General features: G+C 74.9%; 43 protein-coding genes and 1 pseudogene (1 of these 44 running past the window's edge). 19 read left to right on the top strand and 25 right to left on the bottom strand.

Translation table 11 applies throughout. The annotated features are described in order from the left end of the window. Window positions 1–2,969 carry the 5' end (the start) of a hybrid non-ribosomal peptide synthetase/type I polyketide synthase gene (locus FH609_RS27500; protein WP_139673440.1) on the bottom strand. It extends 6,403 nt beyond the left edge of the window, so the window shows 2,969 of its 9,372 coding nt (coding positions 1–2,969); it begins with the start codon at window positions 2,967–2,969; its stop codon lies beyond the left edge, outside the window. Window positions 2,970–3,648: 679 nt separating this feature from the next. Beyond that, a complete protein-coding gene (locus FH609_RS27495) occupies window positions 3,649–4,032 on the bottom strand; it encodes a hypothetical protein (RefSeq protein ID WP_139673438.1) in 384 nt (127 codons plus the stop codon). Between the two features lie 146 nt (window positions 4,033–4,178). On the opposite strand from FH609_RS27495, the gene FH609_RS32330 reads away from it, so the two are divergent. The 3 genes from FH609_RS32330 (at window position 4,179) to FH609_RS27480 (ending at window position 6,707) form a co-directional block, all read left to right on the top strand. After that, window positions 4,179–4,814, top strand: a complete 636-nt coding sequence (locus tag FH609_RS32330) for a maltose acetyltransferase domain-containing protein (RefSeq protein ID WP_139673436.1) — start codon at window positions 4,179–4,181, stop codon at window positions 4,812–4,814. A 10-nt stretch (window positions 4,815–4,824) separates the two neighbouring features. Beyond that, complete coding sequence (locus FH609_RS27485) at window positions 4,825–5,796, top strand: FAD-dependent oxidoreductase (protein WP_139673433.1); 972 nt, start codon at window positions 4,825–4,827, stop codon at window positions 5,794–5,796. A gap of 179 nt (window positions 5,797–5,975) precedes the next feature. Then, a complete protein-coding gene (locus FH609_RS27480) occupies window positions 5,976–6,707 on the top strand; it encodes a GntR family transcriptional regulator (RefSeq protein WP_139673431.1) in 732 nt (243 codons plus the stop codon). A 76-nt stretch (window positions 6,708–6,783) separates the two neighbouring features. Here FH609_RS27480 and FH609_RS27475 read toward each other — a convergent pair whose 3' ends face one another. The 7 genes from FH609_RS27475 to FH609_RS27440 form a co-directional block, all read right to left on the bottom strand. Further along, window positions 6,784–7,869 (bottom strand): glycoside hydrolase family 43 protein, encoded by a 1,086-nt coding sequence (locus FH609_RS27475; protein WP_139673429.1) that lies wholly within the window; start codon window positions 7,867–7,869, stop codon window positions 6,784–6,786. Window positions 7,870–8,026: 157 nt separating this feature from the next. Beyond that, complete coding sequence (locus FH609_RS27470; RefSeq protein WP_139673427.1) at window positions 8,027–10,255, bottom strand: NADP-dependent isocitrate dehydrogenase; 2,229 nt, start codon at window positions 10,253–10,255, stop codon at window positions 8,027–8,029. A 163-nt stretch (window positions 10,256–10,418) separates the two neighbouring features. Then, window positions 10,419–11,702: a CHAT domain-containing protein gene (locus FH609_RS27465; protein ID WP_139673425.1), complete on the bottom strand. Its 1,284-nt coding sequence runs from the start codon at window positions 11,700–11,702 to the stop codon at window positions 10,419–10,421. Between the two features lie 7 nt (window positions 11,703–11,709). After that, on the bottom strand, window positions 11,710–13,461 hold the full coding sequence (locus FH609_RS27460; protein WP_139673423.1) for a tetratricopeptide repeat protein: 1,752 nt from the start codon (window positions 13,459–13,461) through the stop codon (window positions 11,710–11,712). Continuing rightward, window positions 13,458–15,479: a hypothetical protein gene (locus FH609_RS27455; protein ID WP_139673421.1), complete on the bottom strand. Its 2,022-nt coding sequence runs from the start codon at window positions 15,477–15,479 to the stop codon at window positions 13,458–13,460. The genes FH609_RS27460 and FH609_RS27455 overlap by 4 nt, the downstream gene beginning before the upstream one ends. A 1,610-nt stretch (window positions 15,480–17,089) precedes the next feature. Continuing rightward, window positions 17,090–18,205: a hypothetical protein gene (locus FH609_RS27445; protein WP_139673418.1), complete on the bottom strand. Its 1,116-nt coding sequence runs from the start codon at window positions 18,203–18,205 to the stop codon at window positions 17,090–17,092. Next, window positions 18,202–19,608: a hypothetical protein gene (locus tag FH609_RS27440; protein ID WP_139673415.1), complete on the bottom strand. Its 1,407-nt coding sequence runs from the start codon at window positions 19,606–19,608 to the stop codon at window positions 18,202–18,204. The genes FH609_RS27445 and FH609_RS27440 overlap by 4 nt, the downstream gene beginning before the upstream one ends. Before the next feature lie 160 nt (window positions 19,609–19,768). Between FH609_RS27440 and FH609_RS27435 the strand changes: the two genes are divergently transcribed. From FH609_RS27435 to FH609_RS27425, 3 genes are all read left to right on the top strand, one after another. Then, window positions 19,769–21,166: a PA2928 family protein gene (locus FH609_RS27435; RefSeq protein ID WP_139673412.1), complete on the top strand. Its 1,398-nt coding sequence runs from the start codon at window positions 19,769–19,771 to the stop codon at window positions 21,164–21,166. Window positions 21,167–21,272: 106 nt separating this feature from the next. Next, window positions 21,273–22,052, top strand: a complete 780-nt coding sequence (locus FH609_RS27430) for a hypothetical protein (protein ID WP_139673409.1) — start codon at window positions 21,273–21,275, stop codon at window positions 22,050–22,052. 105 nt (window positions 22,053–22,157) lie between these two features. Next, window positions 22,158–23,117, top strand: a complete 960-nt coding sequence (locus tag FH609_RS27425) for an ABC transporter substrate-binding protein (RefSeq protein WP_139673405.1) — start codon at window positions 22,158–22,160, stop codon at window positions 23,115–23,117. A gap of 1,243 nt (window positions 23,118–24,360) precedes the next feature. On the opposite strand, the gene FH609_RS27420 is transcribed toward FH609_RS27425, so the two are convergent. After that, a complete protein-coding gene (locus FH609_RS27420; protein WP_139673402.1) occupies window positions 24,361–25,329 on the bottom strand; it encodes a sugar phosphate isomerase/epimerase family protein in 969 nt (322 codons plus the stop codon). Window positions 25,330–25,644: 315 nt separating this feature from the next. Here FH609_RS27420 and FH609_RS27415 point away from each other — a divergent pair, with 315 nt between their 5' ends. The 3 genes from FH609_RS27415 to FH609_RS27405 all read left to right on the top strand — a co-directional run bounded on the left by FH609_RS27415 (window position 25,645) and on the right by FH609_RS27405 (window position 29,299). Continuing rightward, window positions 25,645–27,144, top strand: a complete 1,500-nt coding sequence (locus FH609_RS27415; protein WP_193318081.1) for a beta-N-acetylhexosaminidase — start codon at window positions 25,645–25,647, stop codon at window positions 27,142–27,144. Window positions 27,145–27,346: 202 nt separating this feature from the next. Beyond that, window positions 27,347–28,690 carry an NADP-specific glutamate dehydrogenase gene (gene gdhA / locus FH609_RS27410; RefSeq protein WP_139673396.1) on the top strand — a complete coding sequence of 448 codons (1,344 nt, stop codon included), beginning with the start codon at window positions 27,347–27,349 and terminating at the stop codon, window positions 28,688–28,690. Between the two features lie 102 nt (window positions 28,691–28,792). Next, window positions 28,793–29,299: a DinB family protein gene (locus tag FH609_RS27405; protein WP_139673393.1), complete on the top strand. Its 507-nt coding sequence runs from the start codon at window positions 28,793–28,795 to the stop codon at window positions 29,297–29,299. A 118-nt stretch (window positions 29,300–29,417) separates the two neighbouring features. Here the strand turns inward: FH609_RS27405 and FH609_RS27400 are convergent, their stop codons facing one another. The 7 genes from FH609_RS27400 to FH609_RS27370 form a co-directional block, all read right to left on the bottom strand. After that, entirely contained in the window at window positions 29,418–29,795 is a 378-nt protein-coding gene (locus FH609_RS27400; protein WP_139673390.1) for a peptidoglycan-binding domain-containing protein, read from the bottom strand. A 128-nt stretch (window positions 29,796–29,923) separates the two neighbouring features. Next, on the bottom strand, window positions 29,924–30,721 hold the full coding sequence (locus FH609_RS27395; RefSeq protein WP_139673387.1) for a class I SAM-dependent methyltransferase: 798 nt from the start codon (window positions 30,719–30,721) through the stop codon (window positions 29,924–29,926). Next, complete coding sequence (locus FH609_RS27390; protein WP_226961995.1) at window positions 30,721–32,310, bottom strand: class I adenylate-forming enzyme family protein; 1,590 nt, start codon at window positions 32,308–32,310, stop codon at window positions 30,721–30,723. Before FH609_RS27390 ends, FH609_RS27395 begins: the two co-directional genes overlap by 1 nt. Window positions 32,311–32,345: 35 nt before the next feature. Next, window positions 32,346–33,716 carry a protoporphyrinogen/coproporphyrinogen oxidase gene (locus FH609_RS27385; protein WP_226961994.1) on the bottom strand — a complete coding sequence of 457 codons (1,371 nt, stop codon included), beginning with the start codon at window positions 33,714–33,716 and terminating at the stop codon, window positions 32,346–32,348. Continuing rightward, entirely contained in the window at window positions 33,713–34,714 is a 1,002-nt protein-coding gene (locus tag FH609_RS27380; protein ID WP_139673384.1) for a UbiA family prenyltransferase, read from the bottom strand. Before FH609_RS27380 ends, FH609_RS27385 begins: the two co-directional genes overlap by 4 nt. Then, a complete protein-coding gene (locus FH609_RS27375) occupies window positions 34,711–35,919 on the bottom strand; it encodes a DegT/DnrJ/EryC1/StrS family aminotransferase (protein ID WP_139673382.1) in 1,209 nt (402 codons plus the stop codon). The genes FH609_RS27380 and FH609_RS27375 overlap by 4 nt, the downstream gene beginning before the upstream one ends. Next, window positions 35,916–37,118, bottom strand: coding sequence for a DegT/DnrJ/EryC1/StrS family aminotransferase (locus tag FH609_RS27370; protein ID WP_139673379.1), 1,203 nt, complete (start codon window positions 37,116–37,118; stop codon window positions 35,916–35,918). The genes FH609_RS27375 and FH609_RS27370 overlap by 4 nt, the downstream gene beginning before the upstream one ends. Window positions 37,119–37,530: 412 nt before the next feature. Here FH609_RS27370 and FH609_RS27365 point away from each other — a divergent pair, with 412 nt between their 5' ends. The 6 genes from FH609_RS27365 to FH609_RS27340 are packed head-to-tail and all read left to right on the top strand — an operon-like array spanning window position 37,531 to window position 43,267. Continuing rightward, a complete protein-coding gene (locus FH609_RS27365; RefSeq protein WP_139673376.1) occupies window positions 37,531–38,523 on the top strand; it encodes a Gfo/Idh/MocA family oxidoreductase in 993 nt (330 codons plus the stop codon). After that, on the top strand, window positions 38,520–39,401 hold the full coding sequence (locus FH609_RS27360) for a sugar phosphate isomerase/epimerase family protein (protein WP_139673373.1): 882 nt from the start codon (window positions 38,520–38,522) through the stop codon (window positions 39,399–39,401). The genes FH609_RS27365 and FH609_RS27360 overlap by 4 nt, the downstream gene beginning before the upstream one ends. Next, the gene (locus FH609_RS27355) at window positions 39,398–40,753 is read left to right on the top strand and encodes a M20/M25/M40 family metallo-hydrolase (protein WP_139673370.1); all 1,356 of its coding nucleotides are present in this window, start codon (window positions 39,398–39,400) and stop codon (window positions 40,751–40,753) included. Before FH609_RS27360 ends, FH609_RS27355 begins: the two co-directional genes overlap by 4 nt. After that, on the top strand, window positions 40,750–41,862 hold the full coding sequence (locus FH609_RS27350) for an Ldh family oxidoreductase (RefSeq protein ID WP_139673367.1): 1,113 nt from the start codon (window positions 40,750–40,752) through the stop codon (window positions 41,860–41,862). Before FH609_RS27355 ends, FH609_RS27350 begins: the two co-directional genes overlap by 4 nt. Continuing rightward, window positions 41,859–42,848 carry a Gfo/Idh/MocA family protein gene (locus FH609_RS27345; RefSeq protein ID WP_139673364.1) on the top strand — a complete coding sequence of 330 codons (990 nt, stop codon included), beginning with the start codon at window positions 41,859–41,861 and terminating at the stop codon, window positions 42,846–42,848. The genes FH609_RS27350 and FH609_RS27345 overlap by 4 nt, the downstream gene beginning before the upstream one ends. Continuing rightward, a complete protein-coding gene (locus tag FH609_RS27340) occupies window positions 42,845–43,267 on the top strand; it encodes a DUF6917 domain-containing protein (protein ID WP_139673361.1) in 423 nt (140 codons plus the stop codon). Before FH609_RS27345 ends, FH609_RS27340 begins: the two co-directional genes overlap by 4 nt. A 57-nt stretch (window positions 43,268–43,324) precedes the next feature. Here FH609_RS27340 and FH609_RS27335 read toward each other — a convergent pair whose 3' ends face one another. Beyond that, window positions 43,325–44,746, bottom strand: coding sequence for an amidase (locus FH609_RS27335; protein ID WP_139673357.1), 1,422 nt, complete (start codon window positions 44,744–44,746; stop codon window positions 43,325–43,327). A 165-nt stretch (window positions 44,747–44,911) separates the two neighbouring features. Here FH609_RS27335 and FH609_RS27330 point away from each other — a divergent pair, with 165 nt between their 5' ends. Next, window positions 44,912–45,496, top strand: a complete 585-nt coding sequence (locus tag FH609_RS27330; RefSeq protein ID WP_139673353.1) for a TetR/AcrR family transcriptional regulator — start codon at window positions 44,912–44,914, stop codon at window positions 45,494–45,496. A 25-nt stretch (window positions 45,497–45,521) separates the two neighbouring features. On the opposite strand, the gene FH609_RS27325 is transcribed toward FH609_RS27330, so the two are convergent. The 5 genes from FH609_RS27325 to FH609_RS27305 all read right to left on the bottom strand — a co-directional run bounded on the left by FH609_RS27325 (window position 45,522) and on the right by FH609_RS27305 (window position 50,400). Then, complete coding sequence (locus FH609_RS27325) at window positions 45,522–47,210, bottom strand: alpha/beta fold hydrolase (RefSeq protein WP_139673350.1); 1,689 nt, start codon at window positions 47,208–47,210, stop codon at window positions 45,522–45,524. A 113-nt stretch (window positions 47,211–47,323) separates the two neighbouring features. Beyond that, on the bottom strand, window positions 47,324–47,884 hold the full coding sequence (locus FH609_RS27320; protein WP_139673346.1) for a TetR/AcrR family transcriptional regulator: 561 nt from the start codon (window positions 47,882–47,884) through the stop codon (window positions 47,324–47,326). Between the two features lie 146 nt (window positions 47,885–48,030). After that, entirely contained in the window at window positions 48,031–48,561 is a 531-nt protein-coding gene (locus FH609_RS27315) for an EF-hand domain-containing protein (RefSeq protein WP_139673343.1), read from the bottom strand. 177 nt (window positions 48,562–48,738) lie between these two features. Then, a complete protein-coding gene (locus FH609_RS27310; protein WP_139673340.1) occupies window positions 48,739–50,001 on the bottom strand; it encodes a nucleotide sugar dehydrogenase in 1,263 nt (420 codons plus the stop codon). Window positions 50,002–50,088: 87 nt separating this feature from the next. Continuing rightward, window positions 50,089–50,400: a hypothetical protein gene (locus tag FH609_RS27305; RefSeq protein ID WP_139673337.1), complete on the bottom strand. Its 312-nt coding sequence runs from the start codon at window positions 50,398–50,400 to the stop codon at window positions 50,089–50,091. A 332-nt stretch (window positions 50,401–50,732) separates the two neighbouring features. Between FH609_RS27305 and FH609_RS27300 the strand changes: the two genes are divergently transcribed. Beyond that, window positions 50,733–51,593, top strand: a complete 861-nt coding sequence (locus tag FH609_RS27300; RefSeq protein ID WP_139673334.1) for a hypothetical protein — start codon at window positions 50,733–50,735, stop codon at window positions 51,591–51,593. Window positions 51,594–51,639: 46 nt separating this feature from the next. Beyond that, entirely contained in the window at window positions 51,640–52,542 is a 903-nt protein-coding gene (locus tag FH609_RS31275; RefSeq protein WP_193318080.1) for a hypothetical protein, read from the top strand. 99 nt (window positions 52,543–52,641) lie between these two features. Here the strand turns inward: FH609_RS31275 and FH609_RS27290 are convergent, their stop codons facing one another. Continuing rightward, entirely contained in the window at window positions 52,642–55,236 is a 2,595-nt protein-coding gene (locus FH609_RS27290) for a polysaccharide lyase family 8 super-sandwich domain-containing protein (protein WP_139673331.1), read from the bottom strand. A 272-nt stretch (window positions 55,237–55,508) separates the two neighbouring features. On the opposite strand from FH609_RS27290, the gene FH609_RS27285 reads away from it, so the two are divergent. Beyond that, window positions 55,509–56,537, top strand: a complete 1,029-nt coding sequence (locus FH609_RS27285) for a LuxR C-terminal-related transcriptional regulator (RefSeq protein WP_226962002.1) — start codon at window positions 55,509–55,511, stop codon at window positions 56,535–56,537. 1,007 nt (window positions 56,538–57,544) lie between these two features. On the opposite strand, the pseudogene FH609_RS27280 reads toward FH609_RS27285, so the two are convergent. Further along, window positions 57,545–57,671, bottom strand: a pseudogene (locus tag FH609_RS27280) (IS481 family transposase); the annotation flags it as partial.

Genomic DNA, 57,671 nt, shown 5'->3' with positions numbered 1-57,671 from the left:
TCCTCCGGCAGGAACAGCGCCCGGCGCAGCTCCACCTCCGCGACGGCCGTGTGCTCCCCGCCGGTCAGCGCGCGCACCGCCTGCGCCGCCATCTCCAGATAGCCGGCCGCCGGGAAGAGCGCCCGCCCCTCGACCCGATGGTCGCCCAGATAGGGCGCGCGTTCCAGATCGAGCGCCGTCTCCCAGGCCGGCGCCGCGCCCGGCAGCCGGCGGCCGAGCAGCGGGTGGTCCCGCTCCCCGAGCCGCACCCTGGCCACCGCCGGCGGCTCCGTCCAGTACCGCTCGTGCCGCCACGGATAGGTCGGCAGGGCGACGGGCCGGCCGGCCGGGTGCAGCGCGTGCCAGTCGGGGTCGACGCCCAGCGTGAACAGCGCGCCCAGCGTGCGGGCGAACCGTTCCGGCTCGTTCTCGCCCCGCCGGATCGACGGCAGCGCCTGCCCGGCGACCTCCCGGCGCGCCAGGCACTCCGCGATGGAGTGGCCCAGCACCGGATGCGGGCCGATCTCCAGGAACAGCTCGAACCCGTCGTCGACGAGGCGGTCAACCGCCGCCTGGAACCAGACCGTGTCCCGCACGTTGCGCCACCAGTAGTCGGCGTCCAGCTCCTCGCCGCGCGCCACCGCGCCCGGCAGCGCGGTGAGATAGAGCGGCACCTGGGCACGGCGCGGCTTGAGGTCGGCCAGCGCCTCCCGCAACTCGCCCTCGATCAGGCGCATTCCGGCGCTGTGGTACGGCACGTCGACGTCGAGGAAGCGGGCGAAGACCCGTTCGCCGGACAGCTCGTCGGCGAGTTCGGCCAGCGCGGCCGACTCGCCGGCGAGCGTCACCGAGCCCGGCCCGTTGACGGCCGCCAGGTCGATCCGCCCGCCGAACCGCCGCGCGCGGCGGGCGGCCTCCGCGTGCGGCAGGCCCACGGCCAGCATCCCGCCGGCGCCGACCAGCCGGTGCTGGAGGCGGCTGCGGTGCACCGCCACCGCGACGGCGTCCGCGAGGTCGTACACCCCGGCCTCGTGGAACGCGGCGATCTCCCCGGTGCTGTGCCCGACGATCGCGTCCGGGACCACGCCCCGGGACCGCCAGAGCGCCGAAAGTGCCGTCTGGAGCGCGAAGTTGGCCGGCTGCGCCAGCCAGGTCTCCGCCATCCGGGAGCGCTCCTCGTCGGCCAGCAGCTCCTCGCGCAGCGACCAGTCCACCAGCCGGGAGAACTCGCGGTCGCAGCGGTCGATCGCCTCCCGGTAGACGGGCTCCTCGGCGTAGAGCCGCCGGCCCATCGCCCACCACTGCGGGCCCATCCCGGTGAACACCCACACCAGCCGCCGGCGCAGCCCCTCCCGGCGCTGCCCGACCGACACCAGCCGGTGCGGCTCGCCGCGTTCGGCGGCCGCCAGCGCCTCGGCCAACTCCTCGGCCGTGGAGTAGGCGACCGCCATCCGCCGCCCCAGGTGCTCCCTGCGGTGTGCCAATGTCCAGGCCACGTCGGCGACATGAGTGTCCGTCAGCTCGTGATGCACCGCGCCAGCCAGTTCGGGCAGTGCCTCGTCGGCGCGGGCGGTCAACGGCAGGACGGTGTAGGCGGGTTGGGGCGTCTCGGGCGCGGCGGATTCGGTCGGGGACGGCGGTTCCTCCAGCAGGACATGGGCGTTGGTGCCGCCGAAGCCGAACGCGTTGACTCCGGCCCTGGCCGGCCCGGCGTGCGCGGGCCAGGGCGTGGCCTCGCCGGGGATGCGGAACGGGAGGCTCGCCTCGTCGATCGCCGGGTTGAGCCGGTCCACATGGAGCTGCGGCGGGATGGTCCGGTGCTTGAGCGCCAGCGCTGCCTTGATCAGCCCGGCGACGCCGGCGGCCGACTCGGTGTGCCCGATGTTGGCCTTGACCGAGCCAACGTAGGGCGTGCTCCCGGGAGTTCGGCCGACGGCCAGCGCGCGGGCCAGCGCTGCGGCCTCGATCGGGTCGCCGACGGCCGTCGAGGTGGCGTGCGCCTCCACGTACTGGAGGTCGCCGGGGGTGATCCCGGCGTCGGCGCAGACCCGTTGGATCAGCTCGACCTGGGCGTCGGCGCTGGGCACGGTGATGCCGGCGGTGTGGCCGTCCTGGTTGATCCCGCTGCCGATGATCACCGCGTGGATCGGGTCCCCGTCGGCCAGCGCGTCCGCCAGCCGCCGGATCGCGACCAACGCCACGCCCTCCGCCCGCACATAGCCGTCGGCCGAGGCGTCCCAGGGGCGGGAGCGGCCGGCGGGGGAGAGGAAGCCGCCCTTGGTCTCGGCGATGGTGTACTGCGGCGCGGAGTGCAGCAGCGTGCCGCCGGCCAGCGCCAGGCCCGTCTCGCCGCGCCGCAGCGAGGCGCAGGCCAGGTGGACGGCGACCAGCGAGGAGCTGCACGCGGTGTCCAGGGAGAGGCTGGGGCCCCGGAAGTCGAAGCAGTACGAGATCCGGTTGGAGACCATCGTCATCATGGTCCCGGTCGCGGTGTGGGCGGCCAGCGTCTCGAAGTCCAGGTCGGCGAACTGGAGGATCTTGTAGTCGAGGGTGAACGCGCCGACGAACACGCCGACATCGGTGCCGGCCAGCCGCCCTGGCAGCTGCCCGCCGTCCTCCAGCGCCTCCCAGGCGACCTCCAGCAACTTCCGCTGCTGCGGGTCGAGATGGGCCGCCTCGCGGGGGCTGATGCCGAAGAAGGCGGGGTCGAAGGCGTCGAATCCGTCGATATAGCCGCCGCGCCCGCCGACCAGCCGGCCGGGCTTGTCGCGGTCGGCGCTGCCCAGGGTGGCCACGTCGTAGCGGTCGCGTGGCGTGGGGGTCAGGCAGTCCCGGCCCTCGACCAGGTTGCGCCAGTAGGAACGGTGGTCGTTGGCGCCGCCGGGGAAGCGGCAGCCGATGCCGACGATGGCGAATCTGTCGGCGTCGGCCGTGGACTCGGGGGAGGCGGGGACGGCGGAGCGGGAGGGGACGGGGACGGAGTTCTTCATGGTGATCCTTCGGGGATGACGCGGGGATGGGTCAGCCGGAGGAGGGGGGACCGTTTGCCCGTCTCGCCGCATTCCGCGAGAGGACAACACGCCAAGAGAACCGGAATATCCCGAGGGGCATTCCTGTGGTCGTGCGGTGATGTGATGGTGTGCCCTCATGGTAAAGGCGATGTGTTTCCCTCGGTGATGCCCGATGGTCTCAACGCGCGCCGGCGCACGGGGAGTTCACCGGCGGACGATGCGGCGGCCCGGGGCGCTGACGTGCGGCTTCGTCGACGGAACCGGAAAGGGAACGGGGGCGCTCGGCCGAGCGCCGATTCACGAAGAGGCGACCAGGGGAAAGAATTTTTGATTTCCCCGTTCGAAGGTGTGAACGGGTCGTTCCCCGGCGCACATGCCGGAATGCGCGGCGCGGGATGCGGCCTTTTTCGGGCAGTTTCGGTGCGCTCCAGGAAACCGACCTGTCGGCCCCGGGCGGTCTGTCGTTCCCGCCGGTCGCTCCCTCACCTGGAAGGCCACGGGGCACAGCGATCCGACGCCCGCCGATCCATCGCCGCCAGGGTCGTCGCCCGGCGCCGCGCGCCGGCCGCCGCCGGGTCGGCGAGTGTGGCTGACGGCGGTGGAACGTGGCCACCCGCCGCGCCGCTCCGCGCCCTTCGGGGGCGCGGAGCGGCCCCGGTCAGCCCGCGGCCCCCTGATCGGTGGGGCCGTAGCAGCTGCCCTCGTACAGCGACTGCACCTTGATCTCCAGCTCCCGAACGGTCTCGCCGGCCGCCAGCGTGCGCCGGGGGCCATCACCGAACTCGGCCGCCTCGTGGAGGCACCACGGGATCTCCGTCTGGTTCTGGACGCTCAGCCCCGGCGGGTCCAGCAGCTCGACCCGCTCGCCCCGGAACACCAGCCGCAGCTCGCCCTCTCCCTCGGGCTCGCTCCAGACACAGATCCCGGCGATCCGGGGGCAGTCCAGCGGCTCGTCCGCCACCGCCGAACCCCCGGGCACCGCCAGGCCCAACGCCCCCGCCATGGCGGCGGAGCACAACAACCTTCTGACTGTACGGCTCATCGTGACAAACTCCTCAGCGTCGTTTGCCAGCCCCACGCCCAACGGTCGTTCCCGGCACGGGAGTTGACCAAACGGCCGGCGGGCGCCGGCCCTCGGGGTCGGCCTGACCTGGGCGGATCGCCCCGTTCGTCGTAGGCTGGCCGGCGATGAACGCACCAGTTTCCAACAACAGTGATCAGAATCCCGACTCGGTCCGGGCGCGGATGCGCGCGGGGCGGCTCTATGTGGACATTGGCGAGGGGCTGGAGGAGGAGCGCGCGCGATGTCAGGAGCTGCTCCACGACTTCAACCAGAGCCGGCCGAGCGAGACCGACCAGCGGCGCCGCATCCTGAACGAGCTGCTGGGGTCGTTCGGCGAGGACGGCTGGATCGAGCCGCCGCTGAAGCTCGCCTACGGCTCCAACGTCCACATCGGCGAGAAGTTCTATGCCAACTTCAACCTGGTGATCGTCGATGACATCGACGTGCACATCGGCGACCGCGTGATGATCGCCCCCAATGTCACCATCACCCCGACCGGCCACCCGGTCGACCCCGAACTCCGCGCGCCCGGCACCCAGTTCAGCCTCCCGGTGCGGATCGGGAACGACGTCTGGATCGGCGCCAACGCCGTGATCCTGCCCGGCGTCACCATCGGCGACGGCTCGGTCGTCGGCGCCGGCAGCGTCGTCACCAAGGACGTTCCCGCGCGGGTCGTCGCCGTCGGCAACCCCTGCCGGGTGCTGCGCCCGATCACCGAGCGGGACAGGACGTACTACCACCGCGACCGCGTGGTGGACTGAGGAGGCACGCATGGCGAGGGCGCGTGACGGGGTGCTGGTGGTCGGCGGCGGGGTCAGCGGGCTGACCACCGCCGTGGTGCTCGCCGAGTCGGGCCGCCCGGTGCGCCTGGTCAGCGACCGGCCGCCCGAGTCCACCACCTCGGCCGTGGCCGGCGGGCTGTGGGAGCCCTATCTGGCCGAGCCCAGGGAACGCGTCGCCGGCTGGGCGTTCGCCACCCTGCCGACGCTGACCGCCCTGGCCGAGCGCCCGGCGGAGACCGGCGTGCGGATGGTCGCCGGCGTCAAGGCCCAGCGCACGCCCGAGCCGGTGCCTCCGTGGTGGCTGCCCCGGCTGCCGGAGGCGCTTCGCCCGCTGCGGCCCGACGAGGTGCCGCGCGGCTTCCGCTCCGGCTATGCCGCGACCCTGCCGCTGCTGGACATGCCGGCCTATCTCGCGTTCCTGGCCCGCCGGCTGAGGGACGCCGGCGGGGTGCTCGAACGGCGCCGGCTCGGCTCGCTCGCCGAGGCCGAGGCGGAGAGCGCGCTGGTCGTCAACTGCTCGGGCCTGGCCGCCCACGGCCTGGTCCCCGACCCCGAGGTGCGGCCGATTCAGGGGCAGTTGGTGGTGGTGGAGAACCCGGGCGTGGACCGTTGGCTGGTGGAGGAACCCACCGAGGGGGCGGAGACCACCTATCTCCTGCCGCAGCCGGCGGGCCTGCTGCTCGGCGGCACCGCGCGGCGCGACCGCTGGACCACCGAGCCCGACCCGACGTTGGCCGCCCGCATCGTGGCGCGCTGCGCCGCGATCCACCCGGAGATCGCCGGGGCCCGGGTGCTGGAACATCGCGTCGGGCTGCGCCCCGCCCGCCCGGCGGTGCGGCTGGAGGCCGAACGGGGGCGCGACGGCGGCGGCCTCGTGGTGCACAACTACGGTCATGGGGGATGCGGGGTGACCGTTTCGTGGGGCTGCGCCCGGGAGGTCGCGGGGCTGCTGCCCGACTGACCCGAGCGAACCCCCGAAGTCGGCGAGAAGACCGGAGGGTAACCCTCCCCTTCGACCTGATGGCCCGTTAGCGGCAAGATTTGCCCGACCAGCCAGGGCAGTTGGCCCGTTGAGCACGGTCCGGGCGCCCTGGCGGCGGTCGGCCGCGCGGGCTACGAGGGAACAGCCGAAGGAACAACATGACCGATGACGAGAGCGGCAGACAGACCGTCAGACGACGCGAGATCCTCCGCGAGGCCGTGGCCGACGCCCTGCGCGCCGCCGTCGTCTCCGGCGAGATGGAGCCCGGGGTCGTCTACTCGGCGCCCGCCCTGGCCGCCCGCTTCGGCGTCTCGGCCACCCCGGTGCGGGAGGCCATGCTGGACCTGGTCAGGGAGGGCATGGTGGACTCCGTGCCCAACAAGGGCTTCCGGGTCACCGAGATCTCCCCGACCGACCTGGACCACATCGTCGAACTGCGGCTGCTCATCGAGCCGATCACCGTCTGGCGGGTCGTTCCCCTGGTGCCCGAGGAGGACCTGTCGACGCTGGGCCGGATGGCGCGGCGGATCGTGGACCGCGCCGAGGCCGGCGACCTGCTCGGCTACAGCGAGGCCGACCGCCGCTTCCACCTGGCGCTGCTGGCCTACGGCGGCAACCCGGCGCTCGTCCAGACGGTCTCCCAACTCCACGCCCGCACCCGCCTGTTGGGGCTGTCCTCGGTGGCCAGGAAGGGCCGGCTGCGGGCGGCGGCGGAGGAACACCAGCGGCTTGTCGAGCTGATCGCCCTCCGCGACCAGCGCGGCGCCCGCACCCTGATGCGCGCCCACATCGAGCAGATGCGCCCCGAGCGCACGGACGACGCCGAACGCCCGGGCGGGCCCGGGTGCGCGGAGGGCGCGGAGGGGGAGCGCACCGACCGCGCGGTCTGAGCGGGCGCGTGACCGGGGCGCGCGGACCCGACGGCGCAACGGGCGCGCGCCGCCCGTCACGCGCTCCCGTTCCCCGTCATGCGCCCGCCGCGCCGCCCCAGCGCTCGGCGAGCCGCGCGTACTCGGCCTCCGTCACCGGCACCACCGTGCCGTGCCGGGGCGAGGCCGGCAGGTCGTACGCCGGGGACATCGTCCACTCCCCGGAGGCCGGGTCGGTGGTCTCGAACGGGACGTAGCCGCGACCGCCGAACTCGTCGATGAACAGGTACCACCGCTCCTCGGTGTTCGAGCGGAAGACGGTCGGCCCCTCGCCCCGCTCCAGCCCCGGCTCGGCCTCGGTGCCCCGGCCCAGGCAGTCGGCCACCAACTCCCAGGCGGGGTCCAGCAGATCCGTCGCACGCTCCTGGGTGACGAACTTCCCGCAGGGGTGGTCGGGCGATGCGGACCGCTCGTCCTTGGTGAAGCGGTGGTAGACGCCCTCGTGCTCGATCACCGTGGAGTCGATCACCGCGTGGCCAGGGTCGTGCCAGACGGCGGGCTCGCTGAACGTGCGGAAGTCCTCCGTCGTGGCGTACAGCATCCGCTGGTGGCTGTCGCCGGTGTGGTCCGGGTCGTCCTCGGCGTAGAGGGCGGAGGCCCAGAAGACGACGAAGACGCCCCGCGACGCGTCCCAGTACGCCTCGGGCGCCCAGGTGTTGCCGGCGGTGGGCGGCGACACCTCGACCGAGCGCTGCTCGGACCAGTTCACCAGGTCGGTGGACTCCCACACCATGATCGAACGGCTGCCGTGCCGCACCGCGCGGTCCCAGTCGCCGTTGCCGTGGATGCGCAGGTCGGTGGCGAGCAGATAGAACCGGTCGCCCTCGGGGGAGCGGATCAGGAACGGGTCGCGGACGCCGCGTTCGCCCAGCGTCGAGGTGAGCACCGGCGCTCCGCCGTTGACCTCGCGCCAGCGCAGCGGGTCGTTGCCCTCGCTCAGCGCGAGGTGCACCTGCTCGCCGTCGGCGGTGTCCTCGCCCGTGAAGTAGGCGAAGAGATAGCCGGCGTACTCCTGCTGCCGCTCCGCCGGGCCGGCGGCCCGCGCCGGCCCGCCGAGGCCGGCCAGCGAGACCAGCAGCGTGGCCAGCGCGGCGAACACCGCGCCGGGTCGCGTGCGCACCATGGGCGTCCCCTTCGTTCGGCATCACGAACGCTTCGGTTCGACATCACGAACGGGAGTCGTCACGCCGAACGAGGGGAAGGTAGGGGCGGTCGCCGGAGGTGTCAACGCCCGCCGCACGGGCGGGCGTTGACCACCCCCGAACTCCCTCGGACCCGGCTCAGCGCGGCGAGGTCAGCGAGGCCAGCGCCTCGTTGAACGTCGCCGAGGGCCGCATCACGGCGGAGGCCCGCTCCGGGTCGGGCAGGTAGTAGCCGCCGATGTCGGCCGGCGAGCCCTGCACGGCGATCAGCTCGCCGACGATGGTCTCCTCCTGCTCGGCCAGCGTCTTGGCCAGCGGCCCGAACGCCTCGGCCAGCGCCGCGTCCTCGGTCTGCGCGGCCAGCTCCCGCGCCCAGTACAGCGCGAGGTAGAAGTGGCTGCCCCGGTTGTCGATGCCGCCGAGCCGCCGGCTGGGCGAGCGGTCCTCGTTGAGGAACGTGGCGGTCGCCCGGTCCAGGGTGTCGGCGAGCACCTGGGCCCGCGCGTTGCCCGTGGACTGCGCCAGGTGCTCGAAGCTGACCGCCAGGGCCAGGAACTCGCCCAGGCTGTCCCAGCGCAGGTAGTTCTCCTTGACCAGCTGCTGCACGTGCTTGGGCGCCGAGCCGCCGGCCCCGGTCTCGAAGAGGCCGCCGCCGTTGATCAGCGGCACCACGGAGAGCATCTTGGCGCTGGTGCCCAGCTCCAGGATCGGGAACAGGTCGGTCAGGTAGTCCCGCAGCACGTTGCCGGTCACCGAGATGGTGTTCTCGCCCCTGCGGATGCGCTTCAGCGAGTAGGTGATGGCCTCGACCGGCGCCAGGATCTCGATGGTCAGACCCTCGGTGTCGTGCTCCGGCAGATAGGCGTTGACCTTCTCGATCAGGCGGGCGTCGTGGGCGCGGTCGGCGTCCAGCCAGAAGACGGCCGGGTCGCCGGTGGCGCGGGCGCGGTTGACGGCCAGCTTCACCCAGTCCCGCACCGGGATGTCCTTGGTCTGGCACATCCGCCAGATGTCGCCCCGCTGGACGGCGTGCTCCAGCAGCACCGCGCCGGACTCGTCGACCACCCGGACCGTGCCGGCGGCCGGGATCTCGAACGTCTTGTCGTGGCTGCCGTACTCCTCGGCCTTCTGCGCCATCAGGCCGACGTTGGGCACCGAGCCCATGGTCGCCGGGTCGAACGCGCCGTTGGCCCGGCAGTCGTCGATCACGGCCTGGTAGATCCCGGCGTAGCTGCTGTCCGGGATGACGGCCAGGGTGTCGGCCTCCTTGCCGTCCGGGCCCCACATGTGGCCCGAGGTGCGGATCATCGCGGGCATCGAGGCGTCCACGATCACGTCGCTCGGCACGTGCAGGTTGGTGATGCCCCGGTCGGAGTCCACCATGGCCAGGCGCGGGCCCTCGGCCAGCTCGGCGTCGATGGAGGCGGTGATCTCCGCGCCGCGCGGGTGGCTCTCCAGGCCCTTGAGGATGCTGCCCAGGCCGTCGTTGGGGCTCAGCCCGGCCGAGGCCAGGGTCTCGCCGAACGCGGCGAACGTCTTCGGCAGGAAGACGCGCACCACATGGCCGAAGATGATCGGGTCGGAGACCTTCATCATGGTGGCCTTCAGGTGCACCGAGAACAGCACGCCCTCCGCCCTGGCGCGGGCGACCTGCTCGGCGAGGAAGGTCCGCAGCGCCTCGACCCGCAGCACGGCGGCGTCCACGATCTCGCCGTCCAGCACCGGCACCGACTCGCGCAGCACCGTGGTGGTGCCGTCCGCGCCGGCCAGCTCGATGCGCAGCGAGCCGGCCTTCTCCACGATCACCGAGCGCTCGGAGGAACGGAAGTCGTCGGCGGTCATGTGCGCCACGTTGGTCTTCGACTCCGGCGACCAGGCACCCATGCGGTGCGGGTGGCTGCGCGCGTAGTTCTTCACCGAGGCGGGGGCGCGGCGGTCCGAGTTGCCCTCGCGCAGCACCGGGTTGACCGCGCTGCCCTTGACCCGGTCGTAGCGGGCCCGTACCTCGCGCTCCTCGTCGGTGCGTGGCTCGTCCGGGTAGTCCGGCAGGTCGTAGCCGCGCTCCCGCAGTTCGGCGACGGCCGCCTTCAGCTGGGGGATCGAGGCCGAGATGTTCGGCAGCTTGATGATGTTCGCCTGCGGGGTCTGGGCCAGCTCGCCCAGCTCGGCCAGCGCGTCGTCGATCCGCTGCCCGGGCTCCAGCCGCTCGGGGAAGCTGGCGATGATCCGACCCGCCAGCGAGATGTCCCTGAGTTCCACCCGGACCCCGGCGGTCGCGGCGTAGGCCTCGACGACCGGCAACAGGGAATATGTCGCCAGGGCGGGGGCCTCGTCGGTTTGTGTGTAGATGACGGTCGAGTCAGTCACCGGGCGCTCTCCACTCCACGTCTGCAACATTGCTCGACATCAAGATATCCCGAGCCTCCGCGAGGTTCGAAGCCGCGCCCGCCCTCCGGGACGCGGTGCGCCCGGTCTCGGCCACCGGCGGGCCAGGGCGCGCCCGCGCCGGCGCCCGGGAGAGACGGTGGCCTCAGCCGTGCGTCGTGGTGAACGCGGCCCAGGTGAACGGCGCGTGGGCCACCGCCCCCGTCTCCCGCCACAGCGCGAGCTGCGCCCGCTGCCAGTCGCCCAGCGCCACCACCGGATCGGGCGCGTCGCCCGCCGCGTCCACCGCGACCACGGCGGGCGCGATCACCGAGGTGTCCGCCGCCGCGCCCGGCGCGAACCGGCGCACGCCGGCGTCCGTCGGCAGCGTCCACCGGGTGGACACCACATACTCGGCGCCGGCGTGCAACGCGGCGGCCACCAGCCCCGTCGGCTCGGCGAACCGCACCTCGCCGCCGCTCTCGCAGGCCACCAGCGCCACCCGGTTCGGCATCCGCCACGGCCTCGGCTCGTCGGGCCGGTGGCCCAGCACCAGGTCGGCGGCCGTCAGCGGCCGGTGGCCGCCCAACAGCGCGGCCCGCCCCGTCGTCTCGGCGCCGCAGCCCAGGTGCAGCCGGGCGTCCAGCCCGTGCTCCGCCGTCGTCACATGCCCCACATAGAGGAACCGCGCCGCGTCGGCCAGCAGCGGCTCCAGCACGTCCCTGGTCAACCCGGCGCGGCGGAACGCCTCCGCCGGCGAGCCGGCCGGCCGCAGCCGCCCGCCCAGCCGCGCCACCATCTTCCGCAGCGGCGAGTCCGCCCCCACCCGGCCCAGCACCGAACCCAGCTGGGCGCGCGCCGCCGAGCCCGGCACTCTCGGGTCCAGCGCGGCGACCACCGGGCCGGCCGGGTCCCAGGGCGAGACGCGACGCTCGGGGGAGTGGCGCACGGTCGCCGGCGGCAACGTCGCGACATCCAGGTGCTCCAGCAGCCGCTCCCGCTCGTCCACCCGCAGCGCCTCCCACGGCACCTGCCCGGTGGACGGCGAGGGCTGCACCCGCAGCCTCGGGCGGATGCCGCGCTCCAGCAGCGCGTCCAGCTCCCGCGCCAGCTCCGCCGGGATCAGCGCGGCGGCCAGCCGGCCCAGCAGGTCCGCCTCCCGCTCCGGGTCCACCAGCGGCCCGGTGCCCAACGACCTGGTCAGCGCCGCCTCGATGGTCTCGCCCGGCAGCGGCGTGGGCAGCGCCGCCGCCAGCTCGGCCAACACCCCCGCCACCCGGGCCCGTTCGAGATACAGCACCCGGGGGTCGTCGGGCGCGTGCTCCCAACGCCAGGTGAGATACAGGTCGTCGGCGTCCACATACTTCAGCTGGACCGTCGGCTGGAACGAGCCGTCCAGCGCCTCGACCACGCCGAGGTCGATCCTGGGCCGCGCGGGCTTCGGGCTCATCGGGCGCTCACCACACTCTGAGTTCGTCGTCGGACCTGATCCGCCGGCCGTAGCGCTGCTCGCCCGCCGCGATCCAGTCGGCCAACTGCTGCTCCCCGGCCTCAAAGACCCGCAGCCGGGGTGGCAGCGCCAGGCGCGGCGCGGGAAACCCATCGGCCGCCGCGCCGCCGCCGGCCGCCAGGGAGGCGGCGAACGCGCCCTCGCCGACCGGCTCCGCCGGCGCCGGGAACGGCTCGGGCAGCTCCTGGCCGAACGGCGCCGCCACGATCCTGGACCGCAGCTCGGTGGCGAACGACCCGCCAGCCCGGGCCGGTTCGTCCGCCGGCCGTTCCGCGTCCAGCGTCGCCGACGCCGCGATGTGCTCGATCAACTCCACGGCCAGGCGCGGCTGTTGAGCGAGCGTCAGCAGCTTCAGGGCGGTCGCCAGCGCGGGCCGGGCGACCTCGGTCGTCCACCGTTCCCGCGCCCGGCCCGGCGGGAAGCCGTGCCGCAGCGCGTCGGTCGCCAACGCCGCCGGCAGCCCGACGTCCAGCGCCGCGCCGAGCAGGTGCCGGCGCATGGGCGGCAGCCAGGCGAGCCGCAGCGAGGCCAGCACCACCCGCGCCCGCCGGGCGTCCACCCGGGCCGCCTCGTGCGGCGCGTTGGCGTCGAAACACAGGGCGCGCGCCGCCAGATAGTGCCGGTCGGCCGCCTTGAACCGCAGCCGGCACGCCGCCAGATCGCCCGCCAGCAGATGACACTCCACCAGCGCCCCGACCTCGCCCGTCCGCTCCAGCACCCGCATCGCCCGGCGCAGCACCCGCCGGGCCCGCCCGACCCTGCCCCGCAGGAACGCCAGCAGCGCCAGCCCGAACTGCACGCTCGCCGCCCGGTGTTCGGCGCCCAGCGCCGTGTAGGCGCGCTCCGCGCGGCGCAGCCCGCGCTCGGCCCGGCCCAACCGCCGCTCGCCGAGGTCGAGCCGGGCGAGATTCTCCTCGGACAGCGCCCGCGCGATCGGATCGCCGCCCTGGTGGTGGAACTCCCGGGCCAGCCGCAGGTGTTCGGTCTCCGTCGACAGGTCGCCGGCGCGCCCGGCGAGCACCGCGAGATTGGTGTGCGCGTGGCCGGCCAGCCGGGGCTCGTGCTCCTGGGCGATCGCCAGCGCCGCCCGCACCTCGGCCTCCGCCTCCGGGTAGCGGCCCAGCGCGATCAGCGTGCAGCCCCGGGAGTTGTGCAGCGCGAAGTTCAGCGGCACGCTCCCCGGGCCCGAACGCACCGGCAGCGCCAACGCGGCGTCGCAGTCCGCCAGCGCCTCCTCGTTCCGCCCCAGCAGTTGCAGCGTCTGGGCGCGGTTGACCAGCACGCTGCCCCGCACGGCCGGGGTGCCCCGCGCGTCGCCCACCCGCTCCTCGATCCGGTCGCAGACGGCCAGCGCCTCGCCGGCCAGCCGCAGCGACTCCCTCGGCTCGCCCCGCTCCTCGGCCAGCGCGGCCAGGTTCGCCAACGCGCGGGCCCGCACGTCGAGCCCCTCGACGTCCACGTCGGGCACCTCGGTGGCGGCCAGCACCCGCTCCTGCGCCTCCCTGGCCCGCCGCGTCCGGCCCCTGGCGTGCAGCCGCACCGCCTCGTTGGCCAGCGCGGCGACATCGGCCCAGCGCGGGCCGAACGTCGCCCCCGTGCGCACCCCCACCACGTCGTCCCCGGGCGGCCCGCCGTTCTCGTCGCCCCCGGACCGTTCCGCCGGACGCTCGGGCCCGTCCGCCGGCCGGTGTTCGCTCACCACGCCGGCACCGCCTCGTCGGCGCGCACCGCGAACCCGTAGACCCGCTCCGCCCGTTCGATCCACGGCTCCAACGGCGTCGCCACGCCCGGCGCCACCCGCACCCGGGGCGGCAGCGCCAGCCGGGGCGCGGGGAACGCCGGATCGCCGCCGGTCGCCAGGCCCAACGCGGCTGCCGCGTACGAAAGTTGGTCGCCGCTCGGCGGCTCGCGCGGCGGCACGGGCACCGCCTCCACATCCGGCAGGGCCGGCGGCGCTTCGCCGGCCGAGGGCGCGACGGACAACGTCGCGGTCGCCGTCAGATGGTCGATCAGCGCGACCGCCAACGCCTCGTCGCCCGCGTTCCGCACCGCCACCATCGCCGCCCGCAGCGCGGGCGCGGCGGCCAGCGCCACCCAGCGCTCCCGCTCCCCGCCCGCCGCGAAGAACTGGCGCGCCGCGTCAGCCGCCAACGCCGCCGGCACCGCCACCTCCAGCGCCCGCGCCAGCACCGGGCCCCGCTCCTCGGCTGGCAGCGCGGCCGCCCACCTGGCGTGCGAGTCGGCCCGCCACCAGTCCAGGGTCAGCGCCACATGCCAGCCCCTGGACTCCTCAGCCAGCGGCCGAGCCGCCAACACCTCGGCGTCGGCCTCGGCGAACCGGCCCAACGCGTCCAACGCGCCGGCCCGCACCTGATGGAACGCGATCCGCTGAAGCGGCGTCGCGCCCGCGCCCAACTCGGCCCTGGCCGCGTCCAGCAGCGCCAGGCCCTCGGCGGCCCGGCCCCCGACCGCCGCGACCGCCGCCCGGCCCAGCCGGCACGCGGCCAGCTGCGCGGCGTGGCCCTCCCGCGCCAGCAGCGCCTCGGCCCTGGCGTAGCAGGCGTCGGCCTCCTCGGCACGACCGGCGAGATACGCGTTGCGCCCCAGGCTGATCAACGTCGCCGCCTCGCCCCTGGCGTCGTCCAGCACCGCGAACAACTCGCCGGCCAGCGCGAACCGTTCCCGGCTGGCCTCCTCGTCGCCGAGCGTGCCGGCCAGGTCGGCCAGCAGCACATGGACCCGGGGCGCCAACGCCGGCACATGCTCCTGCGCGAGCGCCAACGCGGCCCGCCCGGTCTCGTCGGCCTCGGCGAGCCGGCCCTGCGCCGCGAACACGGTGGCCCGCACCAGCAGCAGCCACACCCAGGCGTCCTCGTTGCCTGCGCCCAGCGCCGGCAGCGCCGCCTCGACCCGGGCCAACTCGGCGAGCGCGGCGTCGTGTTGGCCGCTCTCGCGGAGCAGCGCTGCGCGCAGGTTCCGCGCGCCCAGCAGCTGCGCGGCCCAGGCGGCGGCCGCCGGGTCGTCGGGGCCGGCGTCGGCAGTCACCCGGGCGAACAGCGCCACGGCCTCCGTCGCCAGCTCCAGCGCGGCCGGGATGTCACCGGCGGCCTCCGCGACCCCGACCAGGTTCAGCAGCGTGCTGGCCCGGCACACCAGCGCGTCCCGGCCGCCGCCGACCGCGTGGGTGGCCCGTTCGGCGGCGCGCAACACCGGCTCGGCCGCGTCGAGTTGACCGGCCAACGCCAGCCGCACACCCTCCGCGTTGAGCGCGGCGCACCGCCGCCACCGTGGGTGCAGCGCCCACGGCATCGCGGTCACCCTGCCGTGGGTGGTGTGGGCGATCGGGCCCGGTTCGGCGACGGGCGTGGCCAGTTCCAGGCCCGGCGTGCCGGCCGTCAACTCCTCGCTGAACGCGTGCGGTTCGGCGGCGATCCGGCGGAACTCCGCGGCGCCCTCCGGGTTGTCGCAGGCCAACGCGATCCTGGCCAGGCTCTCGCAGGGGAACGCGGCCAACTCCGGCCGGAAGGCCAGCGCGACGTCCAACGCGATCAGCGCCTCCTGCTCGGCCTCCGCCAGCTCCCCGGTCATCATCAGCTGCCCGGCCCGCGCCCCGTGCAGGGTGAACGTCACCAACTCGGGCGGCTCGGGCGCCGTTTCGGCGAGCGCGAACGCCTCGTCCAGGTCGGCCTTCACCAGGTCGGGGCGCTGTGCGAGCATCCGCGTCTGGGCCCGCGAGGCCAAGGCGCTGACCAGGGTCCACAGGGCGTCGCCGGCCCAGGGGCCGGCGAGGCGGGGGCCGGGAGCCCCGAGAGGGCTCCCGGCCCGATCCACCCCGCCTGCGGCGGGGGTGCCTGCGGCGGGGGTGTCTGCGGCGGGCGTTGCGGTTGCCGCGCCGGGCGCGGCGTCCCCGGCGGGGCCTGGGCCCGCCCCGGTCGCGCCCCCGTCGTACGTGGGGGCTGCGCCCTCGACCCGCGCCCCGCCTTCGGCGGCGGGCGCTGCGCTGGCGGGTGGGTTGTCCCCGGTCTGTGGCTGGTTGCCGGCGTTGCGTTCCGTCCGGCCGGCGGGGGTTGTTGCCTGGGTTGGGGTGCCGTATTTGGTCGCAGGGCGGCTTTCGGCGGGTGCGGCGTCGCCTGCGGCGGCTGCCTCGTTCGCGGCCTGCGGCCGGTGCGACCCGAACGGTGTGCCCTCGGGCGCGGACTCAACCGGAGCCGGCCGCCAGTTCTCGGCCGGGGCGCGACCCGCGCGTACGGCCGTTTCCCCGCTCGGGGCGTTCGCCCCGCCGCCGGCGGGACGTTCCGCCTCGGCCCGGTCTGTGTCCTCGACGGGACGATCCGTCGCGCCCGGGGCGCGACCCGCGCCCACGGGTGTCTGACCTCCGGCGGCGAGCGCATCGCCTGTGGCGTTCGCCCGGCCTCCGACGGGCCCTTCCGCCCCGGCCAAGACCGCATCCCCGACGGGGCCTTCCGCCCGGCCCCGGGCCGGGCCCCCGTCGTGCACGGGGGCGAAGCCTCCGCGCAGTTCCCCGTCCCCGGCAGGGCCTTCCGTTCCGGCCGGGGCGATACCGGCCCCGGGGGCGGGTCCGCTTCCGGTTCGCTTCCGGCCTTCGGCGGGGTTGGCGCCCTGGGTCCGGTTCCTGTCCGCCCGGCCTCCGGTGGCGGGTCCGTTCCCGGATCGCTCCCCGCTCCCGGCGGGGTTCGCGCCCTCGGTCCGGTCCATGTCTGCCCCGCCCTGGGCGGCGGGTTCTGTCGCGGCCGCTGCCTCGCCTCCGGCGCGTGTTTCCGCCCCGGCCGGGGTAATTCCGCCCCCGGCAGCGGGTCCGTTCCCGGCCGGAGGCCGGCTTTCAGCCGCCGCGCCGCCGCCGGCGGGGGCTTCCGTCCCGGCCGGGGCGATGCCGGCCCCGGCGGGGGCTCCCGTGCCGGTCGCCGCCCCGCCCCCGGCAGGGGCTTCCGCTCCGGACGGGGGCCAGCTCTCGGCCCCGGCGGCTGGCCCCTGCTCGGTCGGGGGCCCGCCAGGGGCCCCGACCAGGTGGCGGCCTAGGGTGATCGCCTCGTCGAGGAGGCGTTCCGACTCGGCGAGATCGCCGGCGTTCTCGGCCAGCGTGGCCAGGTTGGCCAGGCTGCGGGCCCGGTGGAACAGGCCCTCCGCGTCCACGTCCGGGACCCGCGTCTCGGCCTCCGCTGCCCGCAGCCGCGCCCGGGCGCGGCGGACGCGGCCCGCCTGCGCCAGCCTCGTGCCCTCGTTGTGCAGGTCGCGCCAGCGGTGCCAGCGCGGCGAGGCCGGCTGCGTCGGCTGGAGCCCCAGCGGAGTGTCCCGCCCGGTCTCGCCCATCAGACCTCCGGATCGACCAGGGCGGCCACCCGTTCGGCGAACGAGCCCTCCCCGGCGTCGAGTTGCCGTTCGGCGTGGGCCAGCACCGGCTCCTGGCGGGCGGCCAACTCGGCCGCCTCCAGCGCCGGTTCGGCGTCGTCGGGGCCGGCGTAGCCGGGCGCCCAGACCGTCACCGTGCGCCGGGGCGCCGGCACCAGCAGGGCCGTCGGGGGGAGTTCGGCCGCGCCGCCGAACTCGGCGCCGCCGGCCGTCACTTCGAGCGGGAACTCGACCGCGTCCGCGTCCGAGCGCGCCCGCAGCGCCGCGCCCTGCGCCTCCTCGGCGAACGCCGACGGCGCCCGGGCCACCGCCACATCCAGCAGCAGCCGCCCCTCCCGCCGCACCAACGTCCAGCGCAGCTCGGCCGCCGCGTCCACCACGCCGGGCGGCAGCCGCCGCCAGTTCAGCGGCCCGACGCCGCTCAGCGCGGTCACCCCGCCCGGCGGCTCGCCGCCGGCCGCCAGCGCCCAGCCGCCCGCGTCGGCCGGCAGCGCGGCCGGCTCGGGCAGCTCGACCCCGAAGTCCTCCGCGACCTCGGCCAGCCGCTCGGCCAACGCCCGTGCCGCGTCGCCCAGTTCGGGATCGTCGGCGAGCGCGGCCAGCGGATGGACGGCCGGCGCGGCCCGCGCCAACAGCCGTTCCACCGCGTCCGGCTCGTCCAGCAGCCCCTCCACGTCGGCGGCCACCACGGCCGCCTCGGCCGCCAGCAGGGCGGCCGACAGGGCCGGCACGCCGGCCAGTTGAGACGCCGGCCACCAGGCCGCCAACCAGCCGAGCCGGGCCAGCCGCGCCAGCGGCTCCGCCAACGGACCGCCGCCGGCAGGGAGTTCGACGTCCGTCTCGGTGCCGTCCGGCACCGCGAGCAGCGCGTCGGCGGCCGGCCCGTAGACCTGCCACAGCCAGTCGGCGGCCCGCTCCCCGTGGTGCACCTCGGCCGAAGGCAGCCGCTGCCCGGCCGGAACGTCCCAGGTCAGCACGGCCCCTTCGGCCTCCACCAGCCCGGTCCACTCCGGGTGGGCCGGCGCCCGCCCCACCCACAGCGTGCCGTCGGCGCGCCGCACCCGAACCCCGGTCATCGGGCCTCACCGTCCAACGAGGAGCGGCCCGGTGCGTCGCCGCCCGCCCGGTCCAACACCGCGCGCAGGCGGTCGCGTTGGTCCATGATCACGGACCGCAGCACCCCGTCGAGCAGGTCCCACAGCCCGTCAGCGGCCACCTCCTCGCCGCGCAGTTCTCGCCCGTGCACCCGCACCCACAGCCGCCGCAGATACGCCTGCCGCACCTGCCCCACCTCGCCGGCCCGGCCGCCGGCCGCCGCCGTCGGCAGCCGCAGCGCCCGGTGCACAAACGGCTCCCGGCGCCAGCGCGCCGCCAGCCGGGCGCCCGCGTCGCTGCCCGGTGCGCCGCCGCCCGGCGCGAGGCCGGCGCTGGCCCGCCGGCCGAGCGCCATCGTGACCCGGGTGGACTCCTCCGCCAACTGCCAGGGCCCGGCGGTGCGTTGGATCTCCTGGAGCACCAACTTGGAGAGCTCGGGCATCGCCTCGCGGTGGAACGCCGAGGTGAACCCGGCGAAGAGCCGTTCGAAGACGGAACGGTCGAACGGCGGCGGCAGGGTCCGCTTGGAGGCGCTCTCGCCCAGCTCGGGCGGCGCGATCCGGTCCCGCAGCGTCAGCCCGCACGCGCGCGCCGCGCCCGGCGGCGCCAGCGAGGCCGCGTCGGCCGTCCCGGCCCGCCCGGCGACCAGGGCGGCCAGCCGCGAGCCGTCCACGCCCGTGGCCACCCCGTCCAGCAGCCGGTCCAGCGCCGTGCCCAACGCGCCGCCACCATGCCCCAACGCGCCGCCACCACTCCCCAGTTCGCCGTCCGCGGCGCCCCATGCTCCGCCCTCAGGGGCCGCTTCGTGGCCCGGCGCCGCCGCGTGAGCCGCCTCGGAGGCCGCCCCCGACCACGCCTCGGCCAGTCGGCGGCGCAGCTCGGCCGCCCGGGCCGGCTCCGTGACATGGCGGCGCAGCGCGGCGACCGTCAGCGCGCCGGCCGCCTCCCGTATCTCCGCGACCACCTCCGTCGCCACCCGCTCCGCGTCAGCGCCCGGCGGGCCCAGCGTTCCCGCGAGTTCGAAACACCTCTGGAAGTACAGGTCCTGCGGGTTGCCCTCGGTGATCCGCAGTGTGCGGCGCGCCCGCTTGAGGTGGGTGAACCAGGCCGCCGTCGCCGCCAGGCGCGGCCCCGCCGCGCGCAGCGTGGCGCGCAGCTCGTCGGCGTGCTCCCCGCGCACCGGCCCGGCGGCGAAGTGCGGGTTGAGCACCGGGCGCAGCACCAGCGGGTCCAGCAGCAGCTTCACGGTGCGGGCCAGCGGCTGGCCCAGGCCGTTGCTCAACGGGGCGAGCCCGGCGCCCAGTTCGGCCCAGACCTCGGCGATCAGCCGGGCCCTGGGCACGGTGGCCGGCGCGTCGGCGGTCATCGCGTTTCCCGGGCACATGCCCGCATGGTAACCGGCCGGCTCTGCCCGGTGATTCGGCGATCCGAAGATCCGGCGGGCCGGCCGGGGCCGCGCCGACCCCGGCCCGTTTCTGTGATCGGTAGCCGCGCCGGCCCCGCGACGGTGGGACTCCCCACAGCCGAACGAGAGGAGCGGGGAGATGCGGTACCGAACGGACCCGGGCAGCAACGGCGGGCGGATCAGCTCCCCCTACGGCACCCCCGACCACCCGCGCTGGCCCGACGCGCGGCGGCGGCGCGGCCTCGGCGCGTTCATGTTCCTGGGGCTGCCGGTCGGCATCGCGGCCGTCGTGCTCGGCGGGATGGCCGCGCAACACCAGGAGCCCACCATCACTCTCCAGCCGGGGATGGGCCTGGCGGTCACGCCCGCCCGGCAGTTGGCGCTCGTGCCCTACGAACGCGACGGCGAGGCCGGCCTGTTCGGCATGTTCGGCGGCGACTTCTGGCAGACCCGGCTGGCGGCCGTCGACCTGGCCAGCGGGGAACGGGCGTGGGACGTCCGGCTCTCCGGCGAACTCCTCTGGGAGGCAACGGTGTTGGTCGCCGGCGACACCCACGCCTATCTGGCCACGGACGACGGGCTGATGATCGTCGCGCTGGCGGACGGCTCGGTGGCGGTGCGCCCCGACGAGGTGCCCGGGCTCGGCCGGGACCACATCGCCTCGCCGGCGGCCTACGGCTACGACAGCGTCCGCGACGCGGTCGTCGCGATGGACGTCCAGGGCGACTACCACACCATCCCGGTCGGCGAGTTGGCCGCCTCGCCCGCCGACCGGGAGACCGCCGCCGCCTGGTCCGGCCGGCTGCGCGAGGGGCCCCTGACACAGGACGCGGAGGCGGTGACCGCCGAGACGGCCTCCGCCGGCGAGGCCGGCTCGCTCGCCCTGCGGCCCACCGAGGTCGGCGCGCCCAGCGCGACCCTGGTCCTCACCGACCCCGAGGGCCGCGAACGCGAGCTGGGCGGCGGCCCGTTGCGCGAGCCGGAGATCCTGCTGGCCGGCGGCACCCGGGTGGCCACGGCCGAGCCGGTGCTGGTGGAGGTCGACACCTCGCTCACGGTCGAGGAGTTCTCCCTGGAGATCGAGGAGTTGATCGCCGGCGGCCTGCCCGACGAGGTGGCCGCGCAGCTCCAGCGGCAGCTGGACGAGGCCCTGGCCGGCGAGGCCGCCGGGCTACCCGACCTCTCCGCGCTGCTGGGCGGGTACGACGGCGGGGTCAACGAGGACGACGGTGCCCCGCAGCTGCTGGCGCTGGGCGCCGACCGGGGCCGGGTGGTGGTGCAGGAGGCGGCCGACGCGGTCGGCGAGCGCTACCGGATCACCGTGTTCTCCCTGGACACCGGCGAGGTCGTCGACCGCCACACCGTGACCGCCGAGTCCGGCCACGCCCTGACCGCGTCCTCCGGCGTCAGCGTGCTGCCCGTCGCCTCCGAGGAGTCCGAGTTCGGCCGGCACGACGCCCTGCTGCTGCTCCGCCCCGACGGCTCGCTGAACGAGGTGCCGGTCGGCGGAACGGACCTCCTCGGCAACCTCACCTGACCCGGCGCACCCGTCCGGCATCCCGAGCACCGAACCCCGAGCACTGAACCCCGCGTACCCCGCGTACCCCGCGAACCCCGAGCACCCCGTTCCAGGAGGAATCGACATGAAGTACATCGGCTGGCTCACCTGCGCCATCGCCCTCGCGCTCTGCGTCCCCTACGTCCTCACCGGCCTCAACTCCGAGGAGTCCATGCCGTGGCTGAACGGCTGGCTCGTCGGGCCGATGCTGCTCGTCTTCTTCGTTCCCTCGATGCTGTCCGTGGGGCGGCTGATGGACGGCGCCTCCGGCTCCCGCCCGGCCAGGGAGTTCCGTGACGCGCCCATCGGCATCGGCACCGTGGTCGGCATGGACCGCACCGGGCTGACCGTCAACGACGCCCCGCAGATGGACATCCTGCTCGACGTGGACACCCTGGACGGCCAGTCGTTCCGTGGCGTGGCGCGGCAGTTGGTGGACCTCAGCGAGCTGGCCCTGATCCGGCCCGGCACCGTGCTGCCGGTCCGCTACCGGCCGGGCAGCACCGACGGCCGGGTGGCCATCGCGGCCGACGCCCCGCCCGAGGAGATGCAGGACGCGATGAACCGGGTGCGGCTGGCCAAGGGCGAGATCACACCCAAGCAGCTGCGGATCGCGGAGAACGGCTTCGAGACCAGGGCCGTGGTCCTCACCTCCCGCCCCACGGGCGAGATCAGGGGTCAGCACGCCGTGATCGCCTACACCCTCAGGGTCACCCGCCCCGACGGCTCCACCTTCGACATCGAGCAGGCCAAGCCGATGCCGCCGTCCGTCGTCCCGCACGTCCAGCCGGGCATGGTGGTCCGCGCCCAGTACCTGCCGCACGACGAGTCGGAGGTGCTGGTCATCACCCCGGCCAACGCCTGAACGACGTTCCGGCCCGATCGATGGGGATTCCGGGCCGAGGCTGGGCAGGTATAGGGGCTGGGCAGGTGGAGGCAACACCCCAACGACGACGAGGAGGGGCGGCCCATGACGAGGGAGCCGGGTACCGAGGGCGCGAACGCCGACGAGGCGAACGGCCGGGACGGCGGCTGGGAGTTCCGGGACGACCGGGGGGCGCGGGTGGTCGCCGCGCGACCGCCCCGCAGGGTCGTCGCCTACACCCAGGTCGCCGCCGCGCTCTGGGACGAGGGCGTGCGCCCGCTGGGGCACTTCGGCTCCCTGCACGACGGCGAGGCGCCCGACCCGGCCAAGTCGGGCCTGCTGCCGCTGGACGAGGTGCCCTACTTCGGGCCGGGCGGCGCGCTGCGCGTCGACGAACTCCTGGCGGTCCGACCGGAGTTGCTGGTGGCCGTCACCTATGACGGCAAGCGGCTCTACGGGGTCGAGGAGCCGGTGGCCGAGGAGTTGGAGGCGCGGGTGCCCACGGTGGCGCTGGACGTCGGCCCGGGCCGGAGCCTGGCCGAGGTCACCGGCCGACTGGCCGCGCTGGCACGGGCGTTGGGCGCCGAGGCGGGCGCGCCGGCCGACGAGCGGGCCCGCCGGCTGACGGCCGCCCGCGAGCGGCTGCGGCGCGCGGCCGCTGCCGCGCCCGAGGCGCGGGTGTTGGCGCTCTCGCCGGCCGGGGCCGACGCGGCCTATCTGGCGCGCGCCACGGCCTGGCCCGACCTGCGGGCCCTGGCCGAGCACGGGGTGGCGCTGGCCACCCCGCCCGAGGGCCCCGGCGCCAACTGGGCCACCGGCGACTGGGCCGACGCGGCCGCGCTGTCCCCGGCCATCGTGCTCAGCGACGTGCGGGGGAACGCGGCCAGGCCGGACGTGTTCCAGGACAACGACGGCTGGCGCGCGCTGAGTTCGGCCGCCACGGTGCTGCCCTGGAACCCGGAGCTGCCACCCAGCGCGCTGGCCCAGGCCCGGTTCTACGAGGCGGTGGCCGAGGCCCTGGAGGCCCTGGAGCCGCTGGAGGCGCTGCCGCGCGGGGCCGGGTAGGGCCTCGCTTCTGGATCTTCGTGGTGCGGGTGGTGGTGGGTGGGTGCGGGGTTTGTCTGCGGGCCGGTGGCCGGTGCGGGGCAGCCCGACTGGTCGCCGTCCCTCGACGAGACGCGCCCACAGGGGTGGAAGGCTCTGGCGCGGGCTACTACGCCGGGCCTAGATGGCGCACGATCGGCCGGGTGCGGGCGTAACGAATGCCGGCAGGAGGCTGGCTGGGAAGGGGGGCGCGGCTTCCGGGGGGTGGGGTTCGTTGCCGCCAGGGGTGGTCGGGAATGGCGGTGCGTGCCCTCCGGGCGCAGGGACCGCGCCGAGTTCGAGGGTCGTTTGGTGGGTGGGGGCGTGCGTAGCGCGCACCGGCTTCGCCGGCCTGCCCCGGCATGTCGCCCGTCTCGGACGTGACCGATCGTCGGGCGACTGAAAGGGGACGGCCCTCGCCACTCCACTCCGCCGGCAGGACGGGGCGCCGGTTAACGACCTCGCTGCCGCGCGAACATCGCCTGCCGTCTTGGTAGTCCGCGGGCCGTCGACTTCCGAAGGCGGGCGCGCCGGGGGGTGGGGGACCTTTTTTCTAGGTGCCCGTTTGGAAGTGAACAGATCGTTCAACTCTAGACGGGCACCTATTGAAAGGGGCCCCCACCCCCTGCCCGGAAGTCGACAAGGCGCGGACTATCCCACCGGCAGGCGTTGTTCGCGCGGCAGCGTGGTCGTTGACCGTTGCTCCGTCCTGCCAGCGGAGTGGAGTGGCGAGGGCCGTCCCCTTTCAGTCGTCCGACGATCGGCCACATCCGAGACGGGCGACATGCCGGGGCAGGCCGGCGAAGCCGGTGCGCGCCACGCACGCCCCCAGCGGCCAACCGGCCCCCGAACAAGCCGCAGTCCCCGCGCCCGGAGGGCACGGTCGCCATCACCCACCACCCCTGGCGGCAACGAACTCCACCTCCCGGAAGCCGCGCCCCCCTTCCCAGCCAGCCTCCTGCCGGCATTCGTTACGCCCGCACCCGGCCGATCGTGCGCCATCTAGGCCCGGCGTAGTAGCCCGCGCCAGAGCCTCCACCCCTGTGAGCGCGTCTCGTCGAGGGACGGCGACCAGTCGGGCTGCCCCGCACCGGCCACCGGCCCGCAGACAAACCCCGCACCCAACACCACCACCCGCACCCACCCCAACCCCGCCCCAGAACACGCCGCCGGCCGTGGGGCGTTCACCCCACGGCCGGTCAACATTCCACGCAGTCACGCCCGTTCAGCAGCTGAGGTTCCGCAGATAGGAGTAACCGACGTCGGCGCTGTGCAGCGGCGTGACGTCCGGGGTGTCGTTCTCGACGATGTACTCCTCCACCCGGTGGGCGCGGAAGATCCGGGGGAAGTCGATCATCCCGGTGCCCGGGTCCGCCATGTCGCCGGTCTCCGGGTCGCGGTCCTTGACGTGGAACTGCCGCACCCGCTGCGGGGCCGACCTGATGACGTCGATGGTGAACCGCTCCGGGTCGTCCACCCCGTCGCCGCTCTCGATGCCGCCGGTCACCGCCCAGTAGATGTCGATCTCCAGGTGCACCAGGCGCGGGTCAAGCTCGGAAGTGAGGATCTCCCAGGGCGTCAGCCCGCCGCCGAGGTCGGTGGTGAACTCGTGCGCGTGGTTGTGGTAGCCGTAGCGCAGCCCGTACCGGCGGGCCTTCTCGGCCTCGTGGTTCATCTGCTCGGCCCAGCGGCGCCAGTCGTCGGCGACCTCGGAGGAGAGCCACGGCACGTTGATATAGGACTGGCCCAGCTCGCGGGCGTCCCGCAGCTTGGTCTTCAACGCCTCCTCGTCGGCGCTGATGTCGTTGTGGCTGGACGTGGCGCGGATGCCCAACGCGCGGTAAAACGCCCGCAGTTCCTTGGCGGTGCGGCCGAAGAAGCCGAGCGCCTGCTCGACCCTGGGGTAGCCGTAGTCCGCTATCTGCCGCAGCGACTCGTCGAAGCCCGGCTCCCCGTTGAGGGCGTCGCGCACGGTGTAGAGCTGGATGCTGATGCGGTCCTTCGGCACCCGCACCCGGCCCCAGCCGTGGCGGGGGCTCGCCTGGGCGGCCGGCGCGGTGGCGACGCCGGTGGCGAGGGCGCCGGCGCCCAGCGCCCCGAGCGCGGCGCCGCGCAGCAGGTTGCGTCTGCTGGTGCCGGCGCGCCCGGCGCGCGCCATCGCGAGGGCCTTCTCGTCGTTCAGTCCGTAACACATGGGCGGTGTCCTGCCGTTCTGCGAGGTGCGGTTCTTCGTCGGACTTCGAAGGGCGGGACGCCTGCACCGCGCTCGCCACGGCGGACAACGTAGAAACGACTTTGCGCACAGTCAAGAGAAAGTTCCGCCTGGGATGGTCAAAGTGCCGTCGTCTAGCGACCGTTCCGCGCGTAAGCCCTCCTCGGCGGGCCCCGAGGCCCCCGAGGCCCCCCGGGTGGCACCTTGGCACCACCCCCCGGGCCGGTTAGCGTCGATGAGGCCCGCGTCGATGAGGCCCTACGAGATCAACGTACGAGATCAACGGGAGTGCGACACGTGACGGAAGAGCCGCAGAGCGCCAGCAGCAGCACCGGCCAGAGCGTCGGCGACAGCCCCGACCCCACGCCGGCCCTGGTGCCCAGGCCCCTCTCACTCCGGCTGCGCCCGGACGCGTTCTGGACCGCCGGCCCGGAGGCCGGGGTGCGCGGACCCGCCGAAGTCGCCGCGCTGGCCCGGGAGTTGCTGGACCTGACCGGCTCGGGCCCCGGCGTCGAGCTGACCCTGGTGGACGACGGCGGGCTCGGCGAGGAGGGCTACCGGCTGACCGTCGACGACAGCGGCGCCCGCGCCTTCGCCGCCACCGCGACCGGGCTGGTCTGGGCCGTCCAGACCCTCCGCCAACTGCTGCGCGAACGGCGCCTGCCGCACGGGGAGATCGTGGACCGCCCCCGCTACGCCTGGCGCGGCTCGCTGCTGGATGTGGCCCGGCACGCCCACCCGCTGCCGTTCCTCTATCGCTATGTCGACCTGCTGTCGCTGCACAAGCTCAACACCCTCCACCTTCACCTCACCGACGACCAGGGCTGGCGGTTCGAGGTCAAGCGCTATCCGAAGCTGACCGAGATCGGCGGCTTCCGCACCGGCTCGATGATCGGCCACAACCGGGACGGCCGCCGCGACGACGTTCTGCACGGCGGCAGCTACACCCAGGCCGAGCTGCGCGACCTGGTCGGCTACGCGGCCCGGCGCGGGGTGCGGATCATGCCGGAGATCGACGCGCCAGGGCACATGCAGGCGGCGATCTCCGCCTACCCCTGGCTGGGCAACCGCCCCGACCGGCAGCTCCCGGTCCGGGTCGAGTGGGGCATCTCCCGCCATGTCCTCAACGCCCGTGAGCGCACGGTGGAGTTCGTCCGCGACGTGCTGGACGAGTTGGTGGACGTCTTCCCGTTCGAGTTCGTCCACATCGGCGGCGACGAGGTGCCCGCCCACGAGTGGCTGGCCAGCCCCGAGGCGCGGGAGCGGGCGGCGGCCGAGCGGCTTGCCGGCCCCGAGGAGCTGCTGGGCTGGTGGTCCCGCCGGCTGGCCAGCCACCTGGCCGGCCACGGCCGCCGGGTCGCGGTCTGGGACGAGCTGATCGAGCAGGGCGTCCCCGAGGGCGCGGTGATCTTCGCCTGGCAGAACGACGAGCGGGTCGGCCTGGCCGAGCGCGGCGGCCACGAGCTGGTGGCCGTTCCCCAGCAGCACACCTATCTGGACTACGCGGAGAGCGACGCCCCCGACGAGCCGCTGGCCATCGGCGGCGGGCTGCCGCTGTCCAAGGTCTACTCCTACCGACCGCCGAAGTCGGCCCTCGGCGTCCAGGGCCAGCTGTGGAGCGAGTACCTGCCCACGCCGGCCGCCGTGGAGTGGCGGGCCTTCCCGCGCCTGGCGGCCATCGCCGAGATCGGCTGGACGGCGGAGGACGAGCGTGACCCGGCCGACTTCGAACGCCGCCTGCGCGGCCACCTCCCGCTGCTGGACGAGCTGAACGTGGGCTACCGCCCGCTGAGGTGACCCCGCCCCGAACCGCCCCCGGGGCGGCCTTCTCCCCTCCGACCTGGCTGTATACAGTGGCCGAGATTGATCGGTCGCCCAGGCAACGGAGCCTGGCAGGCACAGTACGGCGCACCGTGCCAGGCTCGAAGCCGCACGGTCCGCCCTCATCGGCCGCCCCGGGGGCGGTCCGGCGATGCCAGGACAGGAGTGGGAAGACGCCATGCCGTTGCACGAGAAGTCAGAGGCCATCTACGCGGAGGTGCTCGCGCGCAACCCGGGTGAGGACGAGTTCCACCAGGCCGTCCGCGAGGTGCTGGAGAGCATCGGCCCCGTCCTCGGCAAGCACCCCCGCTACACCGAGTCCAAGATCGTCGCCCGCCTCTGCGAGCCCGAGCGGCAGATCATCTTCCGGGTGCCCTGGGAGGACGACAAGGGCGAGATCCACATCAACCGGGGCTTCCGCGTCGAGTTCAACAGCACCCTCGGCCCCTACAAGGGCGGCCTGCGCTTCCACCCCTCCGTGCGGCTGGGCACCGTCAAGTTCCTCGGCTTCGAGCAGATCTTCAAGAACGCGCTCACCGGCCTGCCCATCGGCGGCGGCAAGGGCGGCGCCGACTTCGACCCCAAGGGCCGCTCGGACCGCGAGGTGATGCGGTTCTGTCAGAGCTTCATGACCGAACTCCACCGCCACATCGGCGAGTACACCGACGTCCCGGCCGGCGACGTCGGCGTCGGCGGCCGCGAGATCGGCTACCTCTTCGGCCAGTACAAGCGCATCACCAACCGCTACGAGTCCGGCGTCCTCACCGGCAAGGGCCTCACCTACGGCGGCGCCCAGGTCCGCGCCGAGGCCACCGGCTACGGCTGCGTCTTCTTCGTCCAGGAGATGCTGCTGGCCAGGGGCGACTCGCTGGACGGCAAGACCGTCGTCGTCTCCGGCTCGGGCAACGTCGCGATCTACGCCATAGAGAAGGCCCACCAGCTCGGCGCCCGCGTCGTCGCCTGCTCCGACTCCGGCGGCTATGTCCACGACCCCAAGGGCATCGACGTCGCGCTGCTGAAGGAGATCAAGGAGCAGCGCAGGGAGCGGCTGACCGCCTACGCGGAGGCCGTGCCCGACGCCCGCTATGTCGCCGGCCGGCAGGTCTGGGAGGTGCCGTGCGAGGTGGCGATGCCCTGCGCCACCCAGAACGAGATCACCGGCAAGGAGGCCGCCGCGCTGGTGAGGAACGGCTGCGTCGCGGTCGGCGAGGGCGCCAACATGCCCACCACGCCCGAGGGCATCCGGATCTTCCAGGACGCCGGCCTCGCCTACGGCCCCGGCAAGGCCGCCAACGCCGGCGGCGTCGCCACCTCCGCGCTGGAGATGCAGCAGAACGCCTCCCGCGACTCCTGGAGCTTCGACTACTCCGAGCAGCGACTCCAGGACATCATGCGCGGCATCCACGCCAGCTGCGCCGAGACGGCCGACGAGTACGGGATGCCGGGCAACTACGTGGCCGGCGCCAACATCGCCGCCTACACCAAGGTCGCCGACGCGATGCTCTCGCTCGGCCTGATCTGACGGTCCCGACACGAGGCCCGGGCCGGTCCTGGCCGGTCCCGGTCGGTCCCGGCGGGAAAACGACATGCGCGGCCCGGCGCCGCGCCGGTAGCGTCCCCGCGCATGTCGTCTCCTCGTCAACGCCCGCCCCTCGTCGCGGACGAACGCACCCAACTGCTCGGCTGGCTCGACCTCCAGCGGGACATCTGCCGCTGGAAGACCGACGGCCTCGACGAGGACCAGGCGCACCGCGCGGTGCTGCCCTCCTCGCCGCTGATGACCGCCGCCGGTGTCCTCTCCCATCTGCGCTGGGTGGAACACGCCTGGTTCGAGGTGATCTTCCTGGGCGGCTCCTCGGCCGACAACCCGCAGTTCCTGGACGAGCCCGAGGACGCCGACATGCTGGTGGCGGACGTCCCGCTCGCCCGGCTCGTCGAGGAGTACCAGCGGCAGTGCGCCCGCTCCGACGAGATCGTCGCCGCGCACTCCCTGGACGACATCGCCCGGCATCCGGACCGGCAGCCGAGCCTGCGCTGGATACTGCTCCACCTGCTGGAGGAGACCGCCCGGCACGCCGGCCACCTGGACGCCATCCGCGAACTGGTCGACGGCCGCCTCGGCTACTGGTGACCCCCACGACGAGGGGGCCCCGCCCCGGGAACCGTTCACGGCTCCCGGGCCGAGGCCCCTCGAACCCCCCGGCGGACAACGGCCGTTGACCCCGACCGTCACCCGCGCGTCGGTGGGGTCACGCGTAGCGGAGCCAGGACCAGGTGACGGGCCCGACGACTCCGTCATCGTCGATGCGGACGTCGTTCTGGAAGGCCCGCACTGCACTCCGGGTGTAGTCGCCGAAGTGCCCGTCGACTCCGGAGGGGCCGAGGTTGTAGCCCATCAAGTCCAGGATGCACTGGGCCTCCCGGACGGTGTTCCCCGTCGAGCCGTAGCCGATGGTGGGCGGCGTGGTGCGGTTGTCCCAGCCGCAGTACCAAAGGGCCCCAATATCAGTGGCCCCCGCCCGGGTGTCCGTGGCGGCGGCGGCCGGGCTGGTGGTCATCGCGGCGGTGCCGGCGGCCAGGGCCGTCGTCGCGAGGACGGCGGCGGCTATGCGGCGAATGCGCTGCATGTCAGGTTCCCCTCCCTGTGGTTGGTGCTGTCCCCTCGATTGTGGGAGTGTCCCGCCGTGGTGTCTTTGTCGCTCCGTGCCAGGGAGTTCGCGCTTTGCGCCAACCCCGAGAAGGCGCGCCGGGCCGCTCAGCCCGCCCTGCGGCCCTGCACCGAGTAGAGAACGCTGGAGCAGGCCCGGAACGTCGGGTCCGTCATCAGCGCGCGCACGCGCTCCAGCTCCGCCTCGGTCATCCCGGCCGCCAGCAGCCGTTCCCGCAGGTGGTGGGTGTGGTGGAGCTGGAGGCCCAGGCTCGCCGACTCGGGGGTGCGCAGCTCGACATGGGGGCGTGGGTCGATCTCGACCAGCCCGGCGGCCCGCATCGCGCGCGCCACCTCCCGGCCCCATTCCGGGTGCGCCCCGGCCGCGCGCAGCGCCGCCGCCTTGGCCGCCAGGAACTTCCGGTAGAGCCGTTCGGCCGCCGCGTCCGGCGCCAGCAGCGGCGGCTCGTAGGAGACGTCGAACTCGTCGACCTGGAGCCAGCCGCCGGGCGCCAGCGCCCGGGCGAGCCGGGCCAGCACCGCCTCACGCTCCGGCAGGTGTTGCAGCACCAGGCGCGCCACGATCAGGTCGAACTCCCCGTCCGGCAACGGGTCGTTCACGATGTCGTGGGTCAGATAGACCACGCCGGGCGGGGCCGGGGAGGTCGGCGGCGTCAGGTCGGTGGCCAGCACCTCGCCGCCGGGCGCGACCCGTTCCGCGAGCCAGCGCGCGACCGAGCCGCCGCCCGTGCCCACCTCCAGGCAGCGCCAGCCCCGGGTCACGCCGGTGGCGGCCAGCCGGGGCAGCGTCACCGGGTCGTAGGCGGCGGACAGCCAGCCGTGCTGCCCGCCAAGGAACGCCGGGTGCGGCGGGAACGCGTAGCCGGGGGCGCTCGCCGTGGTCATCAGGTCCACCGCCCGGTGCCGGCCGCGTCCGGCCGGCCGGTCAGCTGCTCCAGCAGCGCGTGCCGCCGCACCTTGCCGGTGCCGGTGCGCGGGATCGACGCCTCGGCGCGCCCCACCGGCTCGGCCAGCGGCGGCAGGTCCTCGACCGCCCGCTTGAACTCCGTCGCGTCAAAGGTGCCGTCCGCCGTCACCAGCACCGGCAGCGGGTCGCCGCCCGGCGGGGTGAGCACCACGCACTCGGACAGCCACGGCAGCCGGTCCTCCAGCACGTCCTCCAGCGTCAGGCAGCTCAGCCCGGGCGCGTGGTCCACCTCGCGGTCCAACAGCCGCACCGCGCCGGTGCGGTCGCGGACCCCGACGTCGCCGGTGTTCCACCAGCCGTCGTGGTCCTTGGCACGCCAGCGTTCCTCCTCGCCGAGGTAGCCGGGCGCCCTGGCGCCGGTCCTGGCCAGCAGCAGCCCGGCCCGCCCGGGCGGCAGCGGCGCGAAGGTATCCGGGTCGACGACCCGCAGCCGCGTCCTGAACGGCACCGGGCGCCCCAGGTCGCGCGCGTCCACCTCGCCGGCGCCGCGCAGCGAACGGCGGGTGTGGAAGCGGAAGGTGAGCGGCCCGGTCTCCGTCTGGCCCCAGCCCTGCATCCACACCGCGCCCCGCTGCCGGGTCGCGCCGAGGAACGCCCGCAGCGTCGGCGGATGCACCGCGTCATAGGTGGAGACGAACAGCCGCACCCGGCGGAACGGCTGGTCGAGCCGGCCGGTCAGCGGCCGCAGCCGGTTGTAGACCGAGGGCAGCGCCTCCAGCACGGTCGGCGGGTGGTCGCGCAGGAACAGGTCCGCCTCCTCGGGCGCGTGCCGGGTGAGGATGGCGATCTCCCGGGGCGCCAGGCACAGCACGCTCGCCGTCCAGCAGAACGTCCGCCCGTGCGCGTAGGAGCTGGCGTTGACCACGGTGTCCTCGCGCCGCACCCCGATCCTGGGGTAGCGGAACGTCTCGAACCTGGCCAGCTTGTGGATGATGGTCCGCGTCGTGTGCGCCACCAGCTTGGGCACGCCCGTGGTGCCCGAGGTGTGGTTGATGACCAGCGGCGCGTCCGGGTCGCGCCGCCTCGGCCCGGGCGCGGTGGCGCCCCGCACCTCGTCGACGAGGGTCGCGCCATCGGCCGGGGCGTCCAACACCACGGTGCGCTCGGCGCGTTGGGCCGGATCGACGCCGTCCGCGCGGTGCCGCTCCAGCAGCGCGGCGGTGGCCACCAGCAGCCGGGGCCGCAGCCTCGCCAGCAGGGTGGCCAGCGGCTCGGCGGCCAGGTGCGCGGAGAGCTGCGCCGGCACCGCGCCCAGCCGGACGGCGGCGCAGGCCAGCAGGTCGTAGTCCCAGTGGTTGTCCTTGACGATGGCCACCCGGTCCCGCGCCCGCACCCCGGCGGCGGCGAGCCAGCCGGCGGTCTCCTCGACCAGCGCGGCCAGTTGGGCCAGGTCATACGCTATGCCCCCGGCTCCCGGCAGGTCGAAGGGCCGGTCCAGATGGACCACGGTGGCCCCGCCCCGGCTGGCACACTCCTCGAAGAGCGTCCCCATGTCATCGGGTCGCAACGGTGAACTCCTCCTGCTCGGCGTTCGGTTGACGGTCAGTCGGCGGACGGCACCAACGGCTGCTCGCCCGGCACCTCGCCGCCGAGGCGGGCCAGCACCCGGGCGGCGGCCAGCGCCGCCGAGCGCACCGCGCCCTCGCTCGCTGGCCGCAGCAGCACCCAGTCCCCGGCGTACTCGACCGGTCCTGGCGGCCGTTGGTGGAACGCGGCGCGGTGCCGCAGCGCCGCCGGCGTCGCCTCCGGCAGGCCGTGCGGGAAGGCGTGCACCCAGGCGTCGGTGCGGGCCGCGCGCAGCCCCGGGAGGAAGCGTTCCCCGGCCCTGGTCAGCCGCTCGACGACCTCCTCGCGGGGCGCGGTCAGCAGCGCCGGCAGCTGGCGCGGGCTGGCGATCAGGCTGACCAGGCCCCGGCCGGCCGGCACCCGGCCGGGGTGCTTGGCGTGGTCCAGCACCATCCCGGCGAGGGTGTCCTCCTCCGCCTCCGGGGTGAGCAGCACATAGAGCGAACGGCCGCCCCGGGGCGCCAGCGGGCGTTCCAGCGCGCAACTCACCTTCAGCATCGGCGAGAAGGAGCACGCCTGAAGGAACGTCCGTTCCGCGGCGGGGGCGTTGGCGTGCAGCTGCGCCGCGACCGGCGCCGGCACCGCGAGCACCACCGCGCGGGCGGTCAACGTGCGGCCGCCCACGTCGAGTTGGGCGTGGTCGCCGTCGGCGGCGACCCGTTCGACGGGGGTGCCGGTGACCACGTCGAGGCCGGCGGCCAGCCGGCGGGCCAGCAGGTCCATCCCGCCCCGGTAGGTGCGCCAGGCGGAGACCGGGCCGACCTCCCGCAGCAGGCTCACCGCGGGCGCGGCGCAGGACCTGGCCGGGTCCCAGCCGAAGAACGCGCCGGCCAGCGGCTGGAACAGGTGGGTCAGCAGCTCCGGGTGGTAGCGGCGGGCGAACTCCGTGACGGTCAGCGCGCCCAGCGGGCCCCGCTCCGGCCGGTCCGGGTCCAGCTCCCGGCTGTGGCGCGACATCCACAGCGAGAACCGCGCCACGTCCACGCGCGCCCGCGCCGACAGGCCCGCGCCGGTCAGCGGCGCCAGGCGCGAGCCCACGCCCGGGTGGGCGCGCCCGTCGCGCCACAGCCCGACCGCCCGGCCGATCGGCGGCACTTCCGGCGGGCGGACGCCCACCCGCCGCAGCAGCTGCCAGGTCGCCCGGTAGCCCTGCGCCGAGATCTGCTCGGCGCCCTCGTCGATGGTGAACCCGGCCCGCCGCAGCGTCCGCATCCGGCCGCCGACCCGGTCCAGCGCCTCGAAGACCCGCACCGAGCGCCCCGCGCGGCGCAGTTCGGCCGCCACGCTCAGCCCGGCGATCCCCGCGCCGACCACCGCCACGTCCAGGTCCGTCTCGCGTGCGCTCACGCCACCACCCCCGCGCCCAGCGCCAGGTTGACGCCGATCAGCAGCATGATCGCGACCCGGTGCGCGGTGAACCCGATCCGGCGGGCCCGCATGATGTCGCCCGCGACGAAGCCGGTGTGGAACTGCCGCGCGCGCAGCGCGGTCACCGGCAGCATCGCCAGCACGAACCACCAGGGCGCGACCCCGGCGAGCGAGGCGCCGGCGCCGACCGCGAACTCGCCCACGGACAGCGCCCCGACGAAGCGCGCGTTGCCCCGGGGCGAGACCAGCGCGGCCACCGTGCGCCGGCCCACGGCCCGGTCGCCCTCGATGTCGTTGGTGTTGGAGTACACCCCGAACAGCAGCGGCCCGCAGCCGAAGAGCACGCCCTGCACCAGCAGGAACCCGGAGAAGCCGCCGGTGACCAGCGCGTGCGGCGCCACCACCAGGCCCACGCCCAGGCCGCAGAGGAACACCTCCTGGAAGCCGTGGTAGCTGATCTTCAGCCCGTAGGAGTACTGGAGCGAGACCACCAGCAGCGCCGCCGTCACCAGCAGCGCCCAGCCGGGGCGGTGCGGCGCGAGGGCGACCGTCGCCGCCCAGAGCGCGGTGCCGAGCGCGGCGCAGCCCCAGGCGAACAGGTGCGCCTCGCGCAGCGTCAGGGTGCCGGCGACCAGCGGCTTGCGCAGCACGTTGCGCAGCGGGTGGTTCGGGCCGTAGTTGGCGGCGTCGCTGCCGTCGTGGTAGCCGGTGATGTCGTCGAGCGCCACCATCGCCATCACCACGAACACCTCGCCGACCAGGAACAGGCCCAGGACCAGCGCGGTCCTCGCCTCGAAGTCGGCCAGCGGCAGCAGCACGGCGGAGGCCGCCACCGCGATGCTCGGGTAGTAGTCGTAGACGTCCAGCTTGCCCAGCCGGGCGAAGGCGCGCGCCCGGCTCTCGGCGGGGCGGGCCGTGGGCCGGCCGGGCGGCTGGTCTCCGGCCCGGTCGGGGGCGTCGGTCAGGTCCTGGGTCATCGGGGGTTGGCCTCCGTGCGGCTCGCTGCGGGGGAACGGTCGGTGTCGTCGCCGAACTCCCGTATGTGCTCCGGGGTGCGACGTTCGACGAACCGCCACACGGCGTCGGCGACCCGCGCCACCTGCGCGTCGGTCAGCTCGGGGTAGAGCGGCAGGGACAGCATCCGGGCGGCCGCCGACTCGGCGACGGGCCACCGCCGCCCGGGCGGCGCGAACGGGCGGAACGCCGCGTGGTGCGGCAGGGCGCGCGGGTAGTAGACGTGGGTCTCGACGCCCTCGGCCCGCAGCTGGCCGGCCAGCCCCTCCCGGTCGTCGGCGAGCACCGTGTAGACATAGCCGCAGCGCCCGTCCCGGCCCGGCGGCGGGGCGATCACCCCGCGCCCGGCGAGCGGCGCGAGCAGCCGCGTGTAGGCGTCCACGAGGTGGGCGCGGCGCGCCAACCGGGCCGGCAGGCCGGGCAGTCGGTGCAGCTGGAGCCTGGCCTGGATCTCGTCGAACCGGCTGTTGTGTCCGACCAGCCGGTGGGTGAACCGTTCGCCCTCGCGCTGCCCGTGGTTGCGCAGCAGCCGTACCCGCGTGGCGAGTTCGGCGTCCCTGGTGACGACGACGCCACCCTCGCCCGGCATTCCGAACGTCTTGACCTGAACGAAGGAGTACACGCCCGCCTCGCCCCACAGCCCCGCAGGGGTGCCGGCCAGCACCGCGCCCTGCGCGACCGCCGAGTCCTCCATCAGCCGCAGCCCGCGCGCCGCCGCCAGCGCCCGCAGGCGCGGCATGTCGGCCATCGTCGAGAACAGGTGCGCCGGCACCAACGCCCGGGTGCGCGCGGTGATCTGGCGCTCCGCGTCCCCGGGGTCCAGGGTCAGGGTGACCGGGTCCACGTCGGCGAAGACCGGCGTGGCGCCCAGCGCCAGCGGGGCCGAGGCCAGCGGCGCGCAGCCCAGCGCCGGCACCACCACCTCGTCGCCGGGGCCCACGCCGAGCGCGGCGAGCGCCATGGTCAGCGCGCCGGTGCCGCTGCCGCAGGCCACCACGTGCGCCCCGTCGAGGTCCCGGGAGAGGGCGTCCTCCAGGGCCCGGGTGTGCTCGCCCAGGATGAAGCGCTGCTCCGGCGCGGTGCCCACCTCGTGGATCAGCCGCAGCGCGGTCGCCCGGTCCTCATCGAAGAGGCGGGGCGAGAAGAACGGCACCGGCTCCGCGCTCATCGGCCGCCCCCCGCGCGGTAGAACGCGGCGACCGCTTCGCAGACCCGACGCACCTGATCGTCCGTCAGATCCGGGTGGAACGGCAGCGCCAGCGCGTGCCGGCTGGCCGCCTCGGCGACCGGGAACGCGCCCTGCCCGTAACCGAGTTCGGCGAAGCACGGCTGGCGGTGCAGCGACCTGGGGTAGTAGGTCTCGGTGCCGATGCCGCGCGCGGCCAGGTGTGCGGCCAGCGCGTCGCGCCGCTCCACCTCCACCAGATAGACATAGAACACGCCCCGCTCGCCCGGGCCTTCGGAGTGCGGCTCGGGCAGCCGCCGCACCCCCGGCACATCGCGCAGCCGCTCGGTGTAGGCGGCGGCCAGCGCGGCGCGACGCTCGATCGCGCCGTCGAGATCGGGCAGCTTGGCCCGCAACACCGCCGCCTGGAAGTCGTCCATCTTGCTGTTGACCCCGGGCAGCGCCGTCTCGTTGGCGATGCCGGGGAAGTGCGCCAGCGTGCGGCCGTACCGCCCGTGGTGGCGCAGCGCGCCGACCGTGGCGGCGACCGCCGGGTCGTCGGTGAGGACGGCGCCGGCGTCGCCGATGGCGCCCAGGGTCTTGCTGGGGAAGAACGACAGCACCCCGCCGCGCCCGTGCAGCCCGGCGTGCACCCCGCGCTGCCGCATCCCGATGCCCTCGGCGCTGTCCTCGACCAGGGTCAGCCCGTGCCGCTCGGCGATCGCGCCGATCGCCGCCATGTCGGCCTGGGCGTGGAAGAGGTGGGTGGGCATCACCATGCGGCTCTCGGGGGTGATCGCCCGCTCCAGCGCGGCCGGGTCCATGGCGTAGCTCGCCGGCTCGACGTCCACGAACTGCGGCCGCCCGCCGGCCAGGACGACCGAGGAGGCGGTGGCGACGAACGAGTACGCCGGCACCAGCACCCCGTCGCCCGGCCGCAGCCCACAGGCGCGCAGCAGCAGCACCAGCGCGTCGGTGCCGCTGTTCACCCCGAGGACGAAGCCGGCGCCGGTGTAGGCGGCCAACTCCCGTTCCAGCGCGGCGACCTGGGCGCCGTGCGAGAACTTTCCGTCGTCGAAGACCTCGTTCAGCCGGTCCGCGATCGACGGCCAGAGCCGACGGAACGTGGCGGCCTGCGAGAAGAAGGCGACCTCTTCGCCGGTGTCCTCGGGTAATGCGAGCGGGGAATTCCTCGAAAGCAACGGAAGCCAGCCTGGGGATGAGAGGGGACGAGCGGGGATAACGAGGGGGCCGGGGCTGGTGGCTGCGGCGCCGACGGCGCCCGGCCGGGCCCAAACGTATAGCGAGCGCCGCCCAACGCGAACCTCCGGCAAGGGGATTCACCCTTTGAGGTATCAGCTGTCGGCATTGCTTGACACCCCGCCGAGCGGGCTGTGAAAGTCGCCCCGGCGTGTTCGCCGACGGTTCGTTGGCGAACGCGCTCGGCGGCGTCTCGAAAACCCTTCCGGTATTCACCCGGGCGTCACGCACCACCGAACACCTGTATTCCCCGACCCGTTTTTCCTGCTCTTCCCTGCCCTTCCCCTCTTTCTCCATCCCAGCCCCGATCCCACCCCTCGAACCCACCCCTCGATCTCACCTCGCGGAGGAAATGTGCGGCCCCTCGTCGTCGGGCTCGGCCGGTCGGGTGCCGGCCTGCACGCCGCCTCGCTGCTGCGCGCCGGCGCGGCCGGCGACGCCTGGTTCACCGGGCCACCGCTGGCCCTCGACCCCCGCCCCGAGGCCGGCGCCGGGCTGGCCGGGGTGGAGCGCGTCGCGTCCCTGGACCACGCGGCCCGGCTCAGCGACCCGGCCAGCACCGTCGTCCACCTGTGCACCCCGCCGTCGCGCCGGGTCGCGCTGCTCGGCGAGCTGGCCGCCCTCGGCTACACCCGCGTCCTGGTGGAGAAGCCGCTGGCCGCCGACCGCGCCCAACTCGACCGGCTGGACGCCCTGCGCCGCCGCCACGGCCTGCACATCGAGGTCGTCGCGCACTGGCTCTCCTCCCGACTCACCAGCGAGCTGCGGGAGTTGACCGAACACCGGCCGTTCGGCCCGCTGCGCTCCCTCGCCTTCCGGCAGGACAAGCCGCGCCTGCTGCGCGGCCAGAGCGACGACGGCCACCCCAGCGCGTTCGACGTCGAGATACCCCACGCCCTCGGCGTCGTCCTCCAGTTGGCCGGCCCCGCCACCGTCGCCGAGGCCCGCTGCACCGACCTGCGCACCGAGACCGCGCTGCGCCCCCTCATGGGCGGCGCGGCGCTGACGCTCACTCACGACAACGGCGTGGCCAGCGAGTTGCGCTCCGACCTGACCGCGCCCGTCCAACGCCGCAGCGTGCGGCTGCGGTTCGCCGACGGCGAGGTCGTCGGCCACTACCCGATCAGCGAACGCGACGACCACGCCCGGCTGACGCTCCCCGGCCGCCCGCCGGCGATCTTCCGGGACGACGCGCTGGCCGCCTTCCTGCGGGACACCTACCGGCGCTTCGCCACCGGCCAGCAGGTCACCTACGCCATCCACCACGCCGTGGTCCGCCTGCTGTGCGAGGCCAAGGAGCGCGCCGCGATCCCCACCGGCTCCCCACCCCTGGAGGCCCACCCATGACGCCCAAGCCAGGCCGCACCCCCTGGGACGCACCCCTGGCCGGCATCGGCGACGAGGCGGCGCCCGACGCGGCGGGCCAGTGCGCCGCGCTGCGCCAACTCGGCTGGCACGCCATCGAGATCAGGTCGGTGGACGGCATCGGCATCGCCGAGTTGCCGGCCCGCGCCTGCGCCGACCTCGCCGCCCGCCTCCACGAGGCCGACCTGGACGTCGTCTGCCTGGACTCCACCCTGGGCAACTGGGGCAGCCACGCCACCGATCCGCTCTCCGCCGACCTCGCCACGCTGGACGCCCTCGCCCGCCGCGCCGAGGTGCTGCGCTGCCGCTGGGTGCGGGTGATGAGCTACCCCGGCGGCGGGCTGCCCGCCGACCGCTGGCGCGCGCTGGTCCTCGAACGGCTGACCAGGCTCGCCGAACGCGCCGAACGGCTCGGCCTCACCCTGCTGGTGGAGAACTGCTCCGGCTGGGCCGGCACCAGCGCCGAGCGGCTGGCTTGGCTCCTCGACGAGATCGCCAGCCCCGCCCTGGGCGTCCTCTTCGACACCGGCAACGGCGTCCCACACGGCTACGACGGGCTGGCGATGCTGGAACGGCTGCTGCCCCGGGTCCGGCACGTCCAGGTCAAGGACGCCCGGCACGAGGGCGGGCGCGTCCACTACACCCTGCCCGGCCGGGGCGAGGCCCAACTCCCCGCGATGCTCGACCTGTTGTGGTCCGCCGGCTACCGGGGCCCGCTCTCCATCGAGCCGCACCTGGCGCACCAGCCGCACGCCGGCACCACCCGCAGCGCCGGCCCGGCGCCCTTCGTCGCCGCCGGCCACGCCCTGACCGAGCTGCTGGCCCGGCTCACCCCGCCGGCCGTGCGGGCCCCCCGGTGAGCGCGCCCACCGGGGCCGCCCTCACCGCCGGCGAACGGGCCCTGCTGCTCGACCTGTTGCGCACCCCGACCGCAGGGCCCCTGGAGGCGGGCCCCGATGACCCGCCGGCCGAGCTGTGGGCGGCGGGCCGCCGCTACGCCGAGGCCGCCCGCGCGCTCGGCCTGACCGTGCTGCGGCACGCCCCGCCCACCGAGGCCGAGGTGCGCGCGGGCCCGCTGCCGGCGCCGGTCGCCGCCGCGCTCGACGACCCGGCTTTCCTGCGCCAACAGCCCAGCCTCCTGCTGCGGTTGGGGCCCGAGCTGCCCCGCGCCGCGACCGTGATGTGCAACGTCCACCTGGACACCGTCGCCGGCGCCGAGCCCGTGACCTTCGACGGGCACCGCTTCACCGGCCGGGGCGCCGTGGACGCCAAGGGCCCGGCCGTCGCCCTGCTGGCCGGGGTGCGGGCCGCGGCGGCCAGGGAGCCGGCCGTGGGCCGGGAGACCGCCGTGCTGATCCAGGCCGTCGCCGGCGAGGAGGGCGGCGCCCTGGGCACCCTCGGCACCCGGCCCCTGGTCGCGGCCGGCCACGTCGGCCGGATCAACCTCTTCTGCGAGCCCACCGGCGGCCGGCTCCTCACCCGGGTCACCGCCGCCGCCACCGCGCGGATCACCGTCGCCGGCGAGGACGCCGTGGACGACCGGCCAGGCGGCGGCCACAACGCCACCGTGCTGCTCGGCTTCCTCGCCCAACACCTCGCCCACGCCCTGGACTCCGGCCGCCGCCCGCCCGGCGCCGGCGCGCCCTGCATAGCCGGGCTGCACACCGGCCACCTGCACAACCGCGTCCACGGCCGGGGCACCCTGCTGATCAACCTGCCCTACCGCGAGGCCGCCGAGGGCGCCCGCCTGGAGCGGCTGCTGGCCGACGAACTGGCGCACGGGCTCGACGCGTTCCGCCAACGCTTCGCCGGCACCGCCGAGTTCGCCCGCACCGCCCGGGACGCCGCCGCCCTCACCCGGCTCGACTGGGACAAGCGCGGCCTGCCCACCCTCAATGCCGCCGACCCCTGGGCCGAGGCCCTGCTGGCCGGCGCCGGCGCCGCGCCCTGGCCGGCCGACGAGCCGCCGTTCACCTGCGACGCGCTCTGGCTCGCCGACCACCCCGACACCTTCACCGCCGTGCTCGGCCCCGGCTCGCTGGACGCCAACCACGCCCACGCGGCGGGGGAGTTCGTCACCCTCGCCGACCTCGACGCCTTCGCCGAGACCGTCGCCCGCGCCCTCGTCGCCTTCGCCAGGGAGCGCGCCCCGACGCGCACCGACCCCGAGACCACCCGCACACCACCGTCGCCAGAGGAGAGCCTCCGTTGACCGCGTTACCCGGCCCGACCGTCACCGTTGACCACGCCCAACTCCGTTCCGCCACCGCCGGGTTCCTCGCCGCGCTCGGTGTTCCGGGGCCGCGCGCCCAACTCGCCGCCGAGGCCCTGGTGTACGGGGACCTCACCGGCATGGACTCGCACGGCGTCTTCAACCTGGGCCGCCTCTACCACCCGCTGCTCGCCTCGGGCCGCGCCGGCCCGGCCGCCGAGCCGCGCGTCCTCAACGACCTGGGCGCCTGCGTCCTGATGGACCACCGGCGCGCCCTCGGCCTGTGGGCGGCCGCCCAGTCCATGGACCTGGCCGTCGCCCGCGCCCGCGCGCACGGCATCGGCCTGGTCTCGGTGCGCGGCGCCACCCATCTGGGCTGCGCCGGCTTCCACGCCGCCCGCGCCGCCGAGGCCGGCCTGCTCGGCCTCGTCGCCAGCAACTGCGGCGGCCAGCGGATCGCCTCGCCGCCCGGCGGCCTGCCGGCGCTGCTGGGCACCAACCCGCTCAGCGTCGCCGCGCCGGCCCTGCCCGGCCGCCCCTTCGTGCTCGACATGTCCACCACCGTGGTGCCCACCGGCCGAGTGCGGGTCGCCGCAGCCGCCGGGCGGCCGGTGCCCGCCGGCTGGCTGGCGGACCGGAACGGCGAGACCGTCACCGACCCCGCCGCCTTCGACCAGGGCAAGGCCCGGCTCCGCTGGCTCGGCGGCGACCCAACCACCGGCGCCCACAAGGGATTCGGGCTCGGCCTCACCGTCGAGCTGCTGGCCGCGCTGCTCTCCGGCGCGGCCGTCGGACCGGCCCCCGAGGCCCTGGAGGGCGACGGCCGCCCGCACGGCACCGACGACGACATCGGCCTGCTGCTGCTCGCGATCGACCCCGACCTGCTGCGCGCCGAGCCCGGCGCGTTCGCCGAGGCCAGCCGCTCCCTCTTCGGCACCGTGCTCGACTGCCCGCCGCTGGAGGACGGCCGGCCGGTCCGCTACCCCGGCTGGCCGGAGGCCGAACGCGCCGCCGAACGCCGCGCGCACGGCGTTCCGCTGCCGCGCGCCCTGCACCACGAACTGACCGCACTGGGTCTGGAACTGCCCGCCCTGGAGGCCCACCGATGACCGCCCACCCGCCCGCCGCCCACCCGCCCGCCGACCACCCGCCCGCCGCCCGCCGGATCGCCGTCGCCGGACTCGGCGTGATCTCCCGCTACTACCTGGCCGCGATCGCCGACAGCCCCGACTGGGAGCTGTCGGGCGTCTGCGACCCACGGCCCGACGCGCCCGAGGCGCTCGCCGACCATCTGCCGGCCGGCGTCACCCGGCACCCCGACCACCGCGCGCTGCTCGCCCACGACCGGCCCGACGCGCTGGTGGTCGCCGCCCCCAACCACCTGCACGCCGCGATCGCCGCCGACGCGATCGCCGCCGGCGTGCCCGTCCTGGTCGAGAAGCCGCTGGCCCTCGACCCGGTGGCCGGCCGCGAGGTCGCCGCGCTGGCGCTGGCCGCCGAGGTGCCGCTGTGCACCGCGTTCCACCGCCGCTACAACGACCAACTCGCCGCGCTGGTCCGCCGGTTGCCGCCGGGCGTGCCGGTCGTCTCGGCCACCGTGCGCTATCTGGAGCGGATCGAGGAGCACATCGGCGGCGACACCTGGTACCTCGACCCGGCCCGCTGCGGCGGCGGCTGCGTCGCCGACAACGGGCCCAACGCCTTCGACCTGGTACGCCAGTTGCTCGGCGAGGTACGGGTCGTGGACGCGGCCGTGGCCCGCGACGCCACCGGCCTCGACCGGCAGGCCAGCATCGAACTGGCCGCCGCCTCCGGCGCGTTGGCCCGCGTCGAGCTGGACTGGTCCTACCCGGGCGAGGCCAAGGACGTCCGCCTCCGGCTCGCCGACGGCACCGAACACCACGCCGACCTGCTGGCCGGCCACGCCGGCTTCAAGTCCTCGCTCTGGCACGAGTACCGCCATCTGCTGGCCGACTTCGCCGGGGTGGTGGCCACCGGCCGGCCCGCCCACATCGACGGGCTGCGCGCCCTGGAGCTGGTCGCCGACGTCTACGCCGCCGAACGCGCCGAGACCCCGGTGGGCGGCGTCGGATGAACCGGCCCGCCTCCTGGGAGAACGGCGCCAAGCGCGCCGTCACCGGCACCCTGGTGAAGGTGCTGCTGCACACCAGGACCGAACGGGGAATGCGGCTCGAACCGTTCGCCAGCCGCTGTGTCCGCCGGGGCGAGGTCCACGAGCTGGTCGTCACCGACCAGGCCGACACCCTCGCCGGGGCGCGGATCGACCGGGTCGGCTTCCTCGGCTTCGTCGAGATCGAGACGGCCGGGGTGCTCGACCGGGGCGACGCGCTGACCGTCGCCGGCCGGCCGGTCGGCACCCTGCTCGGCTTCGACGCCTGCCACTTCCCCAACCACTACAACATCCTGGTGCGGGCACCGGAGTTGACCGGCGGCGGCGTCCTCGGGCTCCGCCCCGAGGACCCGGTCGCCTTCGCGCCCTACGGCGAGGGCTGACGCGGGCCGGGTCAGCGGCGCGGGACCGACCAACGCCAGGGCCGTGGCCCGGCCGGGTCAGCGGCGCGGGGCCGGCTGGACCGGGGTCAGCACCCCGGTCCTGCGCTGCACCAGCTCGGCGCCCGCCAGGCACAGGTCCTCCCGGTACATCGGGCCGACCAGCTGCACGCCCTGCGGCAGCCCGTCCACCACCGCGCCGGGCAGGGCCACCGCAGGCAGGCCGACGAGGGAGACCGCCGCGCACAGCCGCAGCGCCCGGGAGAACCGCTCGAAGCCGTCGGGGCCGCTGGTCTCCAGCCCCGGCCGCGCCGGCGGCTCGGTGAACACCGGTGCCAGCAACAGTTCGTGACGGTTCATCAGCTCGTGCCAGGAGCGGCGCAGCCCCAACCACCGGCCGGTCAGCGCCAGATAGCCGGCGAGGTCCACCGGGGCGTTCCGCTCCATCGACATGGCGATATACGCGCGGCTCTCCTTCGGCAGCACCGGCTCGATGCGCGGCCAGCCCAGGGCGAACTCGGTCATGATCAACCCGCCGTAGACCTCCAGGCACTCGGCGAGGCGCGGCACGTCCGGGATCTCCTCGACCGCGTGCCCGGCGTCGGCGAGGGCGTCGGCCGCGACGGTCACGGCCGCGTCCACGGCCGGGTGCGTGCCCTGCCCGCCGGGGTCGCGCACCACGGCGATCCGCCAGGGCCCCGGGGGAGTCGGGCCCTCGACGGGCACCGGCACCGCGCGCGGGTCACGCGGGTCGGTGCCGGCCAACGCCGCGTGGGCCAGCCTCAGGTCGCCGACGGTGCGGGCCAACGGGCCGTCCACCGGGATGAGTTGGGAGGCCAGCGTCGGGTCGTCGGGGCCGAGGCGGTGGTCGGCGGGGTAGCGGCCGGCGCTGGGCTTGAGGCCGACCACCCCGCAGAACGCCGCCGGCAGCCGGACCGAGCCGCCGGAGTCGTTGCCGAGGCCCAGCGGCGCCATCCCGCTGGCCACGGCCGCGCCGTCGCCGCCGCTGCTGCCGCCGGGGCTGCGCCCGGCGTCCCAGGGGTTCGTCGTCTCCCCGAACAGCTCGCTGCGCGGGTGCACCCCGCCGAGCGCCAGGTCCGGCATGTTGCTGTGCCCCACCGGCACCGCGCCCGCCGCCCGCAGCCGCGCCACCGGCGGCGCGTCCCTGCGGGCCGTCAACTCCCGGAACCTGGCCAGCCCGTGGGTGGTCGGCACGCCCGCGATGCCGAGGTTCTCCTTGACGGTGAACGGCACCCCGGCGAGCGGGCCGAGCCGTTCGCCGGCCGCGCGGCGGGCGTCCAGGGACGCGGCCTCGGCGAGCGCGCGTTCGGCGAGCAGCTGGGTCACGGCGTTGACGGTGGGGTTGACCTCGGCGATCCGGGCCAGATGGCTCTCGATGATCTCGACGGCGCTCCGTTCGCCGCTGCCGACGGCGGCCCCCAACTCGCCGGCCGTGCGCTGCCAGAGTGCGGTGTCATCCATGTGCTGCCTCGTGTGACTGGTGTTCCGATGCGGTTGTATCGGATCGTACGCGGCGAACCGATGCGAGCGCATCGAATAAGCTCGGGTGTGGGACGGCGGCCCGTCGGTGGCACGTTGGCGGCCCGCCGGCCGCATCTCGGGGGCCGAGGCGACGAAGGAGCGCGGATGCCGAAGCAGGTGGACTACGCGGAGCGGCGCGAGCGGGTGGTGGACGCCGTGCACCGGCTGGCCGACCGGCACGGCCTGGAGGGCGTGACGCTGCGCGATGTGGCCAGGGAGGCCGGCCTGTCGATGGGCGCGGTGCAGCGCGGCTTCCGCGACAAGGACGAGATGCTCGCCCTCGCCCTGGCCCGGGTCGGCGAACGGTTCGTCGCCCGGGCCCGCGCCGCCGCCACCAAGCCCTCGCCCGCCGCGCTGGCCCGGGTGCTGGCCGACCTCGCGCTGCTGGCGGAGGAGCAACGCCCGGAGGCCCAGGTGTGGTTGGCGTTCGTGGCGCGCGCCGCCGTCACCCCGTCGCTGGCCGGGACGCTGCGCGCCGACCATCCCGAGGTGCTCGACCTGCTGACCCGGCTGGTCGCCGAGGTCACCGAGGCCCGGGGCGTCGCCGTCGACCCGGCGGCCGAGGCGCGCGCCCTGCTGGCGCTCACCGACGGGCTCACCGTGCAGCTGCTCCTCGGCCAGCTGGATCGCGCCGAGGCCCGGGGCGTGCTGGACGCGCAACTGCGGCGGCTGTGCGGGACCGGCGGCTGAACCGCCGGTGCGGCACGGCGCGCGGTCAACGGGCCGGCCTCCGCTGCTCGTTGAGGATGTCGGCGAGCAACGCCGGGTGGGTCAACGGGAGATGGTGCCCGGCGCCGGCGATCTCGGTCACCGGGTGGTCCACGGTCACCACCGCCGGGTCGGCCGCGCCCAGGACGATCCGCACCGGCACCCGCACCCGGTCGAGCAACTGCCGCCAGAGCCCGCGCCGTTGGGCGTCCGCGCGCAGCGCGGCCGCGACCCGGCGCGCCACCCCGGGCCGCCGCAGGTCAGCCACCGCGCCCTCCACCTCGGGCCCCTCGGGCACGCCCAGCGCCCGCGCCAGCCGGGCGGCCGACATCCGGCGCGCCACCGCTGCCGCCAGGGCCGAGCGCGCCGGCCGGGACGCGGGCGCCAGGAGGAACGACGGGGCCACCAGCACGAGTTGGCCGACCCGCTTCGGGTGCTCGACCGCGAAGCGCAGCGCGGGACCGCACGCCGCCGAGTGCGCGACCAGCGTCGGCCGGCCGGCCACCGGCGCCAGCAGGTCCGCCAGCCAGGCGTCCGTCCCGCCGGCGGCGGGGGCCGAGCGCCCCAGGCCCGGCAGGTCGGCGGCCAGCACCGGCCCGGGCAGGCGGGCGGCGAGCGGCGCCCAGACGTCGGCGTTGAACGGCGGCCCGGGCAGCAGCACGTGGGCCGGCCGGCGCCGTTCCCCGAGTACCCAGGTGCGGGCGCCCGCCACGGAGTGGAAGCCGTAGGGGCGCAGCCAGGGCGAGGCCGCGCCGAAGCGCTCCGCGATCTGGTCGTCCGCCCAGGCGCGCAGCGCCTCGGCGGCCGGCGGCGCCGCCAGCCCGGCGCGGGCGGCGAGCGCCCGGGCGGAGTCGGTCGGGTAGCGGTCGGTGGCCAGGAAGGACAGCGTCTCGGGGTCGGCGCCGGTCAGCCGGCGCGGCAGGCGCCGCAACAGGCCGACGGGGACGCTTCGTTGGGGCGCGCGGACGCCGGTGTGCGCGGCGACCAGCCGGATCAGCTCGGGCAGCGGCGGCGTTCCGTCGTCGAGCACCCAGTGGTGCTCGCCCGCCGGGGCGAACGCGGGGACGGCCGCCAGAAACCGCGCCAGATGCTCGACCGTGACGATCGGGACCCAGGTGTCGCGGCCGCCGGGCAGCGCGGGCAGCCGCCCGTTCCACAGGTCGGCGACGAGGGCGGCCAGCCCGATGTGCTGGCCGGCGCCGATCACCACGCCGGGGTTGACGATGCTCAGCGGAACGCCGCGTTCCTCGGCCCTGGCGCGCACCGCGCGGTCGCCCTCGATCTTCGACGCCTCGTACGCGCCCAGCCGGGCGACGTCGGGGGCGCCGTCGTCCGCCCCGCCGACCCGGTAGCCGCTGAGATGTGTCAGCCGCCGCAGCCCGGGCAGTTCGGCGGCCCAGTCGAGCACCCGCAGCGCCCCGGCGACATTGGTGGCCCGCGCCTCGTTCACGCCGAGGCCGAACGCGTAGCGGCCGGCCGCGTTGTACACGTCCCGCGCCGCCGGCAGATCCGGGAGTGGTCGCGTGACATCGGCGGTGACGACCGCCAGCCCGCCGACCTCGACGCCCCGGGAGCGCAGCCACGGGGTGAGGGTGTCTCGCCGCACGGCGGCCGCCACCCGCTGCCCCCGGCCGAGCAGTTCGGCGACGAGCGAGCGGCCGATGAGGCCGGTAGCTCCGAAGACGATCGCGTCCATGGGGTGCCCTTCGACGGAACGGAAACGGTCAACGCGCGGAGGAACGGCCAGTAGACCGGTCTGCATATTTTCTGGCCATGGGAAGGCCCGCCGGTCGCGGCGGCCAGGACCGCTCAGCCCAGCAGGGCGGCCAGTTGGCGGCCGACGGCGTCCAGGGGGCGCCGGTCGCGGTGCGCGCGGGCCAGCAGGAGCGCGCCCTCGATCAGGGCCAGAACGGTGACCGCGAGGTCGTCGGCGTCCGGGCGGTCGGCCAGCCGGGCGCGCAGCTCCGCCTCCCAGGAGTCGTAGACCTCCGAACACGCCTTCTGGAGCGGGTCGTTGGCGGCGGCCGTCTCCAGCGCCACGGTCGCCACCGGGCAGCCCTTGCGCCAGCCCGACTCCGCCAGCCGGTCGCCCAGGGCGCGCAGCACGTCGGCGACGAACTCCGTTGTGGGCACGTCGCGTTCGGCGGCCTGGCCGGCCAGCGTCTCCCCGACCGCGCGGCCGGCCCGCCGCACGGACTCGGCGACCAACTGGTCCTTGCCGCCGGGGAAGTGGAAGTAGAGCGAGCCCCGAGGCGCGCCACTGGCCGCGAGCACCTGGTTGAGCCCGGTGCCGAAGTACCCCGCGTCCTCGACCAACTCCTGTGTCGCGTCCAGCAGTCGGTCCCGCGTCTCCGCGCCCTTCCGTCCCATGACCGGCCACGCTAGACCGATCTACATATTTCTGCAAGCGCCGGCCGCGCGGAGCGGTGCCCGGCCCGCGGACCGGGCAGAGAAAACCGGGCCGGCGACCCTGGGGCCGCCGACCCGGCGCGATGCCTCCGACAGGAGCGCCCGACTCAGCCGAGCAGCTCGACGTCCAGCTGCCCGAAGTGGTACTGCCGGATCGCGGTGAGCAGCTCCTCCTCGGAGAGCTGGCCGTCGCCGTCGGTGTCGACCTTCTGGAACGACTCCTTGGCCGAGGCGGTGTCCAGGCCGAGCGCGGTCAGCCAGGACGCGAACTCCTCGCCGCTGATCAGCCGGTCGGCGTTCTGGTCGGCCAGGCCGACCAGGCCCGAGACGACCGGGCCGAGCGCCCGGTTGAACGCCGCCTCGCCCTGCACGTACACCAGGTCGCTGGCGACCTGCTGGTACGCGTCGCGGGTGAGCGTGGGGCTGCCGCCGGCCTGCGCCGACAGGTAGTCGAACAGCCCGACGAAGGCGTCGCGCAGGGCCTCCGCCTCCGGCGAGTCGGCCGACTTGCCGAAGGACCGCGCGATCCGCGCGGCCTCCTGCACGAAGTCCTCGCGCTCCAGGACGCCGTTGCGGTCGAAGTCCCACTTGTCGAAGCGCTTGCTGAGACGGGCGTCGATCACGGGGTTGTTGGCCATGGCTCGAACTCCTTCTTCCAGGGGTTGGGTTGGTGGTGGAACGCGGCGCGGGCGCGAGGCCCGCGCCGCCCCGGCGCCCGGCGTGCCGGGGGGAGGCAGGCCGGTGCCAGGTCTGGGGCCGGACGGCACGGTCCGTCCGGCGGCTTGTGGGGAGTGGGGCAGTGCGGCGCGCGGGCGCTACAGCAGCGTCACGCGGGCGCCGGCGGTCTTGCCCCGGGTGTCCAGCAACGCGCAGGGCGCCTGGGCGAGTTGGCGGGCCGGGTAGCAGGCGTGGTCCTGGAGCAGGATCGCCAGCTCGGCCCGGCCGAGGGCGTCGGTCAGGTCGGTCTCGCGTGTCATCGGCACCCCTTCGGGGGCGAACGCGGGCACCAGCGGGTCGTGGTAGGTCACCTCGGCGCCGGCCGCGCGCAGCAGGGTGGCCACGGGGAAGGCGGGGGACTCGCGGACGTCGGCCACGTCGGGCTTGTAGGAGACGCCCAGCAGCAGCACTCGGCTGCCGGCCAACTCCCGGCCCTCGCGCCGCAGTACGACGGCCGCCCGCTCGACGACCCGGCTGGGCATCCCGGATATCACCCTGCGGGCGGCGGCCAACAGCTCGAAGGTGAAGCCCTGTTCGGCGGCGTGCACGTCGAGGTAGCGCGGGTCGACCGGGACGCAGTGCCCGCCGACGCCCGGGCCCGGCTGGAAGGCCGTGTAGCCGAAGGGCTTGGTGCCGGCGCAGTGCAGCACGTCCCACACGTCGATACCGGCCCGTTCACAGTAACGCGCCACCTCGTTCACCAAGGCGATGTTCACATAACGGTGGGTGTTCTCCAGGAGTTTCGCCATTTCCGCCTCGCGCGTGCCGGCGGAGAGCACCACCCGGTCGACCAGCCTCTGGTAGAGGGCGGTGGCGTGTTTCAGGCAGAGTGGCGTGTAACCGCTCACAATTTTCGGGGTGTTCCGCAGCGTGTAGTGCGGATTTCCCGGATCGATGCGCTCGGGGGAGTACGCGAGATGGAAATCGTCACCGGCCCGCAGGCCGCTTTCCTTCTCCAGGATCTCCCGCAACAGGGTGTCCGTCGTGCCCGGATGGCTGGTGGACTCCAGCACCACCAGGGTGCCGGGCCGCAGGTGGCCGCCGACGGTGTGGCCCGCTGCGCGCAGCGCCGTCAGATCCGGCTCGCCGGCCCCGTCGAGACCGGTCGGCACGCAGATCACCACGGTGTCGCAGCCGGCCAGCGCCCCGGGGTCGCCGGTGGCGGCGAATCCCCGGCTGAGCATGGCGGCCACGGTCGCGTCGGGCACGTCGCCCACGTGGGAGCGGCCCGCGTTCAGGCCGGCCACCACCGTGGCGGAGACGTCAAAACCCACCGTGACCAGGCCGACCTCGCTGGCCCGCGCCGCCAGCGGCAGGCCCACGTACCCCAGGCCGACCACCGCCAGGACCTCTCTGCTCACCGGTCTCCCTCTCCCAAGCCTCGTTCGGACCACGGCCGTTCGCCCCGTTCCCCGCGCGGCACACTCCGCGCGGGGTGCGGGACCGCGCTAGGCGGAGAACGAGCCGCTGCCCGGCGCGACGTGCGAGCCGTAGCCGGGCTGCACGGTCAGGCCCGGGGTGAGGCAGAACGGGTCGCCGTAGATCGTCACCGGCCCGTCGGTGCGGTTGGTCAACACATGGGCGTCCAGCGGCAGCTTGTGACAGCCCACCGGGTCGGCGTAGTTCGTCAGCGGCGTGACTTCCGTTCCGAAAACGGTGACCTCGCCCTCGGCGGCATGGGCCGGCACGGAAAAGGCGGCGGTGGCGAGAAAAAGCGCCCCGGTGACGGTACCGGCGGCGGAGAAAACAGTGGAACGCACGGATCAACTCCCGTTGAGGCTCCCGCTGCGGAATGAGCGACTAACGCGATTATTTCTGATCCGAGAGGGCTCTCACGCCTCAGCGCGGGAAATGGGTCCGCACGGGCGACCATCGGCACGGGTGTACTACCCGACGCTTTCCGCACACCGTCTTCTCCCCGCGCACACAAGGGAGTTGACGCCGGCCCCGGCGGGCCGTTCCCGTGGGGTTCCCGGGGTTCCTCGGGCGGTATGTCTCCGGTTCGCACCAGAATGGGCCGCGAGTGTGTACGAGCTGCGGGGTGTTGCTAGCCTGACCGTCGCTGAACAAGTGCACGACACGGGGGAGTGCGATGAGCCATATGCAGGGCTGGCCCGGGCCGTCAGGCGCGCCGGGCCCCGGGGGAGGTCCCGGCGGGGCCAAGGGGGGCCAGCGCTTCGGCATTCTGGCGCTGATCGTCGTGCTGGTGACGGGGCTCTCCTTCGGTCTGGCCGCCGCGACCGGCGCCGACGCCAGGGACAACGAGTCGATGGGCGCCATGCCCGACATGGGTTCCCTGGAGGGCTTCGAGTCGGGCGAGACGGGCGAACTGCCGGACCTGGAGACGGACGCCGGCGGCGGTGACCTCGGCGGCGACATCGAGGGCTCCGGGGGCGACCTCGGCGGCGGGGACAGCGGCACGATGCCGACGGAGGACCCCGTTCCGACGCCGACCGAGACGCCGACCGACCCCACCATGGAGCTGTACCGCTCGGTCAGCCAGGGGAGTTGCCTGGCCAACTGGATGGTCAACGAGACCGACTGGGCCAGCACCACGCCCGACGTCGTGGACTGCACGGCGGACAACGCCGGCGTCTGGGTGGCCTCCACCACCGACTTCGTCTCCGACTGCCCGGTGGACGCCGGCCGTTCCTACATCTACTACAGCTACGGCCCCGACACGGTGGCGCTCTGCCTGACCCGGCAGTTCGAGGTGGGCCAGTGCTTCCTCGGCATGGCGGACGGCAGCGCCAACCTGATGAGCTGGATCGACTGCCAGGGCGGCAGCGTTCCCTCCCCCTACAGCCAGAAGTTCAACGTGATCGCCGTCTACTCGGCCCCGTCGAACCCCACCGGTGACGAGTGCGCCTCGGCCGCCGGCAACCAGCAGTACTACTGGTGGACGATGGACGGGGAGTCCACCCTGCTGTGTGCGGTGGTGTACAGCGGGTGAGGCCGGGACAGCGACGCGCACGCAGGGGACGGAACGAGGGGGAAGCATGAGCCAGCCACAGCCGCCGGGGCCGCCCGGCCAACCGAAGGGCCCCGGTCAGCCGAACGGCCCCGGGTACGGCTACCCGCATCAGGCGCCCACCCAGGCCGCCTTCCCGGCGGCGCCGGCCGGGCCGGGTGGCCCGCCGCCGGCGCCCGGCCCGGCCCAGCCGGGGCCGCCGCCCGGGCCCGCCGGCCCGCAGCCGGGCTACGGCTACCCGCAGCAGGCCCAGCCCCAGCCCCAGCCCCAACCGCCGGGCCCGCAGCCCGGATACGGCTACCCGCAGGCCCCAGGACCCGGGATGCCAGGACCGGGGATGCCGGGACCCGGGATGCCGGGACCCGGGATGCCGGGACCCGGGATGCCGGGCCCGGGGATGTTCCCGCCGCCGCCCCCGCGCCGGGGCAACGCGGGCGCCGCCGTCGGCCTGATGTTCGGGGCGGTCCTGGCCCTGTTCTTCCTCTACGGCCTGGTCACCGGCATGGTGGTGGACCTCGAGTCCCTGGTCCAGGACGCCATGGAGAGCGGCGACACCGAGATCGACGTCGCCCAACTCACCTGGCTGGCCCCGCTGATCGGCGCGCTCGTCGGCCTGCCGGTGGCCAAGCTGGCGCCCGGCCAGGTCGGGCTCTACTGGCTGGCGGCGGTCGGCGCCCTGCTGGCGATGGTGCTGGGCGAGACGTTCGCCTCGGCGGTGCTGGCCTCCGAGGCCACCGACGGCGCCAAGGGCTCCCTGGAGATCTTCTTCGAGGACTTCTCCGACGTCTTCGAGAGCTGGACGGAGAACTCGCACGGCATGACCTGGCCGCTGATGGCGCTGGCCCCGGCCGCCGCCGTGTTCACCGGGTACTTCCTCGGCGGCACCCAGCGTCCAGGGCTCCCCGGACCCCAGCCGATGCCCCACTACTGATCCGCCCCTCACCCGTTCCCGACTCGCGCCGCCCGGGGCGCCGGCCACCAGGCCGGTGCCCCGGGCGGCGGCCGTTTCACCGTCCGTCCACCGGCCCTTTCACCGCCCGCCCGGCGCCAGGCGTGCGGTCAGCGAGGCGCCGTAGGCGTGGCGCGTGGTGACGGTCAGCCGGGTGCCGCCGGGGACGCGGCTGACCCGGACGCCGTCGTCCAGCGCGACGGGCCGCAGCGCGCGGCCGCGCAGCGTCACCGCGATCCGGTCGCGTTCCGTCGTCGGGTCGGCGACCGCCACCGAGACCGCGCCGTCCGGCGCGCGGGTGACCAGCACCGAGGCCGGGCCCTCGACCTCGATCCCGCCGGCCCGATGGCGGCCCGACGCGAAGGAGTTGACGCCGACCAGGCCCAACTCCCGGTGCGCCACGGCCTGGAGCCGCTCCGTGTTGGCCAGCACGGTCAACGGGCCGCCGGCGTAGGCGGCCAGCCGCTCCTCGTCCGCGCCGGGCACCAGCGCGCAGGCGAGCGTGCCCGGCCGCCGCGCCCCGGCGGGCAGCTCGGTGCCGAGGGTGAACACCCGCTTGGTGACGGGGGTGTCGGGGTTGGCGGTGCGCACCAGCCGCCGGCTGCGGGTGACGGTCGTGAGGTCGACGCGCGCCTCGGCCGGCTCCAGAAACGCGTAGCCGACGGCGGTGTTGGCGTCGCGGTCGGCGAGCCGCAGCCAGGACAGCGGCTGTTGGGCGCCGGTCCCCGGCCAGTCGCCGCCGTCGGCGAGCCGGCCGGTGACGGCGAGGTCGGCCTCGGGTGCGGCGATCCGGGCGTCGACGGTGGCGGTCACCGCCCGCCCGGCCGGGTCCCGCACCCCGGCCGCGAGCAGCACCACCTCGTCGTCGAGGAGGAACCAGGAACGAACGCCCGACGCGTTCCGGTAGGCCACGAAGTCGTCGGGCAGCAGCCCGGCCGCCCGGTCCCGCCAGGCCACGTCGTCGGCCAGCACCAGGCCGACCGCGCCGAGGCCGTCCAGGCTGGCCCCGCCCGAGTGGGCGTTGGTGGAGCACGGAAAGTAGACATACGTGTTCTGCGCCTCGGACGAGGCGGTGAACCCGGCCTCCGGGTTGTCGTAGTACGGATGGCCGTACAGCTCGGGGACGGTGGCCCGTTCCTCCACGGGGGCGACGACCCCGGCGAGCCGGTAGGGCGAGACGGTGGTGAAGTAGTCCACGCCGAACGCCTGCGTCTGGTCCTGGCCCGACAGGTACAGATAGTGGGCACCGTCGCCCTGGAACCAGGGCCGCAGGTTCTCTCCCGACATGTATTCGTAGCGGCTGATCCGCCGCGAGCTGCGGGCCAGCGCGAACGCGTAGCCGGGCCTGCGGTGCACGGTGCGGTCCATCGCGTTGAACGCCACGTTCCGGGCCGCCGGGCCCAGGTCGGCGGGTGGCGCGGACTCGTCGGCGAGGATGTCGGCGTAGCGGGCCACGCTCACCGGCGAGACAAAGCCCACCGGGTCGGGCGCCACCGGCGAGGTCTCCCGCAGATACCGCACATAGCCGCGCAACTCCCGGGCCCGCTCGGGGTGTTCGACGGCGGCCGAGAGGTCGACGGCGGCCTCCACCACGGCCGCGACCGCCGCGTAGCCGCTGGTCGTCCGCGACACCGCCCGGCCCCTGACCAGCTCCATCATCCAGCCCTCGAAGACGACGGGCGCGAAGGAGTTCACCAGCCAGCCGCGCACCACCTCCACCAGCTCGGCCCGCGCCAGGTACTCCGTTCCCGCGAGCACCGAGAACGCCTGGGTCACCCGGCCCAGCAGCGAGGTGCCGTAGGAGCCGGTGTAGGCGACGGAGGCGTGTTGGAGGAACGAGCCGTCGGCGTAGAAGCCGTCGGTGACGCCGTGCCGCAGGTCGTAGGGGTCGATCGGGTGGAAGACGGTCGTCAGGTCGGCGACGGCCTTGACGATCCGGGCCTCGTCGCCGGTGACCGCGCCCTGGAGGACCCGGTTGACGGTGATGTCGGCGAGGTTGGCGCCGGTGTGGAAGCGGGAGTCGAGGTCGACGTCCCCGTTCTCGCCGTTGCGCAGGTAGGTGTCCATGGACGCCACATAGGTGGCGGTCAACTCCGGTGCCTGCGCGGTCAGTTCGTCGGCGAGCAGCACCAGGGTGCGGCTGACGTGGGTGGAGATGCCGATCTCCCAGTGGAACCAGTTCCCGTAGTAGCCGGCCGACTGGTCGCCGTAGTGCTGCTCGTGCAGCCAGGCCAGGCCCTCGACCACCCGGCGCCGGACGGCGGCGTTCTCCCGCAGGTCGGGCGCGGCGTCGCCGGGGGCGACGGTGGCCAGGGCGATCTCGTACAGGTGCTGGTAACTGGCGTTGAGGTGCGCGTCGTTGTCGCCGAGCGGCAGCCCGGCGAACAGCTCGCCGGCGCCGGCCGCGTCCCAGGCGGCCAGCCACTCGCGGGCCGTTTCGGCGATCGCGGCCAGCTTTCCGGCCGCCTCCGGGTGCGCGTTGGACTCCGGGGTGCCGGCGAACGTCGCGACCGTGTTGGCCAGCAGCCGCCCGTGGTCGGCCGCCGCCGCCGAGGCGGGCCTGCCGCCCCAACGGGCGGACGTGGGCGCGGCGTTGGTCGGCCCGGCGAGGGCAGCCTGGCCCGCCACCGTCGCGGCCGGCAGGAGGGAGAGCAGGGCACGGCGGGACAGCGACACGACACAACTCCCAGGTCAGGCAACGGGGAACGTTCCCGGCATCCAACCAACGGACGACGCGTCTGTCACTACTCGGCGAGCACGCGGAGGCGACCAACGGGCCGGGCGCGGGCGGGGTGGCGCAGCCGTCGTTCCCGGCCGTCAATTCCGAGTTCATCCGTGGGTGGCGGCGGGCAGGAAACATGGGATTCGCGATCGTGGGCGCCCGCGCGCCCGCACTCACCCGCGCGTGACCTGCACAAACCACCCGGCGCAGGAGGCTTGTCGTGTGCATGAATGAAATGGGTGTTTTCGGGATCTCCACCGTGGAGGAGAAGGTGTACCGGCACTTCCTGCGGCACCCCGAGTCGCCCGCCGAGAGCCTGCCAGGGGCGCTCGGCATCGACCGGGGCGACAGTGAGCGGGCGGTGGCACGGCTCGTCCAACTCCGCCTGCTCAGACCCGGGGAAACATCCGACTGTCTCTGTCCCGCCGACCCCGAACTCGCGGTGGCGCGGCTGACGGAGCTGCGGCTGCGCGACATGTACCAGGAGATCCAGCGGCTCACCCAGAGCCGCCATGTGCTCGCCGCGCTACGCGCGGAGAGTGCCACGGCCTCGGGCGATGCGGGCGTCGGGGCCGGCGCGGCCGCCGGCGGCGGCGAGCGGGGCGTGGAGGAGTTGGATGGCCGGGAGGAGCTGCGCAGCCGCATGGAGGACCTGGCGTTCTTCGCCAGGGAGGAGATCGTCTCCGTCGAGCCCGGTGTGCATCTGATGTCCGAACAGGTGGGCCAGGCACGCGCGTTGGAGTGGCGGGCGCTGCGGCGCGGGGTGCGAAGACGCCTGGTCGTGCCGCCGGACGTGCTCGACCACCCGCCGGTCGCCGGCTATCTGCGGGAGCTGGTGGCCAGGGGCGGGCAGGTCAGGGTGGCGGCGGAGATGTCGGACCAGGTCGCGGTCTACGACCGCCGCATCGCGCTGATGCCGCAGGACCCGAAGAACATCGAGCACGGCGCGCTGCTGGTGCGCGGCCGGGCGCTGGTCAGCACGCTGCTGGGGCTCTTCGAGAAGGTGTGGGACCAGGCCGGGGACGTCGCGGTCGAACTGCGCGACCCGGGCCGGGAGCGCGGGCCCGAGCTGTCGGAGGCGGAGCTGCGGGTGCTGCGGATGATGTGTGTGGTGGGGAAGGACGAGACCGGCGCCCGCGATCTGGGGGTGTCCGTGCGGACCTACCGCCGCCACATCGCGGACGTGATGCGCCGCCTCGGCGCCTCGACCCGTGCCCAGACGGCGTTGATGGCGCGCGAGCGGGGGTGGCTGTGAGGGGGTGAACGGGGTGGAGGTGGTGTGTTGGGTGCGGGGTTTGTCTGCGGGCCGGTGGCCGGTGCGGGGCAGCCCGACTGGTCGTGGGTGAACAACGAGACTCTGCGGTGTGGTTGAGGCTCTGGCGCGGACCACGACGCCTGGCCTACATGGCGCACGATCGGCCGGGTGCGGGCGTAACGAATGACTGTGAGGGGCTGGCTGGGAAGGGGGGCGCGGCTTCCGGGGGGTGGGGTTCGTTGCCGCCAGGGGTGGTCGGGAATGGCGGTGCGTGCCCCACGGGCGCAGGGACCGCGCCGAGTTCGAGGGCCGACCGGCGGCTGGGGGCGTGCGTGGCGCGCACCGGCTTCGCCGGCCTGCCCCGGCATGTCGTCCGTCTCGGACATGACCGATCGTCGGACGACTGAAAGGGACGGCCCTCGCCACTCCACTCCGCTGGCATGACGGGGCGGCGGTTAACGACCACGCTGCCGCGCGAACATCGCCTGTCGGTGGGGTAGTCCGCGCCTTGTCGGCTTCCGGGCAGGGGGGGTGGGGGTCTCTTTCTGTAGGTGCCCGTCTAGAGTTGAACGATCTGTTCACTTCCAAACGGGCACCTAGAAAAAAGGTCCCCCACCCCCCGGCGCCCGCCTTCGGGAGTCGACGGCCCGCGGACTACCAAGACGACAGGCGATGTTCGCGCGGCAGCGTGGTCATTGACCGAAGCCAACACCCACCGCCCGCCGACCAGAACAACCGCCACCGTCCCCACGAGACGCCCGACGAACGGCCACGTCCGAGACGGGCGACATGCCGGGGCAGGCCGGCGAAGCCGGTGCGCGCTACGCACGCCCCCAGCGGCCAACCGGCCCCCGAACTCGGCGCGGTCCCTGCGCCCGGAGGGCACGCACCGCCAGAGCTGACCCCCGTTCGGCAACGAATTCCACCTCCCGGAAGCCGCGCCCCCCTTCCCAGCCAGCCTCCTGCCGGTATTCGTTACGCCCCGCACCCGGCCGATCGTGCGCCATCTAGGTGTATTGGCCTGCAGGGTTGTTTACGCGGCTGATGGGTGGTTGGCCTCCGAGTGCGGTGTGGGAGCGATGGTAGTTGTAGGTGTGGAGGTAGTCGGTCAGTGCGGCGGTTCGTTCGGTGTTG

The sequence above is a fragment of the Streptomyces sp. 3MP-14 genome, assembly GCF_006334905.2.
GTDB classification, from domain to species: domain Bacteria; phylum Actinomycetota; class Actinomycetes; order Streptomycetales; family Streptomycetaceae; genus Streptomyces; species Streptomyces triticirhizae.
This window is presented reverse-complemented; position numbering and strand designations above follow the sequence as displayed.

Bases quoted from the DNA above. Each gene is read 5' to 3' on its own strand.
- FH609_RS27495 (WP_139673438.1), bottom strand. From the start codon at position 4,032: ATGAGCCGTACAGTCAGAAGGTTGTTGTGCTCCGCCGCCATGGCGGGG.
- FH609_RS32330 (WP_139673436.1), top strand. From the start codon at position 4,179: ATGAACGCACCAGTTTCCAACAACAGTGATCAGAATCCCGACTCGGTC.
- FH609_RS27485 (WP_139673433.1), top strand. From the start codon at position 4,825: ATGGCGAGGGCGCGTGACGGGGTGCTGGTGGTCGGCGGCGGGGTCAGC.
- FH609_RS27480 (WP_139673431.1), top strand. From the start codon at position 5,976: ATGACCGATGACGAGAGCGGCAGACAGACCGTCAGACGACGCGAGATC.
- FH609_RS27475 (WP_139673429.1), bottom strand. From the start codon at position 7,869: ATGGTGCGCACGCGACCCGGCGCGGTGTTCGCCGCGCTGGCCACGCTG.
- FH609_RS27465 (WP_139673425.1), bottom strand. From the start codon at position 11,702: ATGAGCCCGAAGCCCGCGCGGCCCAGGATCGACCTCGGCGTGGTCGAG.
- FH609_RS27455 (WP_139673421.1), bottom strand. From the start codon at position 15,479: ATGCTCGCACAGCGCCCCGACCTGGTGAAGGCCGACCTGGACGAGGCG.
- FH609_RS27445 (WP_139673418.1), bottom strand. From the start codon at position 18,205: ATGACCGGGGTTCGGGTGCGGCGCGCCGACGGCACGCTGTGGGTGGGG.
- FH609_RS27440 (WP_139673415.1), bottom strand. From the start codon at position 19,608: ATGTGCCCGGGAAACGCGATGACCGCCGACGCGCCGGCCACCGTGCCC.
- FH609_RS27435 (WP_139673412.1), top strand. From the start codon at position 19,769: ATGCGGTACCGAACGGACCCGGGCAGCAACGGCGGGCGGATCAGCTCC.
- FH609_RS27430 (WP_139673409.1), top strand. From the start codon at position 21,273: ATGAAGTACATCGGCTGGCTCACCTGCGCCATCGCCCTCGCGCTCTGC.
- FH609_RS27425 (WP_139673405.1), top strand. From the start codon at position 22,158: ATGACGAGGGAGCCGGGTACCGAGGGCGCGAACGCCGACGAGGCGAAC.
- FH609_RS27420 (WP_139673402.1), bottom strand. From the start codon at position 25,329: ATGTGTTACGGACTGAACGACGAGAAGGCCCTCGCGATGGCGCGCGCC.
- gdhA (WP_139673396.1), top strand. From the start codon at position 27,347: ATGCCGTTGCACGAGAAGTCAGAGGCCATCTACGCGGAGGTGCTCGCG.
- FH609_RS27405 (WP_139673393.1), top strand. From the start codon at position 28,793: ATGTCGTCTCCTCGTCAACGCCCGCCCCTCGTCGCGGACGAACGCACC.
- FH609_RS27400 (WP_139673390.1), bottom strand. From the start codon at position 29,795: ATGCAGCGCATTCGCCGCATAGCCGCCGCCGTCCTCGCGACGACGGCC.
- FH609_RS27395 (WP_139673387.1), bottom strand. From the start codon at position 30,721: ATGACCACGGCGAGCGCCCCCGGCTACGCGTTCCCGCCGCACCCGGCG.
- FH609_RS27380 (WP_139673384.1), bottom strand. From the start codon at position 34,714: ATGACCCAGGACCTGACCGACGCCCCCGACCGGGCCGGAGACCAGCCG.
- FH609_RS27375 (WP_139673382.1), bottom strand. From the start codon at position 35,919: ATGAGCGCGGAGCCGGTGCCGTTCTTCTCGCCCCGCCTCTTCGATGAG.
- FH609_RS27360 (WP_139673373.1), top strand. From the start codon at position 38,520: ATGACGCCCAAGCCAGGCCGCACCCCCTGGGACGCACCCCTGGCCGGC.
- FH609_RS27345 (WP_139673364.1), top strand. From the start codon at position 41,859: ATGACCGCCCACCCGCCCGCCGCCCACCCGCCCGCCGACCACCCGCCC.
- FH609_RS27340 (WP_139673361.1), top strand. From the start codon at position 42,845: ATGAACCGGCCCGCCTCCTGGGAGAACGGCGCCAAGCGCGCCGTCACC.
- FH609_RS27335 (WP_139673357.1), bottom strand. From the start codon at position 44,746: ATGGATGACACCGCACTCTGGCAGCGCACGGCCGGCGAGTTGGGGGCC.
- FH609_RS27330 (WP_139673353.1), top strand. From the start codon at position 44,912: ATGCCGAAGCAGGTGGACTACGCGGAGCGGCGCGAGCGGGTGGTGGAC.
- FH609_RS27325 (WP_139673350.1), bottom strand. From the start codon at position 47,210: ATGGACGCGATCGTCTTCGGAGCTACCGGCCTCATCGGCCGCTCGCTC.
- FH609_RS27320 (WP_139673346.1), bottom strand. From the start codon at position 47,884: ATGGGACGGAAGGGCGCGGAGACGCGGGACCGACTGCTGGACGCGACA.
- FH609_RS27315 (WP_139673343.1), bottom strand. From the start codon at position 48,561: ATGGCCAACAACCCCGTGATCGACGCCCGTCTCAGCAAGCGCTTCGAC.
- FH609_RS27300 (WP_139673334.1), top strand. From the start codon at position 50,733: ATGAGCCATATGCAGGGCTGGCCCGGGCCGTCAGGCGCGCCGGGCCCC.
- FH609_RS31275 (WP_193318080.1), top strand. From the start codon at position 51,640: ATGAGCCAGCCACAGCCGCCGGGGCCGCCCGGCCAACCGAAGGGCCCC.
- FH609_RS27285 (WP_226962002.1), top strand. From the start codon at position 55,509: ATGAATGAAATGGGTGTTTTCGGGATCTCCACCGTGGAGGAGAAGGTG.